52 protein-coding genes, 1 tRNA gene and 3 pseudogenes (1 of these 56 only partly in view) are annotated in these 55,626 nt (G+C 70.4%); 30 read left to right on the top strand and 26 right to left on the bottom strand.

Annotated elements, in window-relative coordinates; all coding sequences use genetic code 11:
* A protein-coding gene (locus tag ACP95_RS02845) for an AAA family ATPase (protein ID WP_049979758.1) crosses the window boundary here: on the bottom strand, positions 1–544 show its 5' portion. The gene continues 479 nt to the left of window position 1, outside the view; 544 of the gene's 1,023 nt are visible here — the first part of the coding sequence; its start codon is at positions 542–544; its stop codon lies beyond the left edge, outside the window.
* Positions 545–623: 79 nt separating this feature from the next.
* Positions 624–2,123: a DUF4382 domain-containing protein gene (locus ACP95_RS15855; protein WP_049979757.1), complete on the bottom strand. Its 1,500-nt coding sequence runs from the start codon at positions 2,121–2,123 to the stop codon at positions 624–626.
* 149 nt (positions 2,124–2,272) lie between these two features.
* Here ACP95_RS15855 and rnz point away from each other — a divergent pair, with 149 nt between their 5' ends.
* Together rnz and ACP95_RS02830 are read left to right on the top strand one after the other, a co-directional pair.
* On the top strand, positions 2,273–3,205 hold the full coding sequence (gene rnz, locus ACP95_RS02835) for a ribonuclease Z (RefSeq protein ID WP_049979756.1): 933 nt from the start codon (positions 2,273–2,275) through the stop codon (positions 3,203–3,205).
* A gap of 50 nt (positions 3,206–3,255) precedes the next feature.
* Positions 3,256–5,244 (top strand): DUF460 domain-containing protein, encoded by a 1,989-nt coding sequence (locus ACP95_RS02830; protein WP_049979755.1) that lies wholly within the window; start codon positions 3,256–3,258, stop codon positions 5,242–5,244.
* A gap of 1 nt (position 5,245) precedes the next feature.
* Here the strand turns inward: ACP95_RS02830 and ACP95_RS02825 are convergent, their stop codons facing one another.
* A complete protein-coding gene (locus ACP95_RS02825; protein WP_049979754.1) occupies positions 5,246–6,136 on the bottom strand; it encodes a mechanosensitive ion channel family protein in 891 nt (296 codons plus the stop codon).
* Between the two features lie 104 nt (positions 6,137–6,240).
* On the opposite strand from ACP95_RS02825, the gene ACP95_RS02820 reads away from it, so the two are divergent.
* Positions 6,241–7,239, top strand: coding sequence for a tyrosine--tRNA ligase (locus ACP95_RS02820; protein ID WP_049979753.1), 999 nt, complete (start codon positions 6,241–6,243; stop codon positions 7,237–7,239).
* Between the two features lie 13 nt (positions 7,240–7,252).
* Here ACP95_RS02820 and ACP95_RS02815 read toward each other — a convergent pair whose 3' ends face one another.
* The gene (locus ACP95_RS02815; protein WP_049979752.1) at positions 7,253–7,432 is read right to left on the bottom strand and encodes a DUF7470 family protein; all 180 of its coding nucleotides are present in this window, start codon (positions 7,430–7,432) and stop codon (positions 7,253–7,255) included.
* A gap of 267 nt (positions 7,433–7,699) precedes the next feature.
* Here ACP95_RS02815 and eif1A point away from each other — a divergent pair, with 267 nt between their 5' ends.
* Together eif1A and rio1 are read left to right on the top strand one after the other, a co-directional pair.
* Positions 7,700–7,993 (top strand): translation initiation factor eIF-1A, encoded by a 294-nt coding sequence (gene eif1A, locus ACP95_RS02810; RefSeq protein ID WP_049979751.1) that lies wholly within the window; start codon positions 7,700–7,702, stop codon positions 7,991–7,993.
* A 75-nt stretch (positions 7,994–8,068) separates the two neighbouring features.
* Positions 8,069–8,947, top strand: coding sequence for a serine/threonine-protein kinase Rio1 (rio1, locus tag ACP95_RS02805; protein WP_049979750.1), 879 nt, complete (start codon positions 8,069–8,071; stop codon positions 8,945–8,947).
* On the opposite strand, the gene ACP95_RS02800 is transcribed toward rio1, so the two are convergent.
* The gene (locus ACP95_RS02800; RefSeq protein ID WP_049979749.1) at positions 8,944–10,929 is read right to left on the bottom strand and encodes an aldo/keto reductase; all 1,986 of its coding nucleotides are present in this window, start codon (positions 10,927–10,929) and stop codon (positions 8,944–8,946) included. The two genes, rio1 and ACP95_RS02800, sit on opposite strands and share 4 nt — an antisense overlap.
* Positions 10,930–11,011: 82 nt before the next feature.
* On the bottom strand, positions 11,012–11,470 hold the full coding sequence (locus ACP95_RS02795; protein ID WP_049979748.1) for a hypothetical protein: 459 nt from the start codon (positions 11,468–11,470) through the stop codon (positions 11,012–11,014).
* Between the two features lie 96 nt (positions 11,471–11,566).
* Between ACP95_RS02795 and ACP95_RS02790 the strand changes: the two genes are divergently transcribed.
* The gene (locus ACP95_RS02790) at positions 11,567–11,953 is read left to right on the top strand and encodes a hypothetical protein (RefSeq protein WP_049979747.1); all 387 of its coding nucleotides are present in this window, start codon (positions 11,567–11,569) and stop codon (positions 11,951–11,953) included.
* A gap of 4 nt (positions 11,954–11,957) precedes the next feature.
* Here ACP95_RS02790 and ACP95_RS02785 read toward each other — a convergent pair whose 3' ends face one another.
* The 5 genes from ACP95_RS02785 to ACP95_RS02765 are packed head-to-tail and all read right to left on the bottom strand — an operon-like array spanning position 11,958 to position 15,771.
* On the bottom strand, positions 11,958–12,794 hold the full coding sequence (locus tag ACP95_RS02785; protein WP_049979746.1) for a class I SAM-dependent methyltransferase: 837 nt from the start codon (positions 12,792–12,794) through the stop codon (positions 11,958–11,960).
* Positions 12,795–12,797: 3 nt separating this feature from the next.
* Complete coding sequence (locus tag ACP95_RS02780; protein WP_082224546.1) at positions 12,798–13,175, bottom strand: 6-pyruvoyl trahydropterin synthase family protein; 378 nt, start codon at positions 13,173–13,175, stop codon at positions 12,798–12,800.
* Between the two features lie 5 nt (positions 13,176–13,180).
* Positions 13,181–14,197, bottom strand: a complete 1,017-nt coding sequence (locus ACP95_RS02775; protein WP_049979744.1) for a zinc-dependent alcohol dehydrogenase — start codon at positions 14,195–14,197, stop codon at positions 13,181–13,183.
* Positions 14,190–14,972, bottom strand: coding sequence for a GTP cyclohydrolase IIa (locus tag ACP95_RS02770; RefSeq protein ID WP_049979743.1), 783 nt, complete (start codon positions 14,970–14,972; stop codon positions 14,190–14,192). Before ACP95_RS02770 ends, ACP95_RS02775 begins: the two co-directional genes overlap by 8 nt.
* Before the next feature lie 25 nt (positions 14,973–14,997).
* On the bottom strand, positions 14,998–15,771 hold the full coding sequence (locus tag ACP95_RS02765) for a CDP-alcohol phosphatidyltransferase family protein (RefSeq protein WP_237560388.1): 774 nt from the start codon (positions 15,769–15,771) through the stop codon (positions 14,998–15,000).
* A 180-nt stretch (positions 15,772–15,951) separates the two neighbouring features.
* Between ACP95_RS02765 and ACP95_RS02760 the strand changes: the two genes are divergently transcribed.
* Complete coding sequence (locus ACP95_RS02760) at positions 15,952–17,067, top strand: glycosyltransferase (protein ID WP_049979741.1); 1,116 nt, start codon at positions 15,952–15,954, stop codon at positions 17,065–17,067.
* Between the two features lie 70 nt (positions 17,068–17,137).
* Here ACP95_RS02760 and ACP95_RS02755 read toward each other — a convergent pair whose 3' ends face one another.
* On the bottom strand, positions 17,138–18,037 hold the full coding sequence (locus ACP95_RS02755; RefSeq protein ID WP_049979740.1) for a DUF7351 domain-containing protein: 900 nt from the start codon (positions 18,035–18,037) through the stop codon (positions 17,138–17,140).
* 190 nt (positions 18,038–18,227) lie between these two features.
* Here ACP95_RS02755 and ACP95_RS02750 point away from each other — a divergent pair, with 190 nt between their 5' ends.
* The 4 genes from ACP95_RS02750 (at position 18,228) to ACP95_RS02735 (ending at position 21,429) form a co-directional block, all read left to right on the top strand.
* Positions 18,228–19,460 (top strand): MFS transporter, encoded by a 1,233-nt coding sequence (locus ACP95_RS02750; protein WP_049979739.1) that lies wholly within the window; start codon positions 18,228–18,230, stop codon positions 19,458–19,460.
* Positions 19,461–19,540: 80 nt separating this feature from the next.
* On the top strand, positions 19,541–20,083 hold the full coding sequence (locus ACP95_RS02745; protein ID WP_049979738.1) for a KH domain-containing protein: 543 nt from the start codon (positions 19,541–19,543) through the stop codon (positions 20,081–20,083).
* A gap of 248 nt (positions 20,084–20,331) precedes the next feature.
* A complete protein-coding gene (locus ACP95_RS02740) occupies positions 20,332–21,030 on the top strand; it encodes a V-type ATP synthase subunit D (RefSeq protein WP_049979737.1) in 699 nt (232 codons plus the stop codon).
* Entirely contained in the window at positions 21,031–21,429 is a 399-nt protein-coding gene (locus ACP95_RS02735; protein ID WP_049979736.1) for a DUF6276 family protein, read from the top strand. It abuts the gene before it with no gap.
* A 20-nt stretch (positions 21,430–21,449) separates the two neighbouring features.
* On the opposite strand, the gene ACP95_RS15545 is transcribed toward ACP95_RS02735, so the two are convergent.
* The 3 genes and pseudogenes from ACP95_RS15545 to argS form a co-directional block, all read right to left on the bottom strand.
* Complete coding sequence (locus ACP95_RS15545) at positions 21,450–21,614, bottom strand: hypothetical protein (RefSeq protein WP_154018422.1); 165 nt, start codon at positions 21,612–21,614, stop codon at positions 21,450–21,452.
* A gap of 38 nt (positions 21,615–21,652) precedes the next feature.
* Positions 21,653–22,902, bottom strand: a pseudogene (gene prf1 / locus ACP95_RS02730) (peptide chain release factor aRF-1).
* 148 nt (positions 22,903–23,050) lie between these two features.
* Positions 23,051–24,799, bottom strand: coding sequence for an arginine--tRNA ligase (gene argS / locus ACP95_RS02725; protein WP_049979735.1), 1,749 nt, complete (start codon positions 24,797–24,799; stop codon positions 23,051–23,053).
* Positions 24,800–24,994: 195 nt separating this feature from the next.
* Between argS and ACP95_RS02720 the strand changes: the two genes are divergently transcribed.
* From ACP95_RS02720 to ACP95_RS02700, 5 genes are all read left to right on the top strand, one after another.
* A complete protein-coding gene (locus ACP95_RS02720; RefSeq protein ID WP_049979734.1) occupies positions 24,995–25,693 on the top strand; it encodes a DUF120 domain-containing protein in 699 nt (232 codons plus the stop codon).
* Positions 25,690–26,373, top strand: coding sequence for a 3,4-dihydroxy-2-butanone-4-phosphate synthase (ribB, locus tag ACP95_RS02715; RefSeq protein WP_049979733.1), 684 nt, complete (start codon positions 25,690–25,692; stop codon positions 26,371–26,373). Before ACP95_RS02720 ends, ribB begins: the two co-directional genes overlap by 4 nt.
* A 48-nt stretch (positions 26,374–26,421) precedes the next feature.
* On the top strand, positions 26,422–27,357 hold the full coding sequence (locus ACP95_RS02710; protein ID WP_049979732.1) for a branched-chain amino acid transaminase: 936 nt from the start codon (positions 26,422–26,424) through the stop codon (positions 27,355–27,357).
* Between the two features lie 73 nt (positions 27,358–27,430).
* Positions 27,431–28,384, top strand: a complete 954-nt coding sequence (locus ACP95_RS02705) for a PfkB family carbohydrate kinase (RefSeq protein ID WP_049979731.1) — start codon at positions 27,431–27,433, stop codon at positions 28,382–28,384.
* Positions 28,385–28,567: 183 nt separating this feature from the next.
* Positions 28,568–29,158, top strand: coding sequence for a 50S ribosomal protein L15e (locus ACP95_RS02700; protein WP_049979730.1), 591 nt, complete (start codon positions 28,568–28,570; stop codon positions 29,156–29,158).
* A 301-nt stretch (positions 29,159–29,459) separates the two neighbouring features.
* Here the strand turns inward: ACP95_RS02700 and ACP95_RS02695 are convergent, their stop codons facing one another.
* Complete coding sequence (locus ACP95_RS02695; protein WP_049979729.1) at positions 29,460–30,467, bottom strand: NADP-dependent oxidoreductase; 1,008 nt, start codon at positions 30,465–30,467, stop codon at positions 29,460–29,462.
* Positions 30,468–30,569: 102 nt separating this feature from the next.
* Between ACP95_RS02695 and ubaA the strand changes: the two genes are divergently transcribed.
* The gene (gene ubaA, locus ACP95_RS02690) at positions 30,570–31,385 is read left to right on the top strand and encodes an SAMP-activating enzyme E1 (protein WP_049979728.1); all 816 of its coding nucleotides are present in this window, start codon (positions 30,570–30,572) and stop codon (positions 31,383–31,385) included.
* 252 nt (positions 31,386–31,637) lie between these two features.
* Positions 31,638–32,612 (top strand): transcription initiation factor IIB, encoded by a 975-nt coding sequence (locus tag ACP95_RS02685; protein WP_049979727.1) that lies wholly within the window; start codon positions 31,638–31,640, stop codon positions 32,610–32,612.
* A 120-nt stretch (positions 32,613–32,732) separates the two neighbouring features.
* On the opposite strand, the gene ACP95_RS02680 is transcribed toward ACP95_RS02685, so the two are convergent.
* Positions 32,733–35,324 carry a heavy metal translocating P-type ATPase gene (locus tag ACP95_RS02680; protein ID WP_049979726.1) on the bottom strand — a complete coding sequence of 864 codons (2,592 nt, stop codon included), beginning with the start codon at positions 35,322–35,324 and terminating at the stop codon, positions 32,733–32,735.
* Between the two features lie 219 nt (positions 35,325–35,543).
* On the opposite strand from ACP95_RS02680, the gene ncsA reads away from it, so the two are divergent.
* Complete coding sequence (ncsA, locus tag ACP95_RS02675) at positions 35,544–36,509, top strand: tRNA 2-thiolation protein NcsA (RefSeq protein WP_049979725.1); 966 nt, start codon at positions 35,544–35,546, stop codon at positions 36,507–36,509.
* Positions 36,510–36,529: 20 nt separating this feature from the next.
* On the opposite strand, the gene ACP95_RS02670 is transcribed toward ncsA, so the two are convergent.
* The 5 genes from ACP95_RS02670 to ACP95_RS02650 form a co-directional block, all read right to left on the bottom strand.
* Entirely contained in the window at positions 36,530–37,312 is a 783-nt protein-coding gene (locus tag ACP95_RS02670) for a class I SAM-dependent methyltransferase (RefSeq protein ID WP_049979724.1), read from the bottom strand.
* 62 nt (positions 37,313–37,374) lie between these two features.
* Positions 37,375–38,232: an NEW3 domain-containing protein gene (locus ACP95_RS02665; RefSeq protein WP_049979723.1), complete on the bottom strand. Its 858-nt coding sequence runs from the start codon at positions 38,230–38,232 to the stop codon at positions 37,375–37,377.
* Between the two features lie 44 nt (positions 38,233–38,276).
* Complete coding sequence (locus tag ACP95_RS02660; RefSeq protein WP_049979722.1) at positions 38,277–40,259, bottom strand: hypothetical protein; 1,983 nt, start codon at positions 40,257–40,259, stop codon at positions 38,277–38,279.
* A gap of 66 nt (positions 40,260–40,325) precedes the next feature.
* On the bottom strand, positions 40,326–41,159 hold the full coding sequence (locus ACP95_RS02655) for a deoxyribonuclease IV (RefSeq protein WP_049979721.1): 834 nt from the start codon (positions 41,157–41,159) through the stop codon (positions 40,326–40,328).
* A gap of 68 nt (positions 41,160–41,227) precedes the next feature.
* Positions 41,228–42,046, bottom strand: coding sequence for a lipoate--protein ligase family protein (locus ACP95_RS02650; RefSeq protein ID WP_049979720.1), 819 nt, complete (start codon positions 42,044–42,046; stop codon positions 41,228–41,230).
* Positions 42,047–42,436: 390 nt separating this feature from the next.
* On the opposite strand from ACP95_RS02650, the pseudogene ACP95_RS02645 reads away from it, so the two are divergent.
* The 5 genes and pseudogenes from ACP95_RS02645 (at position 42,437) to ACP95_RS02625 (ending at position 47,544) form a co-directional block, all read left to right on the top strand.
* A pseudogene (locus ACP95_RS02645) lies at positions 42,437–43,350 on the top strand (serine/threonine-protein kinase RIO2).
* A gap of 74 nt (positions 43,351–43,424) precedes the next feature.
* Complete coding sequence (locus ACP95_RS02640) at positions 43,425–44,093, top strand: MBL fold metallo-hydrolase (protein ID WP_049979719.1); 669 nt, start codon at positions 43,425–43,427, stop codon at positions 44,091–44,093.
* Positions 44,094–44,144: 51 nt separating this feature from the next.
* Positions 44,145–46,297: pseudogene (gene ligA / locus ACP95_RS02635) on the top strand (NAD-dependent DNA ligase LigA).
* 61 nt (positions 46,298–46,358) lie between these two features.
* Positions 46,359–46,943 carry a 2Fe-2S iron-sulfur cluster-binding protein gene (locus tag ACP95_RS02630; protein ID WP_049979718.1) on the top strand — a complete coding sequence of 195 codons (585 nt, stop codon included), beginning with the start codon at positions 46,359–46,361 and terminating at the stop codon, positions 46,941–46,943.
* A 91-nt stretch (positions 46,944–47,034) separates the two neighbouring features.
* A complete protein-coding gene (locus ACP95_RS02625) occupies positions 47,035–47,544 on the top strand; it encodes a CHY zinc finger protein (protein WP_049979717.1) in 510 nt (169 codons plus the stop codon).
* A 13-nt stretch (positions 47,545–47,557) separates the two neighbouring features.
* On the opposite strand, the gene ACP95_RS02620 is transcribed toward ACP95_RS02625, so the two are convergent.
* Positions 47,558–48,058, bottom strand: a complete 501-nt coding sequence (locus ACP95_RS02620) for a hypothetical protein (RefSeq protein ID WP_049979716.1) — start codon at positions 48,056–48,058, stop codon at positions 47,558–47,560.
* Positions 48,059–48,164: 106 nt separating this feature from the next.
* Between ACP95_RS02620 and ACP95_RS02615 the strand changes: the two genes are divergently transcribed.
* From ACP95_RS02615 to ACP95_RS02605, 3 genes are all read left to right on the top strand, one after another.
* Entirely contained in the window at positions 48,165–48,614 is a 450-nt protein-coding gene (locus ACP95_RS02615) for a universal stress protein (RefSeq protein WP_049979715.1), read from the top strand.
* 4 nt (positions 48,615–48,618) lie between these two features.
* Positions 48,619–49,089 (top strand): nucleotidyltransferase domain-containing protein, encoded by a 471-nt coding sequence (locus tag ACP95_RS02610; protein WP_202593754.1) that lies wholly within the window; start codon positions 48,619–48,621, stop codon positions 49,087–49,089.
* Between the two features lie 77 nt (positions 49,090–49,166).
* Positions 49,167–49,895 carry an SDR family NAD(P)-dependent oxidoreductase gene (locus tag ACP95_RS02605; protein ID WP_049979714.1) on the top strand — a complete coding sequence of 243 codons (729 nt, stop codon included), beginning with the start codon at positions 49,167–49,169 and terminating at the stop codon, positions 49,893–49,895.
* 14 nt (positions 49,896–49,909) lie between these two features.
* Here the strand turns inward: ACP95_RS02605 and ACP95_RS02600 are convergent, their stop codons facing one another.
* Positions 49,910–52,474, bottom strand: a complete 2,565-nt coding sequence (locus ACP95_RS02600) for a cation-translocating P-type ATPase (protein WP_049979713.1) — start codon at positions 52,472–52,474, stop codon at positions 49,910–49,912.
* A gap of 207 nt (positions 52,475–52,681) precedes the next feature.
* Between ACP95_RS02600 and ACP95_RS02595 the strand changes: the two genes are divergently transcribed.
* The 3 genes from ACP95_RS02595 to ACP95_RS02585 are packed head-to-tail and all read left to right on the top strand — an operon-like array spanning position 52,682 to position 54,594.
* A complete protein-coding gene (locus tag ACP95_RS02595) occupies positions 52,682–53,890 on the top strand; it encodes a hypothetical protein (RefSeq protein WP_049979712.1) in 1,209 nt (402 codons plus the stop codon).
* Positions 53,887–54,315, top strand: coding sequence for a hypothetical protein (locus ACP95_RS02590; protein WP_049979711.1), 429 nt, complete (start codon positions 53,887–53,889; stop codon positions 54,313–54,315). The genes ACP95_RS02595 and ACP95_RS02590 overlap by 4 nt, the downstream gene beginning before the upstream one ends.
* Positions 54,316–54,318: 3 nt before the next feature.
* A complete protein-coding gene (locus ACP95_RS02585; protein ID WP_049979710.1) occupies positions 54,319–54,594 on the top strand; it encodes a hypothetical protein in 276 nt (91 codons plus the stop codon).
* Between the two features lie 55 nt (positions 54,595–54,649).
* Here ACP95_RS02585 and ACP95_RS02580 read toward each other — a convergent pair whose 3' ends face one another.
* Both ACP95_RS02580 and ACP95_RS02575 read right to left on the bottom strand, forming a co-directional pair.
* Entirely contained in the window at positions 54,650–54,943 is a 294-nt protein-coding gene (locus ACP95_RS02580) for an ArsR/SmtB family transcription factor (protein WP_049979709.1), read from the bottom strand.
* A gap of 446 nt (positions 54,944–55,389) precedes the next feature.
* Positions 55,390–55,465, bottom strand: a tRNA-Cys gene (locus ACP95_RS02575).
* Positions 55,466–55,626 lie beyond the last annotated feature (161 nt).

The following is a 55,626-nucleotide window of genomic DNA, read 5'->3' as shown; positions in this document are numbered from 1 at the left end:
CGTCGTGGCTCGGCGCCCGGACGGGGACTGGGAAGCAGCGCGACCGAATCGGCGCGATGAGTTTCGAGGGCTGGCGCGTCGCGATCACGAACTGCGTGGTGCGGTGGTGCTGCTCCATCACCCGGCGCAGCGCCTGCTGGAAGTCCTCGCGGATCGCCTCCGCGTTGTCGAGCAGGATCGTCTTGAACTCGCCCGAGACGGGCGCGTAGCTCGCGGACTCCTTCAGCACGCGGTTGATCATGTCGCGTTTGGCCATCCGGCTGCGGCCCTCGAGGAACTGCGCGAACCGGGGGTCCTCGCGGATCTCCTTCTTCGTGCGGTCGAAGAAGTCCGCGACGTTGATCTCCACGAGGTCGTTCTCGTAGTCCTCGTGGGCCTCGCGAGCCAGCGCCCGCGCGGCGGCGGTCTTGCCCGCCCCCGGCGGCCCCTGGACGACGAGGTTCATCGGCTCGTCGACGGCCCGCGCCAGTCGCTCCCGGGCGTCCTCCTGCGGGAGGTCCGCGATGGCGGGCGCGTAGCGCTCGGTCCAGAGCGGTTCGTCCATTACCGCAACGTAGCCCGGCGGGCGGTAAGAAGGTCGCGGTCCCGGGGTTCCCGGCCGCTCGAAACGCCGGTGTCCCCCGCTACAGCGCCGCGAACGCCGGGGCGGCCAGCGCCGCGGTCTCGGTCGCCGTCTCGGTCTCAGTCGACGTGTCCTCCTGCACCGGGAACGTCGCCTCGCCCTCGGCGTCGCCGCGCTCGGCTTCCAGTTCGAGTTCCTCGGCGTCGGCCGGGACGCTCACCACGAGCGTGCCGTTCTCGTCGGTCTCGCCGACGACCTCGCCGTCGACGCTAACTGCGGCGCCGTCGACGGCGCTACCGTTCCGGGTGACGCTGACGGTGACGTTCTCGCCGGCGGTCGCGTTCCCGTCGAGCGAGAGCGAGAGGGCGGCCGGTTCTTCGGTCTCAGTCTCGTTCGTCCCGGCCTCCTCGTCGTCCCGCTCCTCGATCTCGACCTGCTCGCCCGTGCCGGACTCGCTCGCGACGGGTTTGACGTTGTAGCTGCCGGAGTTCCCCCGCTTCACGACGGTGATGTCGAACACGTAGTCGAGCTGCTCGCCGTCGCCGACGGTGAACTCGCTGTTCAGCTGGAGCTTGCTACTCGGCAGCTTCACGTCGGGGTGCTCGCCGTTCGTGAGCGTGCCGTTCACCTCGTCGACGTAGACGAACGTCTTGTCGTACGTGCCGTTGGAGACGTTCAGCACGCCGAGGCTGGTGGCGTTGGCGCCCCGCAGTTCGGTCAGGTCGACGGTGCGGTTGTCGACGGAGTGCTCGATCCACGCGCTCTCGTTCGCGCCGGGGTCGGCGCGGTGGACGCCGACGCGGTCGATCGTCACGTTGAGGTGGTCGAACTCGTCGATCGCGTTCCGCTCGTCGCTGACGTAGAACTCGAGGCTCGCGGCGCCGTCGGACGGCGTCGCGGTCGCCGTGCCGGCCGGCGTTTCGGTTTCAGTGCCTGGCGGCGTCGCGGTCGCATCGTCGTCCCCGCCGTTGGCCCCGTCGCCGCCCGCGCCGCGCTTGGCGCCGGGTTTCTCGCGGATCTCCTGGTCCGTGCCGGACTCGCTGGCGACCGGCTGGATGTTGTAGCTCCCCGACTGGCCGCGCTTCACGACCGTGATGTCGAACACGAAGTCGACCTCCTCGCCGTTGCCGACGGTGAAGTTCTCGTTGATGTGGAGCTTCTCGCTGGGCAGCTTCACGTCGGTCGACTCGCCGTTCGTGAGCGTCCCGTTCACCTCGCTCACGTGGATGAACGTCTTGTCGTAGCTCCCGTTGGGCGCCGGGATCGCGCCGAGTTGGCTCGCGTTCGCCCCCCGGAGCTCCGTCAGGTCGACGGTGACGTTGTCGATCTCCTGTTCGACCCACTCCGACTCGTTGCCCGAGCCGTCGACGCGGTGGGCCGCGATCGACGTGACCGTGACGTTCAGGTGCTCGAAGTCGTCGATCGCGCTCGGCTGGTCGCTGACGTACATGTTCACCGTCCCCTCACCGCCGCCGCCGTCGCCCGGCGACACGGATCCCCCACAGCCGGCGATCGCGACCATCGCGACCACGAGCGCCGTGACGATCGTCTGTCGTCGCATACCCATCCGTTCTCCCACGACACCGATAAGCTCCAGGGACACACGTCGGAAAACAAACTGCAGCGCGTTGAGAGAACCGCGCTGGACGCGCGAGGACGCCGAATCCGGGAGTCGACAGCGGTAAGCCTCCGCCGAAGCCACTCACCGGTATGACGCTCCGGACGACGTTTCTCGGCACCAGCGGCGCCGTGCCGACGACGCGGCGCGCGCCCAGCGCGGTGATGGTGAACCGCGAGGGCGAGCGGTTCCTCTTCGACTGCGGCGAGGGGACCCAGCGCCAGATGATGCGGTTCAACACGGGGTTCGACGTTGGCCACGTGTTCCTCACCCATCTCCACGGCGACCACGTCCTCGGGCTCCCCGGCCTGCTCCAGACCTGGGACTTCCAGAACCGCACCGACTCGCTGGCGGTCCACTGCCCGCCGGGCTCCCGCCGACAGCTCCGTGACCTGATCGGCGCCGGCGGCCACGACACGGCGTTCCCGGTCCGGATCCACGAGGTCACGCCGGGCAGCGTCGCGCTCGAGGGCGACGCCTACGAGATCCGCGCGTTCGAGACCGAACACCGCACCACTTCCCAGGGGTACGCGCTGATCGAGGACGACCGCAAGGGGCGGTTCGACCGCGAGAAAGCCGAGGAGGAGCTGGGGATCCCGCCCGGCCCCGCCTACGGGAAGCTCCACGCCGGCGAGTCGGTCGAACTCGACGACGGCCGGGTGATCGAACCCGAGCAGGTCGTCGGCGACCCGCGACCCGGCCGCTCGCTGGTGTACACCGGCGACACCCGGCCCGTCGACGCCACCGTCGCGGTCGCCGACGAGCCGGACCTGCTGATCCACGACGCGACGTTCGACGACGAGATGGCCGGGCGGGCGCGCTCGACCGGCCACGCCACGGCCCGGGAGGCCGGTAAGATCGCCGAGCGAGCGGGGGCGAAACGGCTCGCGCTGACCCACATCTCCTCGCGCTACCCCGGCGACGCCCGCGGCCACCAGCGCGAGGCGGCTGGGGTGTTCGACGGCGACTGCTTCGTCGCCGAGGACGGTCAGACCGTCGAGCTCCCGTTCCCGGACGACGAGTAGTCGGTCACCGCCGGCGTCGGATATTTAGCCGGCAAGCGCCAACCCAGGCTGTGAACGCCCCGAGCCCAACCGACGGGCCGGTGTTCGGCGTCGACATCCAGAGCGGCGACGCCCGCGGCGACGCGCCCACCTACGCCCTCGTCACGTTGTACCCCGACGAGGAGCGCCTGGAGCGCGACGCCGTCTCGCGCCGGAAGCTCCGCCGGCTGATCGAGCAGCAGGAGCCCACCCGGCTGGCCGTCGACAACATGTACGAGCTCGCGGCCGACAAGAACGCGCTCGTCGGCTTCCTCCGGGCGCTCCCGGCCGGCACCGACCTCGTGCAGGTGACCGGCGCGAACCGGCCCGAGCCCCTCTCCCGCGTCGCCTCGCGCCACGGCGTCCCCTACGGCAAGAAGCCGATGCAGGAGGCCGAGGCGGCCGCGCGGCTGGCCCACCGAAACGTCGGCCAGCGCGTCACCGCGTTCGGCGACACGACCACCGTGAAGGTCGCCCGCGGGCGCTCGACTGGCGGGGGCGGCGGCTGGAGCGAGGACCGGTTCACCCGCCGCATCCACGGCAACGTCCGGAAGGCGGCGCGGGAGGTCGAGTCCGACCTCGACGACGCGAGCCTCGAGTACGAGAAAGAGGTGACCGAGAAGTACGGCGGGCTCTCGAACGCGATATTCACCGTCGAGTCCCGATCCGAGGACATCCCGGTCTCGGCGACCAGAAACGGCGACGTGCGCATCGAGATCGAGCGCGAGCGCCGCGACGGGATCGAGTTCGAACCGCTCGTGAAGCGACGGGACCACGTGGTCGTCGGCATCGACCCCGGGACGACGACGGCGGCCGCGGTCGTCGGTATCGACGGCACCGTCCACGACCTCTACTCCTCGCGCACGGGCGACACCGCCGAGCTCACGGAGTGGCTGATCGAGCGCGGGCGGCCGATGCTGGTCGCCGCCGACGTGACGCCGATCCCCGAGACCGTCGAGAAGTTCCGCCGGAGCTTCGACGCCGCGGGCTGGGTGCCGGAGAGCGACCTGCCGGTCGACGAGAAGCTCCACCGCACACGGGAGCACCCCTACGAGAACGACCACGAGCGCGACGCGCTCGCGGCGGCGCTGTACGCCGTCGACGACCACATGGACCAGTTCGAGCGCATCGCGGCGAAGGTCCCACCGCAGTTCGACCGCGAGGAGGTGATCGCCCGCGTCGTCTCCGGCGAGGAGTCCGTCGAGGCGGTGCTGCGCGACCTGCGCGACGACGACGGCGGCGAGGAGGACGACGAGGAGCACGAGGAGCGCGAGCTCACCGACGAGGAGCAGCGCATCCGCGACCTCGAGGCGCAGGTCGAGCGCCTCAAGGCCCACACGGACGAGCTGGAGGAGGAGCTCGAGGAGAAGGAGAACGAGATCCGGGAGTACGAGCGCGAGCTCAGCGACGCCCGGAAGCGGGAGCGCCGCGAGGCCCGCGAGCGCCGGGAGGTCAACCGGCTGGAGCGCCGCGCCGAGCGGCTCGAACGCGAGCGCGACGAGGCGATCGCGGAGAACGAGGAACTCCACGAGAAGCTCGCCCGGCTCAAGACGCTCTGGAAGCTGGACCACTCGAACTTCAGCGACGTGGCGGGCGACCGCGACCTCGTCGCCGTGAAGACGATCCCGCAGTTCACCCGCGACGCCGTCGAGCGCGCCGACGAGGAGTTCGGCCTCGCCGCCGGCGACGTGGTGTACCTCCGGGACGCCAGCGGCGCCGGCACGTCGACGGCCGAGCGGCTGGCCGAGACGGAGCCCCGGCTCGTCCTCAAGAACGGGAACCTCTCGGAGGAGGCCGACAGCGTGCTGTTCGACCGCGGGATCCCGGTCGCGCCGGCCGAGCCCGTGACGATCCAGGAGGTCGACGAGCTCGCGGTGGCCCGCGAGAGCGAGGTCGAGGCGGCCGTCGACGACTGGGAGGACCGGGCCGAGCAGCGCCGGCGCGAGCAGACCGAGAGCATGATGGACCGCGTGATCTCGGAGCACCGCGCCGACGAGCGGCTGGAGGACCGCGGGACGTAGCTCAGGCGCCGTCCGGCCGCGGCGACCCGTCGGCGCGGTCCGTCACGGCGATCTCGCCCGACAGCGACTGCGCCGACGGCGGCGCCAGCGTGATCCCCGCCTCGTCGAACCGCCGTTTCACCCGCCGACGGAAGTCCGAGCGGACGGTCACGATGTCGGCGTCCATCGGGTCGCCGATCCAGAACTCCGCCTGGATCGTGATGGCGTTCTCCCCGAGGTCGAGGACGCGCGTGTTCGGCGACGGGTCGTCGAGGACGTCGTCGCCCGCCTCGGCGGTCTGCCGGAGCTCCAGCAGCGCGCGCTCGGTGTCCTCGCCGTAGGCGACGTACACCTCCTCGGTGACGCGGTAGCGCGCCCGACCGTAGGGGCGGGTGAGCGCGTTGCTGGTGAGTTCGGTGTTGGGGACCGAGACGGTCTCGTTGTCGCGCGTCCGGACGCGGGTGACGCGGAAGTCGACCGCCTCGACGGTGCCCTCCCCGCCGGGCCACTCGATCCAGTCGCCGACGTTGAAGTCGGGGTCGGCGACGAGGAACATCCCGCTGATGAGCGAGCCGAACACCTGCTGGCCGGCGATGCCGAGGACGAACGTCAGCGCCGCGATGATGACCGCCGACTCCGAGAACACGCTGCCGTAGCCGGCGGCGATCACCCCCGTCAGCGTCGCGAACGAGATCACGAGCACCCGGAGGTACGTCCGGGTCGCGGTCTCGATGGTGGGGTTGTTGCGGTTGCGCGACCTGACGACCCGACTCACGGTCGGGACGACGGCGAACCGGCCGACGAGGTAGACGACGGCGAAGCCGACGGTGAACCAGAACAGCTCCGAGAGGATCCGGTCGTACGCCGAAACCACGTCAGGCAGCCAGTTCGGCGGCAGCAGTTGCCCGATCATACCCCGTGTTCGACCGGTAACAGGAAAAATCCCGACCGCCGGGCGTCGACGCCACGGTAACACGCATCCAGAAGGCCTAACCTCCCGCTCCGAAATCCCCAACCATGGACGCACACGACCTGATCACCCGCAACGCCGCGGAGGTCGTCACCGAAGCGGAGGTCGAGGAACTGGCAGCCGATCCCGAGGGCAAGCGCGCGTACGTCGGCTACGAGCCCTCGGGCGTGCTCCACATCGGCCACATGCTCGGCGCGAACAAGCTCATCGACCTGCAGGAGGCGGGGATGGAGGTCGTGATCCTGCTCGCCGACGTGCACGCCTACCTCAACGGGAAGGGGACGTTCGAGGAGATCCGCGAGACGGCGACCCGGATGCAGGAGCAGTTCGTCGCCTACGGCCTCGACGAGGAGAACACCGAGTTCCGGCTCGGCTCGGAGTTCCAGTTCGACGAGGAGTACGTGCTGGACCTCCACGCGCTCGAACTGGAGACCACGCTCTCCCGCGCGGAGCGCGCGATGAGCGAGATCGGCTCGGGCGACTCGGTGACGGTCTCACAGGCCGTCTACCCGCTGATGCAGGCGCTGGACATCGAGTACCTCGACATCGACCTCGCGATCGGCGGGATGGAGCAGCGGAAGGTCCACATGCTCGCCCGGGACACGCTCCCCAGCATCGACTACGAGTCGCCGACCTGCCTGCACACGCCGCTGATCTCGGAGCTCTCGACGGGGGTCGGGAAGATGTCCAGCAGCTCCGGCGTCACCATCTCGATGGAGGACTCGACGGCGGAAATCGAGGAGAAGGTCAATCAGGCGTTCTGCCCGGCCGGTGAAGTCGACCCCGAACCGACCGACGACGGCGAGGAGCGCAACAACCCGGTGCTGGAGATCTTCGAGTACCACGTGTTCCCGCGCTTCGAGGAGGTCGTCGTCGAGCGTCCCGACGAGTACGGCGGCGATCTCGAGTACGACAGCTACGCGGAGCTGGAGGCCGACTTCGCCTCCGGGGAGCTCCACCCCGCCGACGCGAAGCCGACGCTGGCGCGATACCTCGACGAACTGGTCGAGCCGGGGCGGGCGAAGCTGCGGGAGCAGCGGGCGTAGTCAGGGACTCGGTTCAGACGATCCCGAACTGCCGTAACACGTCCCCGACGAGCGCACGCACCACCAGCGCGAGCCCCGCGAGGACGAACGCGAGGCCGGCGGCGACGATGGGTGCTTGCCACGCGACCAGCGCGATCCCGACGAGCGCGAGCAGCAGGCCGACGACGCCGCCGACCCCGAGTCGTTCGTACATGGCCCCGACTGCGGAGGGGGTGGTAAAAACGACGGCGGTCCCATTTCCTCGGGAAATGGGAGCACGAGAGACTCCGTCTCTCGGCGTTCTCACGTTTCGCGACGAGTAGCGCGAGGAGCGAAACTTGGGTCCACGGAGACGAGCGCAGCGAGTCTCCGGCGGTCCCATTTTCCCGAGGAACTGGGGCCACGGGCGATCGCGGTCCGATCGCGCGCCCGGTCCGAAATCCCACAGCGCTTAACCACCCCAGCGTCCAAGTCGACGCTGATGAGCAACGACGACCTCCCCGAGGGGATCCGGGCCCCCGAGGACGACGAGCTGTTCGCCGAGGTAGTCGAGATGCTCGGCGCGAATCGGGTGACAGTCCGGTGTGCAGACGGGGAAGAGCGCACCGCCCGCATCCCCGGCCGGATGCGCAAGCGCGACTGGATCCGCGAGGGCGACCTCGTGCTCGTGAGCCCGTGGGACTGGCAGGACGAGAAAGCCGACATCGAGCACCGCTACGAGAACCGCGAAGCCGAACAGCTGCGGGAGGGCGGCCACGTCACCGGGAACGTCTGACCCAACGCCGTGGGACGACTGCGGCGTCGATATCCCGCCGGACCCTTTTACGCGTCGCCCCCCAAGCCGGGGTGAATGAGCGAGGACTACGGCTTCGTCGACGAGGAGATGGCGGAGCCCGGCGACGAGTTCGAGGAGATCGAGGTCGCCGACACCGAGGCCGACAGCACCGCCCGGCGACAGGACCGGGAGTTCGACGAGTTCCGCAAGCGCCTGAAGAACGTCGAGCGCCTGAAGGTCGAGCAGGGCGCCTTCGACGACGCCACGCTGGGGGCGCTGTACAAGCTGGTGCAGGACGGCCACGTCGGCGCCTTCGGCGGCCCGCTGTCGACGGGGAAGGAGGCCAACGTGTACGAGGCCCGCGGCGAGTCGGGCAACGTCGCCGTCAAGATCTACCGGATCAACGCCTCCGACTTCCGGCAGATGCGGGAGTACCTCGCCGGCGACCCCCGGTTCGAGGGACTGGAGGACAACAAGAAGGCGACCGTGCTCGCCTGGACCCGCAAGGAGTTCGCGAACCTCAAGCGCGCCGAGAAGGCCGGCGTGCGCGTGCCCGAACCCATCGCCGTCCAGCGGAACGTGCTGGTGATGGAGCTGGTCGGGCAGGCCGACGAGCGCCGCGCGCCGCGGCTGGCGGAGGTGAACGTCGAGAACCCCCAGCAGGCGTACGAGGTCGTCCGGGAGTACATGCGCCGGCTGTACGCGGCGGGGCTCGTCCACGGCGACCTCTCGGAGTACAACATGATCGTCCACGAGGGCGAACTGGTGATCATCGACATGGGGCAGGCGGTCACCGTCCACCACCCCAACGCCGGCGAGTTCCTCACCCGGGACTGCGAGAACGTCGCCGCCTTCTTCTCCCGACAGGGGCTCGAGGTGACCGGCGAGGAGCTGGAGGCGTACGTCACCGAGGCCGACGCCGACCCCTCCGGCGAGCCCGACGGCCCGGACTAGCGCTCGAACGCGGGGTCCGCGAGCGTCGCGATCCGCCGCATCTCCGACGCGTCCAGCCGCAGGCTCCCCGCGTGGAGGTTGTCGACGACGTGCTCGGAGTCGTTCGAGGCGGGGATCGGCACCACGCCCGCGGTGACGTTCCAGGCGACGACGACCGCGGCGGGGGAGCAGTCCCGCTCGGCCGCGATCTCCGCCAGTACCGACTCGTCGAGCAGCCCCGGCGCCGACAGCGGGGAGTGCGCGATCACCCGGATCCCGCGGTCGTGGCAGAACTCGACCAGCTCAGACCGCGGCTGGTAGGGGTGGCGCTCGATCTGGACCACCGCGGGCGGCACGTTCGCAACGGCGAGTACGGTCGCCAGCTGCTCGCGGTCGACGTTACAGACGCCCAGCGTCCGAGCGAGCCCCTGTTCGTGGGCGGCTTCGAGGTTGCGCCACGACTCCGCGAGCGAGAGGTCGGCGGTCGCGCGCTCCCCGGACTCCTCCGCCGGGAACGTCAGTTCCTCCGCCGCATCGACGGGTTTCTCGGCCAGCCGTTCGAGCGCCCCCCGGTACGCCCACGAGTCGGGCCAGTGGAGCGCGTAGCAGTCGAACGCGTCGACGCCGAGTTCGTCGAGGCTCCCCCGGCAGGCTTCGAGAACGTGCTCGTGGTTGGTGTTCCAGACTTTCCCGAGCAGGAACAGCGACTCGCGCTCCGGTGCGCCGGGCGCGGCGAGCAGGTCGCCGATCCGATGCTCGTTGCCGTACAGCTCCGCCGAGTCGAGCAGCCGGTAGCCGGCGTCGAGCGCCGTCGCGACGCTCTCCTCACGGTCGACGTACTCGCCGTCGCGGTAGCGCGAGCAGCCGAACCCCACGCTGGGCAGCCTGATCGCGCTCGACCGGGCGACCCCGGTCGTCGACGCCCCCCGGCGCTGCTCGGCTTCGGGCCGGACGACCGGTGCGGGGCCGGGGTCGGCGGTCGCGCCGCAGTCCGGGATCGACACCGGTCCGCTCTCAGCCGCGGCGGTCTCGATCGCCTCGCAGATCGCGACGACGTGGGCGCCGCGGCGGGCACGCTCGCGCGGCCGGCGGCCGTCCGCGATCGCGGCCGCGAACCGCTCGACGCCGTCGAGATGCGTCGACCCATCTGCGGGGGCTTGTGGCGGCATCGGGGTGTACTCCCGGCCCGCGCGGCCGAACGACACAGAGTCCCGTTCGGCGGTCATCGCGCCGGCGTCGTCGAGGGAGAGCGAGCCGTCGTCGCCGTGGAGCTCCAGCCCGTAGAACTCCCGCGCGCGGTGGGGGACGTAGAAGCTCGCGGTCAGCCGCGCCGTCGGCCCGTCGGCGAACGCGATCGTCGCCTCGACGTGGCTCGGCGCCGTCGGTGACTGTTCCTCGCGCTCGGGCCAGGTGTCGAGCGCGTCGGCGACCCGCACCTCGGTCGCTGGCCCGAACCACGCGACCAGCAGCGAGAGCGGGTACACCCCGCCGTCGTACAGCGGGCCCACCTCGAGGAAGGAGTCCGGGCGGTCGTGCCACTCCGTGACGCGGCCGACGTGGGCGTGGGCGGTCGCCAGCCCGACCCGGCCGAGCCTGCCGTCCCCGATCGCCCGGGCCGCGATGCGCTGGGCGTCGCAGTCCGGTGTGATCGGCGCGCAGGCGAGACCGAGGCCCGCGTTCTCGGCGCGATCGAGCAGGTCACGGGCGGCGTCGGCGTCGAGCGCCAGCGGTTTCTCGCTGTACACGTGGACGCCGGCGTCGAGGCAGCTCCGGGTGACGCCCGCGTGGGCGGCGTGGCTGGTGAGGTTCACCACGATCTCGGCGTCGGTCTCGGCGAGGGCCGCGTCGAGGTCGGCGAACGCGGCGCAGTCCCGCGCCGCCGCGAACTCGGCGGCGCGGTCGGCGTCGAGATCGCAGACGCCCGCGAGCGTCAGCGGGCTCTCGGGGAGCGCGGCGGCGTACTGCTCGGCGACCGCACCGGCGCCGACGAACAGGCAGTTCACGGCTCGGGCGACGGGCCGTCACTGCATAAACCCGGGTGGGAGCGGCACTCCTGCCGGTGGTGAAAGGCCACTGACGCGGGCGCTACTCGCTCGGCCGACGCCGGCGCTCGGCGACGACCGCCGCCGCCAGCGCGGCCCAGATACCGAGCTCGACGAAGAAGGCGGGCGACCAGAGGTACTGCCGGGCGAACGCCAGCGGCGGGAGCGCCATCGGCGTCGGCGGCACCACGAGCGGCCAGCCCAGAAACAGCGCGTCGGTCGGCCGCCCGTTGAGCACGATCTGGAACGCGTCGGCGAGCAGGTGGGTCCCCCAGCCGACCGCGAGCGCGAGCCCCGACCGCCCGGCGTAGGCCACGGGGATCGCGACGACGAGCAGCAGCCCGGAGTGGCCGACCGTGTGGAACAGGTCGACGACGCCCAGCGTCGCCAGCGACTTGTCGACGACGTCGGGCAGCGCGGCGCCGACGAGCAGCCACGCCGTCGACAGCCGGAGCCGCCGCCCGAGCAGGACGGCGACGGCGAGGTGAGTCGGGAACAGCACGGTGACGTGTTGGCCGGCCGGGCGCTTCTACGTTCCGTCGCCCGCGGGCGGAGCCCGTGGGTTGTGATTTATTAGCACGCGCTCGTACGTACCGGTATGAGCACTGCCACGAACGGCGGCACGGTCGATCTCGACGGGCTCGGGTCGCTGCACTACCTCGGGATCGCGCTCGCCCTGGTCAGCGGGGTGGTCCACGTGATCCTGGGCGTGAGCTTCGCGCCCGAGCCGCTGGGGCTGTCGTTCCTCTTCGCGGGGGTGGTGTTCCTCCTGGCGGTCGCGGCCGTCCTCGTGAACTACCGGCGACGGCTGTTGTACGGGCTGGGGATCCCGTTCACCGCCGGCCAGATCGTGCTCTGGTACTACCTCAACTTCGCCGCCGGCGACAAGGCGTTCCCCGCCGACGTGGGCGGGATCGGCGCCGTCGACAAGCTGGCGCAGCTGGCGCTGATCGTCGTGCTGGCGCTCCTCTACCGGCGCGAGTAGCGCCTCAGGGCGCGTACAGCAGGTCGTACTGGTGGGCGACGTAGGTGAGCTCGCCCGCCGCGAGCTGGCGACGGCGCGTCTCGATCCAGTCAGTTGCGCCGTCGACGTTCGCCCCGTCGAGCGCGTCGGCCACGAACTCGAGGATTCTGGAGAGGAAGAACCCCTCGTCGCCCGGGTACTCCCCCTCGATCGGTCGCACGATCCAGTCGGACGCGCCAGCCCCGAGCAGATCGCCGTCGGCGGCCCGACAGCGGTCGAGCAGGTGGCGTCCCGCGCGGGGGTCCCGCCCGGGTTCGGCGGCGATCCGATCGTGGTACGCCGCCTCGACACGGTCGTCCGCCGGGTGGTCCGGCTGGAACAGCGTCCCGCCGTCGAAGGTGATCGGCAGGTAGAGCAGCCCGTCCGGCCCGAGCGCGCGCTCGGCGGCCGCGAGCAGGTCGTCGTGCGGGACGAGGTCGGCGAACGCCTGCGCGACGACGAGGTCGGCGTCGCCGTCGTCGACGGCCAGCGCGTCGCCAGTCCGGAACGCGACGGTCGCGTCGCCGGCGCGGAACCCCTGCTCCGTTGGCGTGACGCCGCCGACCGCGTCGGCGAGATCCGCGGCCCGGCGGTCGCGGGCGTAGCTGACGAGGTCGGCGTCCCGCTCGATACCTAGGTAGTCGAACTCGGTGACGCCCCACTCGACCAGCCGGGGGAGCGTCACCCCCGTGCCGGCCGCGAACTCGACGATCTCGGGCGCCGGGGGGAGGTCGGCGAGCAGGCGGTCCCGGACCCGGCGGTTCAGCGCCCGGTCGTCGACGCCCCGTTTCGCCTCCAGATACCGGACGTTGGCGTGCTCCATCGGTCAGAGCGACCGCTCGTAGCTCGCCCACGCGATCTCGTCCTCCCACAGCCGGACGGTGAGGCGCTCGGGCGTCGGCGCGTCGAGGCGCTCGGCCACCGCGTCGGCGAACACCCGGGCGAACCGCTCGACGCTGGGGTTGCCCGCGAACGCCGGCAGGTCGTTGAGGAGCTCGTCGCGGTAGCGTTCCGTCAGCTCGTCGAGCGCGGCCTCGACGGCGTCGATGTCGACGAGGTAGCCGTACTCGTTCAGTTCGGGGCCGGCGAAGCGCACGTCGACCTCGTACTGGTGGCTGTGGGGTTCGCCCTCGACCGGGCCCGGGTCCGGGACGGTGAGGTAGTGCTGTGCGACGAAGTCACGGGAGACGGAGAGTTCGTACATACTGGTCATTCACCCCGATCGTACGTGAACACGGTGGCGAGCGCGTCGTCGTTCTCGCGCAGCAGTTCGTAGGCGGCCGGCGCGTCGGCGAAGGGGACGCTGTGGGTGACGAGCCGGCCGAGGTCCTGGTCCCTGACGAGGTCGATCGCCCGATCCATCCGGCGCGCCTTCGTCCAGCGCCCGCGGTCGGCTGGCGCGATGGTGCTCACCTGGCTCGAGCGCATGTCGATCCGCTCGCGGTGGAACCGGCCGCCAAGCCCCAGCTCCGCCGGCTTCGTGCCGTACCACGAACCGATCACCACGCGGCCGTCGTAGCCGACGGCGCCGATGACGTCGTCGAGCGCCTCCGGGTTGCCCGACACCTCGATACAGCAGTCGGCGCCGGCGGGCTCGCTCCACTCGGTGTCCCGGATGCCCGCCGGCGTCTCCGTGACCGTCGCGCCCAGCTCCGCCGCGATCTCGCGCCGCCGGGCCACGGGGTCGACGACGGTCAGCGACTCCAGCGGGAACGTCGACAGCAGCGCCGTCGTCGCGAGCCCGATCGGGCCGGCGCCGAACACGACGACGCGCTCGCCGACCCGCGGCGCCGCGTCGAGCACGAGGTTCACCGCCGTCTCGGCGGTCGGGAACAGCGTCGCCGTCTCGGGGTCGATCCCGTCGGGCACGGGCTGGAGCGCCTCGGGGGCGACGGTGAACTGGCTCTCGTGGGGGTTGAACGCGAAGGCGAGCTCGCCGACCCAGTCGTCGTCGACGTGCTCGCCCGTCGTCGTCACGCGACCGACGGCGGCGTAGCCGTACTGGACCGGGTAGCCGAACGTGCCCGAGAGCGTGTCGATCGTGTCGTCGACGGCCATCTCCTCGGGCACGTTCCCCTCGTAGACGAGCATCTCGGTGCCGGGGCTGATCCCGGAGACGACCGTCTCGACGGCCACCTCGTCGGCGCCGGGCGACGCCCGGGGCTCCTCGCGCACCGCGACCTCGCCCGGCCGCTCGAAGTAGAGCGATCGCGCGCTGTCAGTCATCCGTGCTCGCCGTGGCGGCCGTCACCACCCAGTCGCCGGTGTCGCGGCCGGTCTCCAGTGCGTGTTTCGCCGCCTGTCCCGCCGACTGGGCGGTGTCGCCGCGGCCGACGCCGACGCGGAGCTCGACGCCCGTGGCGTCGCGCACCCCGGCGAGCACGTCGTCGTACGTCCCGTCGGCGAGATCCGGACAGACCGCGATCGCGTTGTCGCCGCCGACGAACGACGTGACCGCGCCGTGCTCGCGCATCCGGTCGGTGAGCTCGACGACCGCCCGCCGGATCCGGCGCTCGGCGTCGAGCGCGTGCTCCCGGTCCGTGTACCGGCCGGTAGCGTCGACCACGTCGAAGTGGGCGACGGTGAGCGGGCCGGCCGGGTCGGCCTCGCAGTCGGTCGCCAGCCGCTCGGTCCGGGCGGCGTCCTGGGCGCTCCCGGTCGCCTGCAGCGCCTCGGTCGCAGCGCCGAGCGCGTCGGCGGGCGTACCCCCGGTGCCGACGCCGACGCTCGCGGTGATCGGGTAGCGGTTCCGGACGAGCTCCTGGAACCGACGGTGTTCCCCGGGCGGGATCCGGTTCGTCACCGCGATCATGTTGTCGTACCGGCCGGGGAACACGTAGCCGTCGCGGCTCCCGACGAAGTCGGCGAGGTCGGCGTACAGGCGGGCCTGCAGCGCCTGGAGCGAGGGCTCGGGGCGCGGTTCGGGGGTCACCGTCCACGGGCCGTAGTCGTCCAGTTGGACGAGCGAGAACTGCACGACGGCGTCGTCGGCGTGTGTCACAGTACCACATCGGTTCGTGCGGAAATTAGTCTTCCGACGGTGACATCGTCACCGCGAGCCAGTCCCGGGCGAACACGGTCAGCGAGGGGAGCAGCACGACGGGGGCGACCGCCCGGACCAGCGGCGTCGGCGCCGGGGGGAGGAGGGCGACGGTGAGAAACGCCATCTGGAGCGCCGCGAGCGGGCGCCGCAGCCGGCTGGGCGGGAGCGGGCCGACGGTGCGCCCCGAGCGCCGCCAGAGGGCCAGCCCGCCGCGGTAACAGTACCGCGCGGCCGACAGCGAGAGGTACCATGCCGGGAGCAGCCCCCACGCGACGGCGACCAGCGGCGCGACCACGAACCCGGTCGTGTCGACGGCCATGTCGAGGCGCTCGCCCAGCCGCGTCTCGGTGCCGACCGACCGGGCGACCGCGCCGTCGACGCCGTCGAGCGCCACGGCCGCCCCGTAGCCGACCGCGGGGGCCCACGCGAGCGCGCCATCGGCGTCGACGACGGCGAAGCCGGCGACGCCGGCCAGCAGGACGGCCCGGGCGAGCGTGATCCAGTTGGCGAGCCCCAGCGAGCCGAGCCGCACGCCGTCCGCCCCGTGGAGCGAGTGGCGGTGTGTCCAGGCGTACCCCCCGGCCCACGCCGTCACCACGCCCGTCGGCGCCAGCCAGCGGACGGCGTCGGCCACGCTCGCGGCGGTGGTGAACGCCCAGTACCCCCCGACGAGCAGGCAGAGCGCGCCCGCGGCGAGCAGCCCGCCTTCGACCGCGAGTCGGCGCGGGAGCACGCGGCCGGCGGCGTCGTTGCTCACGCCGGTCACCTCCGGGCGCCGTCGGCGGGGCGGCGCTGCCGGCCGCCGGCACGGGAGCCACGCGGACGAGGGCCCGGGGCGGCTGGCGGGGGAGTCATACGTGTCACGTTACCACCTACTACTACTAAAGCCCGGAGTCACCGGAGCAGGGCTTTTGTCCCCGCCGGCGAACGGACGCGCATGGCCCGCGTCGCCGTGCTCCACAACACGCTCGACTTCCGCGGCGGCGCCGACGCGGTCTGTGCCCACGTCTGCGAGGCGCTCCAGGAGCGCCACGAGGTGACGCTGTTCACGATCTCCGCCACGCGGCTGTCGACGCTGAACGACCTGTTCGGCACGGCGGCGGCCGTCGACGTCCGGCGGCCGCCCCTCGGCGACCGGCTCGCGGCGCTTCTCTCCCGGGCCGACGACCGGTTCGGCCCGCAGCTGGCGCTCCGGAGCGCGCTGCTGACCCGGTGGTTCCGGCGCCACGCCGCCGAGTTCGACCTCGCGGTCAGCACGGCCAACGAGTTCGCGCTCCCGCTCCCGTCGGTGCAGTACGTCCACTTCCCGCAGTTCAACACCGACGTTCCGGGGCCGGACGGCGCCCACGACGGGGGGCCCTCGAACCGGCTCTGGACCCGGGTCGCCGGGCTCGCCGACCGGAACCTCCCCGGGACCGCCACGCTGGTCGCCAACTCCGGCTACACGGCGGCTCACGTCGACGCGCGGTACGGCGAGCGCCCGGCGGTGCTCCACCCGCCGGTCGACCCGATCCCGGGAGCGCCGTGGGACGAGCGGGAGCGCGGGGTCGTCGCCGCCGGGCGGATCGCGCCGGACAACCGCACGCTCGACGCGGTCCGGATCGTCGACGGCGTCCGGGAGCGCGGCGTCGACCTCCACCTGCATCTCGTCGGCTCGACGGCCGAGGCGTACCGCTCGTACGTCCAGGAGGTGACGGACGCGGCGGCGGCGCGGTCGTACGTCAGCCTCCACACCGAGGTTTCGCGGGACCGGCTGGAGGAACTGCTGGGGAGCCACCGCTACGGGCTCAACACGAAACACGGCGAACACTTCGGGATGGCGCTGGCGGAGTACGTCGCCGCGGGGATGGTCGCCTTCGCCCACGACTCCGGCGGGCAGCGGGAGGTCGTCGACGGCGCCGCCGACCGGCTGTTCGACTCGGTCCCCGAAGCCGTCGACCGCGTCGTCGACGCCGTCGAGTCGGGGGCGACGCCGCGGCTCCCGGCCGACCGGTTCGGCGTCGATCGCTTCCACCGTCGGGTTCGAGAACTGGTCGCGGACCGGGTCGCCTGAGCGTCGTCACCGTCCAGGGCTTGCCCTCGCCGGAACGCGATTCAAGTAATCGAACCGACAGCCCCCTGCATCACTGCTCAGCCGGCGCGCCGCCGGGCACCACTTCGACCTCGACCACGTCGAGATCGTCGTCGAGGGTGGCGTGACAGGCGTCGCCGTCCTCGAAGAAGGAGACGCGAACGCGGTCGCCGGACGCCACGTCGACGTGCTCGTGGGCAACGTGTTGGCTGTACTCCCAGTACGGCCGGTCGTCGATGGGCGCGCCGCGCCGGCGGTGGAACGTCCGAACCACGGGGTGCTGGCTTGCGACGGTCGTTACGCCGACGACGGCGCTCCGCCCACAGACGCCACACTCGAACCGACCGACCACGTCGAACGTGCCGCTCTCGGGTGCGTCCTCGGAGAGTGCCGCGTTCATCCGCCCGCCACAGCTCGGACAGACGCCGTCGGTCGCCTGTGAGACACCCGCGCGCGCCCACCGGTCGACTGCCCGGACGAGGTCGACGCCGTCGCGGTCCCGGACCACGGTCGGCGGCACGCCGAGTCTGAGCACGACTTCCCCACAGTCGGGACAGTCGACGACGAACTGCTCGTCCTCGTAGCGCGCCACGAGGCCCGCCTCGCCGCAGGCGTAGCACTCGCCCGCGGTCTCGAAGGGCTCGCGCGCTGGGCTCTCCGTGTAGCTTCCTGCCGTGACGGCCCGGGCGATCCGGCTCCCGCGCTGGGTCAGGGCGTACCCTCCCTCGCCCTTCTCGACGAAGTGCGGAACGAGGCGGTCGAGATGATAGTTGAACTGCGCGCTGTCCGCAACGTCCACCTGATCGTACAGGTCCGAGAACGCCATCGACGTTCCCGCACGCAGACCGTTGAGCGCGGTCACGATCTCCAGCCGTGTCGCCTCTCCGAGCAGTGAGAACGCCGCTGCAGGGTCGAGTCCGGCGTCGTCGTCCAGGGCGTCCGAATCCGTCATCAGCCGCCTGGTGGGACCGGCGCCGGATAGCTCCGGCGGTGAGTTGCCGAGTGCCAGAATATAGCGGGTACAGGCCGTTCCCGTCGCGGAATCTGCCCGATCGAGTGGCGACGGGAAAACCTACCAGATCACGGACTTGATTGGCGTTCAGAAATCGCTTATTGGGCATCGCAACCGCGTTCCGGCACGGATGCGAGACCGATTCGACGAGCCGTCGTTCGTGCTGATCTACTACCTGTACATGGCGACCCTGTCGGCGGGCTTCGTCTACCCGATCACGACGCAGTACCAACTCCGGCGCGGGCTCACGTACGGGCAAGTGGGCGTCGTCGGCGCCGTCTTCATGGGGACCTGGGTGCTGGCGGAACTGCCCACCGGCTACCTCGGCGACCGGTTCGGCCGGCGACGGCTGCTGCTGGGGAGTTCTGCGCTGAACGCCATCGTGATGCTCGTCTTCGTCGCGTCGAGAACGTTCCCGGCGTTCCTCGTCGCCACGTTCGGCTGGGCGGTCGCGTTCAGCATGCGCTCCGGCGCCGGGAGCGCGTGGCTGTACGACCTGCTCCGGGAACGCCTCGACGCTGGGGAGTACGCTCGCGTCCAGGGGACGGGGATGGCGGTCATGCTGCTGTTCACGGCGGCTGCGTCGGTCGTCGGCGGTTATGTGGCGGCGCGGGGGTTGACCTACCCTTACCTCCTCAACGCGGCGTGGTTCGCGCTCGGGGTTCCAGTGCTGCTCGCGCTTCCCTCGGATGTCGAGGACGCCGCCGAGGACACCGTCGGATCGGGGTACCTGTCCCCGCATGAGGCCATCGACGTGGTTCGGACGGTCGTGACCGGGGCTCGGCTCCGCTCGTTCGTCCTGTACTTCTCGGCGTTCTTCGCGTTCTTCGAGATGGTCGACCTCTACATCCAACCGGTGGCCGTGGCCGTCGGCTTCTCGCGGCCGGACCTGGGCTACCTCTACGCGGCGTTCTACGTCGCCGCGGCGGTCGTCAGCCACAACACCGGCCGGATCCGTGACCACGTCGGCGTGCGGGCCTGGTTCCTGACAGTCCCCTTCGTCGTCGTCGCGACCTTCCTCGTCGCCGACCTGTCGCCGCTGGCGATCGTCCCGGCGTTCGTCGTCCTCAAAGTCGCCAACCGCGTCAGCAGCCCGCTGATGGAGCAGTACGTCAACGACCACCTCGACGCCGACGGCCGGGCGACCGGGGTGAGCGCCGTCACGATGGTCGCGGGGCTCGCCGCGATACTGAGCCGAACGGCCGCCGGATACGTCGCCGAACTGGTCGGCCCGCTCTCGATGTTGGTTCTGTTCGCGGGCGGCCTCGGCGTCATTCTCGCAGTGCTGGCTGTCGTGTCGCCTCCCGTTCCGGCCGGCTACGACGCGGAACAGCGCGTCAGGGGAGCGACCGCGGACGACTGACCGATCCGCCGGATCGACCCGTAGCGCGTGTGACCGGCCGACGAGGAACCCTTACAACTCTGCGGTATCTATACCGCTGTATGCAACACGTAACGGTCCCACAGGACCGCATCGGCGTCGTCATCGGTTCCGGGGGTGAGACGATGCGGGAGATCGAGGAGCGCGCCGGCGTGCGCCTCGACATCGACTCCGAGGACGGCTCGGTCGGCATCGAGACCGTCGGCGACCCCATCGACGCCATGGCGGCCCCGGACATCGTGAAGGCGATCGGTCGCGGCTTCAAGCCCGAGACGGCGTTGGAGCTGCTGGAGAGCGACATGCGGCGGCTCGACCTGATCGACCTCTCCGAACAGACGCGGAACGACAACGATCTGCAGCGACAGAAGGGCCGGCTCATCGGCGAGGACGGCCGGACGCGGGAGCTGATGGAGCAGCTCACCGGCGCGAACGTGGTGATCTACGGCTCGACGCTGGGGATCATCGGCGAGCCCGACGAGGTCGACGCCGTCCGGCGTGCGGTGGGGATGATCCTCGACGGCGCGCCCCACGGCGCCGTCTACTCGTTCCTCGAGCGCAAGCACAACGAGATGAAGCAGGGTTGGAACGTCCGCGAGCGGACGTAGCCAGTCACGGCGAGCGACCAGCGAGCGGCGACGGCCGCTCGCCCCGAGCCGATGCCGTGACTGTGTGTAACCAGATCGCGGCGAGCGAACTGTCGCCGGCTCCGGCCGGCGACGACAGAGCCAAAGCCGTGACTGTGTGTAACCAGGCCACGGCGCGTCCCCGGGAGCCCCTCTCCGGCGTCGACGCCGACCGGAACGCCGGGAACTAACAACTATTAACCCACTCCGGCCGGAATACTCCCCCAAGAATGGCCGAGGACGTCAAACCGACCCGGAAGAACCTCATGGCGATCGAGGACCGCATCGAACTCTCCGAGCGGGGTCACGACACCCTCGAGCAGAAGCGGGACGGCCTCATCATGGAGTTCATGGATATCCTGGACCAGGCCCAGGACATCCGGAGCCAGGTCGAGACCGACTACGAGACCGCCCAGCAGAAACTCGACATGGCGCGGGCGATGGAGGGCGACGTGGCCGTGCGGGGCGCCGCCGCCGCGCTAAAGGAGCACCCCGAGATCACCACCCAGTCGAAGAACATCATGGGCGTCGTCGTCCCCCAGATCGAGGCGTCGAAGGTGAAGAAGCCGCTCGACGAGCGCGGGTACGGGCTCGTCGGCTCCTCGGCCCGCATCGACGAGACCGCCGACGCCTACGAGGAGCTGATCGACTCGATCATCCTCGCCGCCGAGGTCGAGACGGCGATGAAGAAGATGCTCGAGGAGATCGAGACCACCAAGCGCCGCGTGAACGCCCTGGAGTTCAAGCTGCTCCCCGACCTCAAGCAGAACCAGGAGTACATCGAGCAGAAGCTCGAGGAGCAGGAGCGCGAGGAGATCTTCCGGCTGAAGAAGATCAAGGCGAAGAAGGAGGAGGAGGAGGCCGAGGAGGAGGAGATCGAGGCCGACGAGCGCGAGGGCGCGACGACCGCCTCGCCGAAAGCCGACTGAATGGCCTGCCCGGCGTGTGGCGCCCCGGTCGTCGCGTTCGTCGTCCCGCCGGCGTTCCGTGAGCACGCCCCCGCCCCGGAGACGGCGATCTGTACGTCCTGTTTACGAACGGTCCCCGCGAGCGACGCCGATACCGACGCGGTCGCTCCCGAGGACGCCGACTTCTCGCGGATCCACGAGTCGTTCCCGACCGGGCGCGGCGGCGCCGCGTTCGCACTCGTGCTGGGGAAGCTCGACTCGCTGGCGCTGAACCGCCCGGCGATCCAGGCGCTCTGTGACGAGGCCGAGCGGGCCGGCACCGACGTGGCGCTGGCGCTGGAGCGACTCGCCGGCGCGTCGACGCTCGACCCGCCGTACGACGTGGATCGCCGACGGCAGCAGCTGGCGTCGTTCCGGTAGAGTCGTCGACGGCGGCCGCCTCAGCGGTCGTCGCCGCCGTCCTCGATCCGGATCACGTCCGCCGCCGAGAACGACTCGTCGTCGTGGTAGCGGCTGAGCGCGAGCATCGAGCCCGCGTAGCTGGCCGTCGCGACGAAGACGAACGCGATCGGCGCCCAGAACAGGAGGGTGGTAAGCGTGCTCATGCCTGGCCCCTTAGGCCGGCGACGCCAAAGAGGTGGCCTTAGACGCCCGTCTCGTAGCGCAGGATCCCCGCGATCCCGCCGAACGCGTTGAGCAGCTGTTCGCCCTTCTCGAAGTCGGTGCTGATGAACTTCGTCTCCGTCCCGCGCTGGTCGGCGATCTCCATCAGGTGGTCGACCACGTCCTCGCGCTCCTCGACCTCCGCGGGCTCGCCGCACTCGGAGCACTCGTGCTCGGGCGTGTTGTGCCGGCGCTCGACGGTCTCGTACTCGGTGTGCCCGTTGGGGCACTCGTAGACGACCACGTCCTCGGTCAGGTCCTCCGAGAGCAGCAGTCGGTCGACCGAGCCCATCACGAGGTTCTCGCGTGTGGGGACGAGCCCGTAGGTGGCCTCGTTGCCGGTGTGGAGGTTCTCGAAGAACTCCTCCATCTGCTCTTTGTCCTCGACGAGCTCCTGGTCGGCCAGCGCCTCCTGCCCGGCGTCGACGAGGTCGTACAGCCCCGACTCGTCGGTGTACGCCACGTCGAACTTCCCGAGCACCTTGTCCTGCAGCTCGTGGTGGAGGTAGTCGCCGTCGAGGAACTCGTCTTTCGTCGGCGACGGGCCGCCGACGAGGATGCCGTCGAGCTCGTGGCGCTTGGGCACCATCAGGTCGTCAGCCATCTCCGCGACCTCCTGGTAGAAGTTGTCGATGGCTTCGAGCCGCAGTCGGGCGAAACGCTGGGCGGACTGGCCACCTTTGCGCTGCTTGCCCGGGACGAGCGACGAGGCGGACTTCACGGGCTCGACGCGCTTCCCCTTGAGCCAGCCGACGTTCGCCTCGCGGCGGTCGAGCACGATGAGGCCGAACAGGCCGGAGTCGGCCATCATGTGCTCCAGCGGCTCGATCAGGAAGTCCGAGTCGCAGTGGTAGCGGAACGACTCGACGGGGTCCGGCGGCGACTCGAGCGTCCGGGTGATCATCTCGGTCTGGCCGCCCCCGGAGTCGATGGCGCCGGAGAAGATCACCATCCCGTTCTCCGGCGGGTAGGTGTCGTAGTAGCGCAGGCGGTCCTTGATCGAGGTGAGCGCGTCCTGGACGTTCGTCCGGGTCTGCTTGGACTTGATGTTGGCCGCTTCGGAGTGCTCCTGGGTGACGTGGGCGACGACGTCGGAGATCTGGCGGTCCTCGGGGATGTAGATGGTGACGAGCTGTGTTCCTGATCCCTCGTACTCCTCCAGCTCCTCGAGCACCTTCCGGAACTCGTACTTCCGCGGTCCTCGCTGGCCTCTTCGGCGTCAGTACTCATTACGTCAGGATAGGTGCTATCGCGTGTAAGTACCTGTTGACTGTACGTGCCGCCGTCTCACGCTTCCGCGCCCGCGATATCGACCGGTTCCGCGGTCAGTACGTCGGTCCACGGGACGCCGACAGCGGGCAGCGGCCGTCGTCGACGCTCACATCGACTCGGGCGCGGCGACGCCCAGCACGTCCAGCGCGTTCCCCATCGTGTGGGCGGCGGCGGCGACGAGCGCCAGCCGCGCGTCGCGGAGCTCGTCGTTCTCGGCGGTCAGCACTGGGCACTCGCGGTAGAACGCGTTGAAGCGCTCGGCGAACGTCCGCGTGTAGGTCGCGACGCGGTGGGGTTCGAGGTCCTCGGCGGCGCCCTCGACGACGGCGGGGAACCGAGCGATCGTCCGGAGCAGGTCGCGCTCCTCGGGCGTTTCGAGCAGGTCGGCGTCGATCCCCGCCGGGACGGACTCGCCGTCGAGGATCCCCCGGCAGCGCGCGTGGACGTACTGGACGTACGGCGCCGACTGCGCCTCGAAGTCGAGCGCGCGCTCCCACTCGAAGGTGATCGTCTTGCTGGGCTGCTTGGCGACGATGTCGTAGCGAACGGCGCCGATGCCGACCTGGCGGGCGATTCGCTCCACGTCGTCCTCGGTGAGCTCGTCCTCGCGGATGCGGTCGTCCATCCGGGACTCGACCTCCTCCCGGGCGCGGTCGACTGCCTCGTCGAGCAGGTCGTCGAGGTCGACGCCGGTGCCCTCGCGGGTGCTCATCCCCTCGCCGCCGGGGAGGTTCACCCAGGAGTAGAACTGCTGGTCGAGCTTCCCGGTGTCGTGACCGAGCAGCCCGAGCGTCTCGTTGAGCTGTTCGAACGTGAGCTTGTGGTCCTCGCCGATGACGGTGACCGCACGGTCGAAGTTCTCGAACTTCCACTCGTGGTGGGCGATGTCGCGGGTGGTGTACAGCGTCGTCCCGTCGGAGCGCAGGAACACGAAGTTCTTCTCGATCCCGTGCTCGGAGAGGTCCAGCTGCCAGGCGTCGTCCTCGTAGACGGCCTCCTCCAGCGCCTGCAGGCGCTCGATCACGTCGTCGGTGGCGCCGGAACGCATGAACCGCGTCTCCTTGACGAACTCGTCGAACTCCGCGGGGAGCCGGGAGAGCGTCTGGGTCATCCCGTCGAGCACGGTGTCGACGACTTCGGTCACGCGCTCGTACGTCTCGTCGTCGCCGTCCTCGAGCCCCTGCATGATCGACTCGATCTCGGCCTCCGCTTCCTCGACGGCGGCCTCGTCGGCGTCCTCGAGGTAGCTGTTCCCCTTGCGGTAGTAGCGGACGAGGTCGTAGTCGGGCTTCTCGCGTTCCGGTTCGGGGAGGTCGGCCTCGTCGAACGTCTCGTACGCCCAGGTGAACAGCGCCATCTGCCGGCCGGCGTCGTTGACGTAGTAGTGCCGCTCCACGTCGTAGCCGGCGTAGTCGAGCGCGTTCGCGATCGCGTCGCCGATGATGGGGTTGCGCGCGCGGCCGACGTGCACCGGGCCGGTCGGGTTCGCGGAGGTGTGCTCGACGACGACCGACTCCCCCTTCGGGGGGCGCTGGCCGTAGTCATCGGCGCCCGCGGCGTCGAGCGTGTCGGCGTAGTACGCCTCGTTCGGCGCGAAGTTGAGGTAGGGGCCCTGCGTGCTGATCTCGCCGAGGTACTCGTACTCGTCGGGGTCGATCTCCTCGGCGACCTCCGCGGCCACCTTGGGCGGCGGTGCGCCGACCTCGCCCGCCAGCCGGAACGCGACGCTGGAGGCGAGCACCGCGTCGACGCCCTCCGGCGGCTCCTCGATGCCGAGATCGTCGGTCGGGAGGTCACGCGCCGCCAGCGCGGCCGCGACGGCGTCCTCGACCGCCGACCGGAACTCGATGAACATGGGCGTCCGTTCCGCCCGACGAATAAAGGGGCTTCCGAACGCCGGAGCCGGCCGCGACGGTCGCCATCACGATCCCGTGACGGGCGCTGCCGGCACTCAACCGACGGACGCGGCGGCGCCGGACGGTCTCGTAACGAATACGGGACGCATCCCATATCCAGTATCGTTAAGCGTCTCGATACGGAACTGGGAACTATGCAAGAGACGACGGCGGGCGTCGACGCCGCCGAGGTGGCGGCGCTGAAACAGATCGCGCTCGAGGGGGGCGTCGACGGCGAGCGGAAAGTGTCGTGTGCGGCGCTGGGCGACCGGCTCGGTGCGTCGAGTCAGACCGCCTCGCGCCGGCTCCAGCGGCTCGAGTCCGCGGGGCTGATCGAGCGCGAGGTCGTCGCCGACGGCCAGTGGATCGCGCTGACTGGCGCGGGGAAGTCCCGGCTCCGCGGGGAGTACGCCGACTACCGCCGGCTGTTCGAGGACGACGCGGAGCTGACGCTCTCGGGGGCGGTCACCGCGGGCGCCGGCGAGGGGCGCCACTACATCTCGCTGCCGGGGTACAACCGCCAGTTCGAGGAGCGACTGGGGTACGACCCGTACCCGGGCACGCTCAACGTCTCGCTCGACGAGGCGAGCACCCGGAACCGGAGCGAGCTCGCGGCCGTCGAGGGCGTCCCCATCGACGAGTGGGAGGACGAGGAGCGCACGTACGGCTCCGCGACCTGCTACCCGGCGCGGCTGGAGGCCGACGCCGGGAGCGCCGACCCCGTCCACGTGATCGTCCCCGACCGGACCCACCACGACGAGGACCAGATCGAGATCATCGCCCCCGAGATGCTCCGGGACGAGCTGGGGCTGGCCGACGGCGACGAGGTCGTCGTGGAGATCGAGGACGCATGAGCTCGACCCGAACCGACGCCGTCGACGCGGTCGAGGCCGCGCGGGCGGCGTTCGCCCGCGGCGAGCCGGTGTTGATCCACGACGCCGCCGACCGCGAGGGGGAGGTCGACATCGTCTACCCCGCGGCGGCGGTCGACCCCGACGCCGTCAGCCGGCTGCGCAACGACGCCGGCGGGCTGATCTGCGTGGCGATCAGCGACGGCGTGGCCGAGGCGTGGGAGCTCCCGTTCCTCGCGGACGCGCTCGACCACCCCGCGACTGCGGCGGGCCACCTGGACTACGACGACCGCTCGTCGTTCTCGCTGCCGGTGAACCACCGCGACACGTTCACCGGGATCACCGACGACGACCGCGCGCTGACGATCCGCGAGCTGGGCGCGGCCGCCGACGCCGCCGAGGCGGGGCGGTTCGGCGCCGACGAGTTCGCCGAGTCGTTCCGCTCGCCCGGCCACGTGACGCTGCTGCGGGGCGCGCCGGGGCTGCTTGCGGACCGACAGGGCCACACGGAACTCGGCCTCGCGCTGGCGGCCGCCGCCGACCGCGAGCCGGCGGTGGTCGTCTGCGAGATGGTCGACGGCGACACCGGCGAGGCCCGGACGCCCGCCGACGCCCGCGCCTACGCCGAGCGCGAGGGGCTCGTGTACGTCGAGGGGCGCGACCTGCTGACCGACCTCGACTGAGTCGCCGTTTCTGCCGAATTTAAGACCCCGCCGCACACATACGCGGGTATGAGCGCCTTCGAGGAGATGGAGCAGGACGGGACGATCTGGATGAACGGCGAGTACGTCGACTGGGAGGACGCCCAAGTCCACGTGCTGAGCCACGCGATGCACTACGGCACGGGGATCTTCGAGGGCGTCCGCGCCTACGACACCGAGGAGGGGACCGCGATCTTCCGCTGGGAGGAACACCTCGACCGGTTCTACAACTCCGCGAAGCCGTACGACATGGAGATCGAGTTCTCCCGCGAGGAGCTGACCGAGGCGACGCTCGAGGTCATCCGGCGCAACGACCTCGACTCGGCGTACGTCCGCCCGCTGGCGTACTACGGCTACAACTCGCTGGGCGTCTCGCCGGGCGACTGCCCGACCGACGTGACCGTCGCCGCCTGGCCCTGGGGCGCCTACCTCGGCGAGGAGGCGCTCAAGAACGGGATCGAGGTGAAGGTGTCCTCCTGGCGCAAGCACGCCTCCAGCCAGATCCCGACCAACGCGAAGACCACCGGGCTGTACGTCAACAGCATGCTGGCCGGCGAGGAGGCCCGCCGCCACGGCTTCGAGGAGGCGATCGTCCTGAACAAGGAGGGCAACGTCGCCGAGGGGCCCGGGGAGAACATCTTCCTCGTGCGCGACGACGAGATCTACACGCCGGGGCTGAGCGAGTCGATCCTCGACGGGATCACCCGCGACACGGTGATCACGCTGGCCGAGGAGCGCGGCTACGAGGTCCACGACAACGTGAGCATCTCCCGCGGCGAGCTCCACACCGCCGACGAGCTGTTCTTCACCGGCAGCGCCGCCGAGGTGACGCCGATCCGACAGGTCGACAACGTCGAGATCGGGAACGGCGGCCGCGGCCCCGTCACCGAGGAGCTCCAGAGCGCGTTCTTCGACCTCGTGGAGCGTCGCACCGACGACCACGAGGAGTGGTTCACGTACGTATAACCCCACGCGCGACGCCCCGCCGCGAACCGCCTCTTTATGCCGTTCGAGTAGTGAGGGAGCACCAACCCGCCCCATGAGCCGGATCCTCAGCCTCGGGAGCATCAACGTCGACAGGGTCGAGCACGCGAGCGCCGCGGAACTGGACGCGCTCGAGCGCCGGTACGACTGGTTCCCGGAGCGGGGCGAGACCGTCGAGGTGTCGGGGGTGCCGGCGGGGTTCCCCGAGGAGGCCGACACCGTGTTTCACGGCGGCAAAGGGGCGAACCAGGCGGCGGCCGCGGCGCGTGCCGGCGCCGACACGCGGATGCTCGGGAAGGTCGGGAGCGACTACGGGGAGTTCGACGTGCGCCGGCGGCTCGCGGCGGCGGGCGTCGACACGACCCCCGTGGAAACCGACGAGTCGGTGCCGACCGGCACGGCGTACGTGTTCGTCGACGACGACGGCGAGAACCGGATCGTCGTCCGCCCCGGGGCGAACGACGCGGTCGACTGGGCGTACATCGAGGCCCACTACGACGCGATCGTCGACGCCGACTGTCTGCTCGTCCAGAACGAGATCCCGGCGGAGCCGGTCGCGCGGCTGCTCGCCGAGCTCTCGACCGAGCCCGACCGGCCGACGGTCGTGCTCGACCCGGCGCCCGCGGCCGGCGCGGCGGCGCTGCTCGACGACGCGGTGGTGGACTACGTGACGCCGAACGAGAGCGAGTACGCCGCCCTCGAGCCCGAGCTCGAGGCGTTCGACGGCGTCGTCGTCCGGAAACGCGGCGGCGACGACGTGATCGTCGACGCCGAGCGGGAGTTCAGCGTCTCCCCGCCGGCAGTGCCGGTGACCGACACCACTGGCGCGGGCGACGTGCTGAACGGGTTTCTCGGCGCCCGGCTCGCCGCCGGCGCGTCGCTCCCGGACGCGGTCGAGGTCGCGACCGTCGCCGCGTCGCTGGCCACGCGGGAGCGGGGCGCCCGGAACGGCGTGCCGACGCTTGCCGACGTACGGGCGTTCGCGGACGCGAACGTCAACGCGCGGTGAGTCGGGGCGCTTCGAAACCCTTACCACCGAATCCCGAGTATCCACGCCCAACTCGCTGGTCGACGGGACGCCAGTGGGCACCCGATAGCTCGGGACGAAATGTGGTCGAAAGAGGCGCGACGCGCCTCCCGAGGCGGCGGAGCCGCCGACATTCGACTGAATCGCAAGCGCCCGCACAGAACCATGGCACGAAGCTTCTACTCCCACATCAAGGACGCGTGGAAGCAGCCCGGCGACGGCAAGCTCGCCGAGCTGCAGTGGCAGCGAAAACAGGAATGGCGGAACCAGGGCGCCATCGAGCGCGTCGAGCGCCCGACCCGGCTGGACAAGGCCCGCGAACTGGGCTACAAGGCGAAGCAGGGCATCGTCGTCGTCCGCATCGCCGTCCGCAAGGGCGGCGCGCGCAAGCGCCGACACAAGGCCGGCCGCCGCTCGAAGCGCCAGGGCGTCAACCGCCTCGGCCGCCGGACCTCGATCCAGCGGATCGCCGAGGAGCGCGCGACGCGCAAGTACCCGAACCTCCGGGTGATGAACTCCTACTGGGTCGGCGAGGACGGCTCCCAGAAGTGGTTCGAGGCGATCCTCGTGGACCCCGAACACGCCGCGATCCAGAACGACGACGACCTCAACTGGATCTGCGACGACTCCCAGACCGGCCGCGCGTTCCGCGGCCTCACCAACGCCGGCAAGTCCAACCGCGGGCTTCGCACCCGGGGGAAGGGCTCCGAGAAGGTCCGCCCGAGCGTTGCGTCGGGCAACCGCGGCGGGAAGTAACACCAGCCACGGCTCGTGAGCTGCGACGACCGCCGTGTCGTCGCCAACGAACTCACGCCGTGACTGTGTAACGCCGATCGCGGCGCGTTTTTCGTTCGACGCTATCTCGAACAGCGACTGCTGTGCGGTGGCGCGCGACGTGAGCGTCGACGGACGCGAACGAGCGCGCGAGGGATGAGCGACCGTACGGGAGCGAATCGGCTGGGGAGGCTGTGGGCGGTGCGTGGCGGTGCGGTCCAAGTGGCCATGCTCGCTCCGCGGCACCGTTCGCGGGAGGAACAGCGACTAGAGAAACAGCCCCTCAGTCGCTGACTTTCACCACCTGCTTCCCGACGTTCTCCCCCTCGAACAGCCCGAGGAACGCGTCGGGAGCGTTCGCCAGCCCCTCCGTCACCGTCTCGCGGTACTGGATCTCGCCGGCGGCGACCCACTCCGCCAGGTCCGCGCTGGCCTGCTCGAACCGCGGCGCGAAGTCGCTCACGAGCAGCCCCTGGACGCGAGCACGGCTCTCGATCAGCTTCCCCAGCTTCCGCGGGCCGGTCGGCTGCTCCTCGGCGTTGTACAGCGCGATCTGCCCGCAGACCGCCACGCGGGCGTCGACGTTGAGGTGGGAGAACACCGCGTCCGTGATGGGGCCACCCACGTTGTCGAAGTAGCCGTCGACGCCCTCCGGCGCCGCGTCGGCGAGCGCCGCGACGTAGTCGTCGGTCGACTCGTAGTTGATGCAGGCGTCGAAGCCGAACTCGTCCTCGACGACCTCGCACTTCTCGTCGCTGCCGGCGAAGCCGATCACTTTCGCCCCCTGGAGCTTGGCGAGCTGGCCGACGACCGAGCCCACCGCGCCCGCGGCGGCGCTGACGACGACCGTGTCGCCGGCCCGCGGTTCGAGCACCTCGCGCGTGCCGAAGTACGCCGTCCGGCCGGGCATGCCGACGACGCCCAGCGCGGTCGACACCGGGAGCGCGCCGGTCTCGATGCGCTGGAGCTCGCTCGCGTCGGCGAGGTGGTACTCGGCCCAGGTCATGTTGCCGACGACGGTGTCGCCGGCGTCGAACTCGGTCCCGGTCTCGTCGACGACCTCGCCGACGGCGGCGCCCCGGAGCGGGTCGCCCACCTCCCACGGCTCCGCGTAGGACTCGCCGGCGTCCATCCGGCCGCGCATGTACGGGTCGACCGAGAGGTAGCGGAGCTTCACGAGCGCCTCGCCGCCGGCGGGGTCGTCGAGGTCGATCTCCCGCAGGTCGAACGTGTCGTCGTCCGGGACGCCCGCGGGTCGCTGGGCGAGGTGGTAGCGCTTGGTCGTGACCATACCCGGGAGTGGGCCGGGGGAGGGAAGGCACCTGCGACGGAGGCACGGCGACGACGGGCCACCGTCCGTGCGCTTAACCCCGGCGGGGCCCCAGTACACCCCATGAGCGACCTCTCGCTCGACGCGACGCAGTTAGACCGGTACTCCCGGCACATCATCCTCGACGACGTGGGGCCGGAGGGCCAGAAGCGCCTGCTCGAGGGCAGCGCGCTGGTCGTCGGCGCCGGCGGCCTCGGCGCGCCGGTGATCCAGTACCTAGCGGCCGCGGGCGTGGGCCGGCTGGGGATCGTCGACGACGACGTGGTCGAGCGCTCGAACCTCCAGCGCCAGGTGATCCACCGCGACGCCGACGTGGGGCGGGCGAAGGCCGACAGCGCCGAAGAGTTCGTCAACGACCTCAACCCCGACGTCGACGTCGAGGCGATGGAGCGACGCATCGCGCCCGAGGAGGCCCGAGAGCTGGTCGCCGACTACGACGTGGTCGTCGACTGCACCGACAACTTCCCCACGCGGTACATGCTCAACGACGCCTGCCGGATCGAGGGGGTGCCGCTCTGTCACGGCGCGATCTACAAGTTCGAGGGGCAGATCACCACCCTCAGCCCGGAGGGGCCCTGCTACCGCTGTCTGTTCCCCGAGCCGCCCGAGCCCGGGACGGTGCCGGACTGTGCGACGACGGGCGTGCTGGGCGTGCTCCCCGGCACCGTCGGCTGTCTCCAGGCGACCGAGGCGGTGAAAGTGCTGCTCGGACTGGGCGACACGCTCACGGGGCGGCTGCTGTTCTACGACGCCCGGGAGCTCTCCTTCGAGACGGTGCCGTACAGGCAGAACCCCGACTGCCCGGTGTGTGGCGACGACGGCATCGACGACCTCGCCGGCGTCGACTACGCGGGCGGCTGTGCGGTCGCCGACGACTGAGGACGTGGGCCGTTTTCGGCGCGGAAATCCCGGCGCCAGCAGCGGCCCGCGTCGGAATCGTGTGACACTTACACAAGGTTATGCCACTCAAGAAGCTACCGGTCTCTCTGTTTCGGTTCTACCTGCCGAATACTGGCGAATCAAGCCGATAAACCGTGATAGACTTGGGCAAAAGATTTATATACTTTACTGTCTTACCCTTGGGTGAAGACAGCCCGATGCCCCCGCGTCGGGACACTTCGGTTCCAATCAATGAGCACGAACACCACCCACCGCGAAACCGAGACCGAGCGGGCAGAGACCGAGCAGGAGCACCACTGCCCCGAGTGCGGTGGCAACCTCGAGACGAACGAGTCGCAGGCCGAGACGGTCTGTGCGGACTGTGGCCTCGTCGTCGACGAAGGCGGCATCGACCGCGGCCCCGAGTGGCGCGCGTTCGACGCCGGCGAGAAGGACGAGAAGTCCCGCGTCGGCGCGCCGACGACGAAGATGATGCACGACGACGGCCTCTCGACCAACATCGGCTGGCAGAACAAGGACGCCTACGGCAACCAGCTGTCGGCGAGTCAGCGCGAGAAGATGCAGCGCCTGCGGACGTGGAACGAGCGGTTCCGCACCCGCGACCACAAGGAGCGCAACCTGAAGCAGGCGCTGGGCGAGATCGACCGCATGGCCTCGGCGCTCGGCCTCCCGGAGAACGTCCGCGAGACGGCGTCGGTGATCTACCGACAGGCGCTCGACAAGGACCTGCTCCCCGGCCGCTCGATCGAGGGGATCGCCACCGCGAGCCTCCACGCCGCGGCCCGGATGGGGAACGTCCCCCGCAGCCTCGACGAGATGAGCGCCGTCTCCCGCGTCGACCAGGCGACGTTCAAGCGCGCCTACCGCTACATCGTGCGGGAGCTCAAGCTCGAGGTCCAGCCCGCCGACCCGCTGGAGTACCTCCCGCGGTTCGCGAGCGAGCTCGACCTCGACGACGAGACCGAGCGCCGCGCCCGCGAGCTGCTCGAGACCGCCAAGCGTCAGAACGTCCACTCGGGCAAGTCGCCCGTCGGCCTCGCCGCGGCCGCGATCTACGCCGCGGGCGTGCTGACCAACAACGCGCTCACGCAGTCGGAGGTCAGCGCCGCCACCGACATGAGCGAGGTCACTATCCGCAACCGCTACCAGGAGCTGCTCCAGGCCGCCGAATCCGCGGACTCCGGCGCGGCCGCGGGCGCCGCCTGAGTAGCTGACGGCGTCGGCGACGTCGAGATGGACGGGCGTCGACGCTAAACGACGCGACTGCGGGTTCTTCGGTCGACGATCACTTTTCGAAAAATCAGTAGCCGAGAGCGGACGCGCCGCCTACCGCAGGCGGCCCAGCAGTTCGTAGTCCTCGTCCGGCGTGTAGCCGCGGAACAGCAGGCTGTTCGTCAGCACCGACAGCGACGAGAACGCCATCGCCCCCGCGGCGAGCACCGGCTGGAGCAGCCCAAGCGAGGCAAGCGGGATCATCGCCGTGTTGTACCCCAGCGCCCAGACGAGGTTCTGCTTGATCTTCTGCAGCGTCGCGTCGGAGATCCGGATCGCCTTCACCACGTCGACGGGATCGTCGCGCATCAGCGTCACGTCGGCGGCCTCGATGGCCACGTCGGTGCCGGAGCCGATCGCGGTGCCGACGTAGGCGACCGCCAGCGCCGGCGCGTCGTTGACGCCGTCGCCGACCATCATCGCCTGGCGGCCCTCGGCCTGGATCGCCTCGACGGCGTCGGACTTGTCCTCGGGCAGCACCTCCGCGCGGACGTTGTCGGGGTCGATGCCGACCTGCTCGGCGACCGCGCGGGCGGTCCGCTCGTTGTCGCCGGTGAGCATCATCACGTCGACGCCGCGCTCCCGGAGCTGGCTCACGGCGGACTTCGCGCTCTCCTTCACCGTGTCGGCGTCGGCGACGACGCCCACGAGGTCGCCCTCGTAGGCGACGAGCATCGCCGTCTTCCCCTCGCTCTCGAGTCGCTCCATCGTCTCCGCGGCGGGCTCGGGGTCGACGCCGTGCTCGCGGAGCAGCTTCCGGTTGCCGACCAGCACCTCGCCGCCCTCGACCGTGGCGCGGATGCCGTGGCCGGGGACGTTCTCGAAGCTCTCGGGCGAGCCGACCTCGATCCCGCGCGCCTCGGCGCCGTCGACGATCGCGCGAGCCAGCGGGTGTTCGCTCCCGCTCTCCGCGATCGCCGCGAACCGCAGCACGTCGTCCTCGTCGAACTGCTCGCGTTCGGCCAGCTGGCCGCCGTCCGGCGCGGCGTCACCGCCGTCGGCGCGGGCGCCGTCGAACACGACCACGTCGGTGAGCTCCATCTCGCCCTCGGTGAGCGTCCCGGTCTTGTCGAACACGACCGTGTCGACGTCCTTCGCGCGCTCGAGGATGTCGCCGCCCTTGAACAGCACGCCGTTCTGGGCGCCGATCGTCGTCCCGACCATCGTCGCCGCCGGCGTCGCGAGCCCCAGCGCACAGGGACAGGCGATCAGCACCGCGGAGGCGAACACGACGATCGCGAACTCGAACACCGAGACCGTCCCGCCCGCGACCGCCGGGCCGCCGGCGACCAGCCCCCACAGCGGGAGCGAGCCGACGAGCCCCGCGAGCGCCTGCGGGAACAGGTACCAGACCGCGCCCCAGAACACGGCGTTGACGATCACCGCCGGCACGAAGTACGCGGAGATGCGGTCCGCCAGGTTCTGGATGTCGGGCTGGCGGGACTGCGCCTCCTTCACCGTCTGGACGATCTGCTGGAGCGCCGTGTCGGCGCCGACCTTCGTCGCCTCGACGACCAGCACGCCGTTCTCGTTGATCGTGGAGCCGACGACCTCGTCGCCCTCGGTCTTCTCGACGGGGACGGACTCGCCGGTGACCATCGACTCGTCGACGGCGGACTGGCCGTCGACGACCACGCCGTCGGTGGGGATCTGCTCGCCCGGCCGGACCTTCATCCGGTCGCCGACCGCGACGTCCTCGAGCGGGATCTCCTCCTCGTTCCCGTCGTCGTCGACGACGGTCGCGGTGTCGGCCTCCATCTCCAGCAGGGTCCGGAGCGCCTCGCCGGCCTGCCCCTTCGAGCGCGCCTCGAGGTAGTTGCCGAGCGTGATGAACACGAGGATCAGCGCCGCCGTGTCGAAGTAGAGGCTGCCCGCGATCAGCTCCGCGAGCACCGCGACGGAGTAGGCGTACGCGGTGGTGGAGCCGAGCGCGATCAGCACGTCCATGTTGGCGCGCCCGTTCGTCACGAGCGCCTTGTAGGAGTTCCTGTAGAACGGCCGGCCGAGCACGACCTGAACCGGCGTCGCGAGCCCGAACATCACCCAGCCCAGCGGCACGCCCAGCAGCGAGTCGCCGAGCAGGCTGTCGAAGAAGAAATGTTCGAGCAGGAAGAACAGAAGCGGCACCGACAGCGCGGCGCCGAACAGCGTTAGCCGGAGCTGTTTGCGGATCTCCTCGTTGCGGGCGGCGTCGCGGGCGGACTCGCCCGCCTCCTCCTCGCCGTCCTCGCGGACGGGGGTGTACCCCGCGTCCTCGATCGCGTCGTACATCGCCGAGAGCGACGTGTCCTCGGGGTTGTAGGTGACCTGTGCCTCGTCGGTCGCGTAGTTCACTTCGGCGTCGACGACGCCGGGGAGGTCTTCGAGGGCGTCCTCGTTGGCCTCCGCGCAGTTCGCACACGACATGTCGGAGATGGCGATCGACACCGTCTCCGAGACGACGCCGTAGCCCGCCGACTCGATGGCGTCGTAGATCTCGCCGAGCGACACCTGCTCGGGGTCGTACTCGACGGAGCCCTCGTCGGTGGCGTAGTTGACGCTCGCCGCCTCGACGCCGTCGAGCAGCTCCAGCGCCTCGCCGACCGTCGCCGAGCAGTTGGCGCAGGACATGCCCGTGACGTTCAGTTGTGCTGTTCGCGTTCCCATGGCTATCTCTCTATAGGGGCTCCTCCCTTAGTGCGTTTGCGCCTTGGCAGCCAAGGTTCTAGTGGCGACAGATTTTCGAAACCAAAGCGATTCGGCTTCCGGACCACGCAAACCGTGCCGCTGCGCCGCGGTGACACGACGGCGCGGGCGTCGTCGACGGCGCGGCGGCCGGCCCCGCGAGCGAAACCGGTATCCCCACAGGTCGGTTAGCGCCGCCAAATGGACTGTGACCGGTGTGGGTCCGAGGCGGTGATGCACGCCGCCTACTCCGGCGCCCACCTCTGTGCGGAGCACTTCACGCGCTCCGTCGAGAAGCGGGTGCGCCGCCGGGTTCGCGAGGACAGCCTCGTCTCCCGCGAGGCGACGCCTGAGGCGCCCGAGACGTGGGTGATCGGGCTCTCGGGCGGGAAGGACTCGGTCGTGCTCACCGAGATCCTCGCGGAGACGTTCGGCGAGGACCCCCGGATCGAGCTGGTGGCGCTGTCGATCCACGAGGGAATCGAGGGGTACCGCGACGAGTCCCTGGCAGCGAGCGAGGAGCTCACTGAGGAGCTGGGGATCGAACACGAGGTCGTCGGCTACGAGGAGGAGTTCGGCGTCCGCATGGACGACGTGGTCGAGGACGACCCCGAGAACATGGCGCCGTGTGCGTACTGCGGCGTGTTCCGCCGTGACCTGCTGGAGGAGTACGCCGAGAAACTGGGCGCCGACAAGCTGCTCACGGGCCACAACCTCGACGACGAGGCCCAGACGGCGCTGATGAACTTCCTCGAGGGCGACGTGAAGCAGGTCGCCAAACACTTCGACGCCTCCATCGGCGGCTTCGACGACCGCGAGGAGAGCGACTCGTTCGTCCCGCGGGCGAAACCCCTGCGCGACATTCCGGAGAAGGAGGTCGCGCTGTACGCCCACCTGGAGGACCTTCCCGCACACATCACCGAGTGCCCCCACGCCAGCGAGGCGTACCGCGGCGAGATACAGGAGCTGCTCTTGAAGCTGGAGGAGAACCACCCCGGGACGCGCCACTCGATCATGTCCGGCTACGAGGAGCTGGCGGAGCTGGCGGCCGACGCCTACGGCGGCGACGAGGACGGCGACCTGGGCGAGTGCGAGGAGTGCGGCTCGACGACCTCCGCGGACGTCTGCCGGAAGTGTCGGCTGTTGGCGTCGATGGAGGCGGTGTAGCGACCCGCAGTCGGCAGCTCTCAGACTCGCGCGACAGTCACCTCGAACGGCACCACCTCGCGGCGCCGATACTGCTCCTCGCCCATCTCGCGAACCACGTCCCGGCCCATCTCGCGCCAGGCGGCCCGAAGTTCGTCGTAGTCCGCCCCGGCCGCCCGCAGTTCCCGCTCGTGGTCGGCGAGCCCCGCGCCGCTGGCCTTCTTCGCCGCACTCTCCATCGCCGGCTCGCTGTAGGGCGGTTCGACCAGCTTCTCGTGGCGGTAGGTGCGCCGGGCGACCACCTCCAGCCCCGCAGTCTCGAACAGGTCGCCCACGCGCTCGCCCATCGCCACGTCGGTCTCGACGCCGTCGAGGTACGCCGCCCGGACCTCCCGCTCCAGCCGCTCCTCCGCGTCGACGGTCGAGGACACCTCGACAGCGGCGTTGTCGGGCTCGATCGCCGCGACGAGATCCGAGGAGATCCGGGCGAACTCCCGGACCGCGGCGGCGGGGTCGGGGAGGTTGATGAGGAGCGCCTGGCAGACGACCAGATCCGCCGCGTCGTCGACGAACGGGAGCCGCGTCGCGTCGCCGGCGACGGTCGGGACGTGCTCCCGCGCCACCGAGAGCAGGGCCGTGTCGGCGTCGACGCCGACCACCTCGCCCGGGCTCTCGGCGGCGAGCACGCGGGAGAGCTCGCCGGTGCCACAGCCAACGTCCACCACGCGCTCCCGGCTCTCGAGCTCGAGCGGGTCGAGCGCCGCGGTCGACTCCCACATCCCACGGCGCGTGTGTTCGAGGTACTCCGGCGTGAACTCCCGCACGGGCGGTGGTGGTGCCGGAACGGAGAAAAGCGGGTCGGTCGATCCGGGGCCGCCGGGCGCGCTCAGTCCCGCCGGGCGAGCGCGGCCGCGCCGGCGAGGACCGCGACGGCGCCGAGCGCCGCGGGCGCGCCGAAGCCGGGCACCTCGGCGTCCGTCCGCTCGGTCGGGTAGCGCACGGTGACCGTCGCGTCCGACACGTCGAGGGGGTGGGTCCGGCTGTCGGCGAACGTGGCGAGCTCGTACGTCTCCGCCGACTCGTCGACGGCGTCGAGGCCGACGAAGATGCGGAACGACGCCTCGACGGTCTCGCCCGGCTCGACCGGCCCCCAGGTGAACGTCCGGTTGCTCTGGTGGTACGTGCCAGTCTCCGAGGTGGCCGAGACGTGGTTCCAGCCGTCGGGCAGCGTCAGCGACAGCGAGAGCCCCTCGACGGGCTGGTCGCCGGTGTTGGTGAGCGAGAACGGCACCCGGACCCGCTCGCCGGGCTCGGCGGTGATCGAGGGCGAGTCGAGGGTCAGCGTCGCCGTCGTGCGGACGGTGAGATCCATCTCGCCGGCGACGTAGCGGCGGGGGCGGCTCGTCCCCGCGTCGGCGACCGCGACGACGAGCTCGGCGTCGACCTCGTCGGCGACGGTCATCTCGTAGCCGCCGGAGGCGTTCGTCGTCGCCGTCGCCACGTCGTCTGGCGGGTCGGCCGCGATCTCGCGGAGCTCGCTCGCGGAGGCGTTGCCGAGGCGGTCCTCGCTCCCGACGAGCACCGTCGCGTCGGCGACGGCGCTGCCGTTGAGGAAGCTGACGGTTCCCGAGAGGCTCGTGTCGGTCTGGACCGCCGGCGACGCGGCCGCGTCCGCTGGCGCGGCGGCGACGGCCGCGGGCGCGACGACCAGCGAGAGCAGGGCGACGAGGAGGAGGGGTCGCATAGCGGGCGTTGGGCGCGGAGTGGTAAGTCTCCCTCGGAACCGGGCTACTCCGTGAGGAGGTCGTCGGTCGCCGGCAGGTCCGGCGCCTGCTCCGACTCAGAACACCAGCCGAATCGGAAGATCCCGTCGATCGTCAGGAGGTCGCCGAGTTCGTCCGCCGAGACCGGTTCGGACATCCGGATACGGGTCCCCGAGAGCCGAAACTTATCGGGCATCTTCTCGAAGCGAGAGAAGGAGACACGTCCGATCAAGTCGCGCTCGTCAGTATCGTGTTGGGTCGAGACGTGGAACCCGTCGTCGCCTCGCTCGACGTAGAACACCGTCGGACAGTAGCCGACCGGCCTGTGTGCAACCGGGAGCAACGCGTCCCCCAGATACCGGACCGCGTCGATACCGGTAAGCTGGGCGCTCGAGGCGACCGACCGACCGAGGACGAGATACACTGCCAGCTCCTGTGCCGCCACCACTGAGAGCTGCTCGTCGGGCAGACAGACGACCGACGCGGTGTCGAGCAGTCCGGTCAGCGGGTCGGTCCTCGGCTGCCCCCACGCGAACGAGACGGCGCCGACCGATCCGGCCGGGCAGTCGTCGAACGCGAGCACGCCGTCGGAACAGACGAACCCCTTCTCCGTGACGCGGTTCCCGTAGTGGACGTGCGCGTACTCCGTCGCGAGTAGCGAGCGGAGCTCCGCTCGCGTCACCGACGACCGGTACGTGGCGGTCGGCGCCTCGTCGAGCTTGAACCGGTCCCAGTCGACGGCCTCGAACGCGTCCCGGCCCGGCGGCTCCCAGCCGACGAACAGCACTTCCGCGTCGCCCGACTGGCGCGCCTCGTGATCGGCCGCACGCTCCCTGGCCGCAGGGGGGATGGCGGCGGTGTTGTGGGTAACGGCGTCGTTCGTCGAGAACTCGACCGGCTTCCCCGCCGCGGGCGGCGGGTCGCGCGGCACCCCGTCCGGGGTGACGTGGACCCGTGCGAGCGTGTTCAGGAGGTAGGGAACCGCCTCGGCGTCGGCGACGGTCGGCCGGAGCGTACCGACCGCGTGCCACGTCGGTGCGTACGGGCGGGTCGTCTCGAACGGTACCTCGAGGTACTCCAGCAGCTGGCGGTGGATCGGCTCGTCGTACAGCTCGGGCGGGTAGAACGGGAGCTCCGGTGCGAGCTCGTCGTACTCGCGGCGGGGGAGCGAGTAGTAGCCGTCGATGCGGACCAGGCTGTCCAGCACGATCGCGTGGGCGAGGAGATCGTCGACCGAGCGCTCCAGTTCGGCGCCCGTCCCCAGCGGTTCGACGTGCTGGGTGCCGAGTCGGAGTTCGGCCCGGTCGCCGGCCACCACGTCGGCGCCGAAGTAGTACGCGAGCGGCGTCACCCGGAGGACGTCCGCCGTGTCCGGCGGGACGGCGACGGTGACCTCGGTGTCGGGGACCGAGAGGCGGTCGGGGACGGCGAGCTCGTCGCCGACCTCGATTGCGGGCGGGTGCCCCCGCAGCGTCGGCCACGAGCGCTCGGCCGACCACTCCTTGACCGCGGAGCCGAGGTGCGAGACCGCCGTCATCAGCTCCTCGGGGTCGTCGGACACCGTCATCGTCGCGATCGGCGCGTCGTGGAACGAGCGGGCGCCGACGACGACACGGGCCGAGTCGTCGAACGTCAACAGCAGCGAGTCGGGGTTCTCCGCGTCGCCGACGTACCGACCGGTCACCTCCCCGTCGACGTACACGAGGAGCTTCATCGCCGTCGTGAGATCGACGTAGCTCTCCCCCTCGATCGAGAACGTCCCGTCCGTGAGCGAGCCGTAGTCCTCGCCGTGAACGTTCCGGAGCTGGGCGGACGGCGCGCCGTGGAACTCCAGCGACTCCGTCGTCAGGCTCACCGCGTCGTCGACCGGCACGTCGAACCACGCGTCCGTGGCGGGGGTGACCGAGGCGTCGCCGTCCACGTCGATCACGACCGCGCCGCCGCCGGCCTCGTCCCGGACGGTCAGCTCGCCGGCCGACAGCGAGAACGAAACCGCGTCCTCGGTCATCGGCCCCTCACCATCATGACCGAACCGAATTGGTCGACAGGTAAATGTATTGCTGCGATTCCCGGCCTACTCCTCACGCAGCTCCCGGACGTGGTCGACGTTCCACGCGAAGCTCCGGCCGTCCTCCGTCGGCGTCTCGAGCACGAAGGGCTGGTCGCGCCACTCGGGATGGTTGATGATCCGTGCCATCCCGTCGTCGCCGATGTAGCCGTCGCCGATGTGGGCGTGTTCGTCCTTGTTCGTCCCGCACTCGTGTTTGGAGTCGTTGAGGTGGATGCAGTGGAGGTACTCGTTCCCGACCACGTCGTCGAACTCTTCGACCGTCTCGTCGACGGCCTCGGGGGTCGAGAGGTCGTAGCCCGCCGCGAACATGTGGGCGGTGTCGAGACAGACGCCGATCTCCTCGTCGGTCTCGTCGATCACCTTCGCGAGATGCTCGAACTGGCCGCCGAGCTTCGTGCCGCTGCCGGCGTCGCTCTCGACGAGTACTTTCACGTCGTCGGGCACGTCCAGCGAGTCGATCACGTTCGCGGCGTTCTCGATGCCGCCCTCGACGCCCGCCCCGGTGTGGGCGCCGAGGTGGACGTTCACGTAGTCGATGTCGAGCTCCGCGGCGGCGTCGACCTCCTGCTGCATCGAGTCGCGGCTCTTCGCCCGGAGGTCCTCCTTCGGCGTACAGAGGTTCACGAGGTAGGAGGAGTGGATCACCCACGGGCCCGCGAGATCCGCGTCGGTCTCCTCGCGGAACCGTTCGGCCTCGTCGTCGCCGATGTCGCCGTGGTCCCAGACCTGTGGCGAGTGGGTGAACACCTGCCCGCAGTTGCCGTCGATCTCCAGCTGCCGTTCCACCGCGTTGTCGACCCCGCCCGCGATGGAGACGTGCGCCCCGATTTTGAGCATACCCTGAGTCCGCGAGCGACCGGCAAAAAGCGTTCGGAGGCGGGTGGTATCGCGGCGTTCCCCCGCGATCAGCGCTCGGCGTCGCGCTCCCGGACCCACGCCTCGCTGCGGTACTTCGCGTCCGCGATCTCCTCGGCGCGGGCCAGTTCGTCCGCGGTCCACTCGCCCTCGTCGGCGTCGGCCCACTCCTGCAGCGCCGTCTCGACGGCGTCGACGGCCTCGGCGCGGCTCGCGTCGACGAGGTCGGTGATCCCCGCGACGCGCTCCGAGAACGCCGCCGGGGTCACGTCCGGGTCCGAGAAAACCGCGAGGTGCGCCTCCGGCCGGGCGTCGTAAGTGATCGAGCCGTGCTGGATCACCGCGTCCTTCCGGCGGTACTGGGCGTTCCCGGCCAGCTTCCGGCCGGCGCCGCCGTCGCTCACGACGTCGTGGGCGGGGTGCAGACCGCGGAGGTAGCAGGCCGGCTGGTAGATCGGCGGGCGCTCCTCGTCGACGAAGTCGGCGTCGACGCCGAGGCGGGCGAACGCGTCGAGGATCGGCGGGCAGAGCTCGTGGTAGCTCTCGATGAGTTCGCCGGGGAGTTCGTCCGCGGGCGCGGCGATGGAGTAGGCGATGTCGCCCTCGTTGTCGTGGTAGATGCCGCCGCCGCCGGTCTGTCGGCGGGTCACGTCGACCCCAGCAGCCTCGCAGTGCTCCCAGTCGACGGTGTCGACGGCCTGTCCGTACCCCATCGAGAGGCAGGAGGGGTCCCAGCGGTAGACGCGGACCGTGCGCGGGCCCCCGGCAGCGGCGGTCTCGGCGGCCACCTCGTCCAGCGCCATCTGCAGCGGGCCGGGACGGGATTCCTCGCGGATCAGCCGCCACTCCCGGTCGGCGTGGTCGCTCATGGCCGGGGATGGGTGGGGCGGGCGAAAAGCGGTTGCGGTGGGGCGCTCCCGTGGCGTCGACGTCCCGTGCGGTCGGCGCGAAGCGTTCGCGTCGACGGACGCGAACCGAGCGCGAGGGACGACTGACCGAACGAAGTGAGGGAAGGAGTCGGCTGGGGAGGTTCGTGGACAGTACGGCCGGGTGGGACTGAAAGGGGCGACGCGCTCGACGAAGGACGGCGACGCAAGGACCGCAGCTGAGCGAAGCGAGGCGAGGACCGCAGCGAGCCGCCCGAGCCGAGCGCGTCGGGGCTTTCACGGTGTTGCTGACCACGCTAGTAGCCCCGCCGAGCAAAACGAATCAGACGAAGAACGCGGCACCCTTTTTCCCACGCAACCCGGAAACGACGTATGGTCGGCAACGTCGCCTCCGTCATGGCCGAGCTCGAACCCGAGGACTTCTACCTCCTCTCCGGGCTCGAACAGGGGATGCGCTTCTCGGAGTGGGTCCAGCGCGAGAAGCTCCCCGAGTACGCGACTTGACCGCGGAGGAGGTCGACTACCGGATCGACCGCTGTGCCGACCGCGAACTGATCGAGCGCAAGACGATCCAGTACGAGGGGTACCGCCTCACGTTCGAGGGGTACGACTGCCTCGCGCTGCGGGCGTTCTCCGAGCGCGGCACGATCGAGGGGATGGGCGCCCCACTCGGCGTCGGCAAGGAGAGCGACGTGTACGAGGTGCAGTCGTACGAGCCGATGGCGCTGAAGTTCCACCGCGAGGGGTACACCGAGTTCCGGAAAGTCGACAAGGAGCGGGAGTACACCGCCGACCGCAACCACGTCTCGTGGTTCTACACCGCCCGCAAGGCCGCCGAGCGCGAGCACGAGGTGCTCGAGGAGCTCTACCCCGACGTGTCGGTCCCCCGGCCGGTCGACCAGAACCGCCACGCGATCCTGATGGAGAAGTTCGACGGCGTCGAGCTCGAGCGCGCGTCGCTGCCGAGCGAGCAGGTCGTCGGCGTCTGTGACCTCGTGCTGCGGGAGGTCGGCGACGCCTACGACGCCGGCTACGTCCACGCCGACATGAGCCAGCACAACGTCGCCGTCGCCGAGGGCGGCGTCACCGTGTTCGACTGGCCCCAGGCGGTCGCGACCGACCACGAGAACGCCGACGAGTTCCTCGAGCGCGACGTGGAGAACGTCGTGAGCTTCTTCCAGCGGAAGTACCCGCGGGAGATGCCCGACGACGTCGACTACCGCGGGCTCGCGGAAGCGATCGCCGAGGGAGAGTTCGGGAGCGTCACGACGTACGCGACGAGGTAGCCGGCGGCGACGGCGCCGCGGTCGAGCGACCCTAAGCCGTCAGTTCTACGACCCTCCGAACCCAACACCGAGGTATGGAACTCACCGACCACGTCTACAGTCTCCCGGTCACGCTCGAACTCGGCGGCGCCGAGCGGACGTTCACGCCGACCGCCGTCGAGACCGAGGCGGGGCTGATCCTGTTCGACACGACGCTGCCGGGCCATGCCGACGAACTCGAGGCCGCGCTCGGGGAGCACGGGTTCGGCCTCGACGACGTGCGGTTCGTCGTTCTCACCCACCACGACGGCGACCACGCGGGCGCGCTCGCGACCGTGCAGGACCGCACGGGCGCGCCGACGTTCGCCCACTGGGCCGAGGCGCCGTACGTCGACGGCCGGGAGTTCCCGGAGAAGTCCGAGGACGATCGCTACCCGGCGGCCCGCGTCGACGTGGAAGTGATCGACGGCGTCGGGTTCAGCACGCTCGCCGGGCCGATCGAACTGGTCGAGACGTTCGGCCACACGCGCGGCCACTCCTCGTTCCACCTGCCGGAGGAGCAGCTGCTGATCGCCGGCGACGCGCTGACCGCCGCCGACGGCGAACTGCAGGGGCCGGCCACAGAGCACACCCTCGAGATGGAGCGGGCGATGGAGTCCGTCGCGATGCTCGGCGAACTCGACGTGGAACACACCGTCTGCTTCCACGGCGGCTACGTCGACGCCGGCCGCGAGCGCATCCGCGAGATCGCAAAGGGCGAGTAGCGCCGACGCGACGACCACCGTTTTTTACCGCCGCCCGCCCCAGCCCGAGCCATGACCGAGGAGGCGCCCGCGGACAACCCCTACGTCCGCGAGCCCGACACCGAGTTCGCGCCGACGGGGGAGCTGTCCGCCGATGAAGCCCGCGAGCAGGCCGAGAAGCTGCGGGCGGCGATCCGCTACCACGACTACCGCTACTACGTCGAGAACGACCCCGTCGTCTCCGACCGCGCGTACGACGAGCTGTTCCGGCGGCTCGAGGCGCTGGAGGACGCGTTCGACCTCGACACCGACGGGTCGCCGACCGAACGCGTCGGCGGCGAGCCGGTGGACGAGCTCGAGAGCGTCGACCTGGTGGTGCCGCTGCTGTCGATCGACTCCTCGGGCGAGGCCGCGGACGTGCGCGCGTTCGACGACCGCGTGCGGCGGGAACTGGACGGCGACGTCGACTACGTCTGCGAGCCGAAGTTCGACGGGCTCTCGGTCGAGATCATCTACGTCGAGGGGCGCTACGAGCGCGCGGCCACCCGGGGCGACGGCGAGGTCGGCGACGACGTGACCGAGAACGTCCGCACCATCGCCTCGGTCCCCCAGCGCCTCCGGGGCGACCCGCCCGCGGTGGTCGTCGTCCGCGGCGAGGTCCACATGCCGCTCTCGGCGTTCCAGGAGCACAACCGCGAGCGCGTCGAGCGCGGCGACGACCCGTTCGCCAACCCCCGGAACGCCGCCGCGGGGAGCCTGCGGCAGTTGGACCCCTCGGTGACCGCCGAGCGCCCGCTGGACTGCTTCTTCTACGACGTGCTCTGGGCGAGCGAGGAGGCGGTGCCGATCGCGGAGATGGGGCCCGAGAACGCCGACGACGCCGCCTCCGTCGGCCCCGAGGGCGTCGCGGGGCTGGAGACCAACTGGGACGAACACCGGCAGCTCCCGGCGTGGGGGCTGCCGGTCAACGACCGCCACGAGCTCGTCGACGGGATCGACGACGCGATCGCGTTCCGGGACGACTTGATGGCGATCCGTGACGAGCTGGACTACGAGATCGACGGCACGGTGCTGAAGGTGAACGACCGCGAGCAGTGCCGGCGGCTGGGCACCACCTCGCGACACTACCGCTGGGCGTACGCCTACAAGTTCCCCGCCAGGACCGAGGAGACCCGCATCGCCGACATCGTCGTCCAGGTGGGCCGGACCGGCCGGCTCACCCCCGTCGCGCTGCTCGACCCCGTCGACGTGGGCGGGGTGACGGTCTCGCGGGCGAGCCTGCACAACCAGTCCGAGATCGCCGAGCTGGGCGTCGACGCCGGCGACGTGGTGAAAGTCCAGCGGGCGGGCGACGTGATCCCCTACGTCGCCGAGGTCGTCGAGGACAACTCCGCGGGCCACTTCGAACTGCCCGACAGCTGCCCGGTCTGTGGCAGCGACGTGGAGGCCGACGGCCCGCTGCGGTTCTGTACGGGCGGGCTCTCCTGTCCGGCCCAGCTCAAGCGGTCGGTCGAACACTACGCGAGCGACAGCGGGCTCGACATCGAGGGGCTGGGCGAGGAGGCGGCCGGGCAGCTGGTCGACGAGGGGCTGATCGAGGACTCGATCGCGGACCTCTACGACATCGACGCCGCGGAGCTCGCCGCGCTGGAGGGGTGGGGCGAGCGCAGCGCCGAGAAGCTCCGGGCGGAGATCGAGGCCACGAAGTCGCCGTCGCTGGGCGAGTTCCTCGCCGCGCTGGGGATCCCCGAGGTCGGGCCGACGATGGCCGCGGATCTCGCGGCGGCGTTCGGCGGCGTCGACGCGCTGCTGGAGGCTGACGAGTCCGAAATCCGCGAAGTCGATGGGTTCGGCCCCACCGTCGCCTCCCACGTCGCGGAGTTCTTCGGCAACGAGCGCAACCGCCGGGTGATCGAGCGCCTGCGCGAGGCCGGCGTCGAGCCCGAACCGCCGGAATCGACGACCGCGGGCGACGAGCTCGACGGGCTGACGTTCGTGTTCACCGGCTCGCTCTCGGTCACTCGCGACGCGGCGCAGTCGCTGGTCGAGGCCCACGGCGCGAACGCGACGGGCTCGGTGTCGGGCAACACCGACTACCTCGTCGCCGGCGAGACCCGGGGCGGACCAAACGCGAGGACGCCGACGCCGAGGGGGTCCCCGTCGTCGACGAAGACGCGTTCGCGGCGCTGCTCGCGGAGCGCGGGGTCGAGTATCCGCCCGAGTGAACGGCGGCAGCCGACGCGCGGAATCACAACCACCTTAACCCGGGCACTCAATGTTCGGAGTATGGCTGTGAACACGACCGCGCTGGGCCTCGCCGTCGTCCTCAGCGGGGCAATCGCGGTGTTCCACTACGTCCGCGGAACGGAGTGGGAGTCCGCCCCGGACATCTCCGAGGAGATGCTCGAACGCCGGGCCGCGAGCGTGCCCGAGACGGATTTCCCGGAGCCGTACAACCGATCGATCGGCGGCGGCGGCGCGCCCGCGGCCGCGGTCGGCGGTGAGGCCGCCGAGGAGGGCGAGCTCGAGGGCGAGACCGGCGGCACTGGCTCGGGCCCCGGCGACATCCCCGAGGACGAGGTGGAGTACTTCGAGGTCGAGTTCGTCAAGGAGGGTGAGACCGTCGAACTCCCGAACAACCAGCCCATCCTCGACTCCGGCGAGGAGGAAGGGTTCGACCTCCCCTACGCCTGCCGACAGGGCCAGTGTGTCTCCTGTGCGGGCCACATCACCGACGGCCCCAGCGAGGACTTCGTCGAGCACGACAACCAGGAGATGCTCTCCGGCGAGGAGATCGACGAGGGGTACACGCTGACCTGCGTCGCCTACCCGCGCGACGACTTCACGCTCGAGACGGGCGAAGCACCCTAACCCGCGGCGCCGTTTTCCCAGCCGGTTTTTTCACCCGCCAGCGACGCGTCGGTCGCCGGTACGCCCTTGCCGCAGCGTCCGTGGCGCCAGTATGGAGGTCCACGGCCACACGGTCCGGGGCGTCGACGTCGGCCCGGAGACGCGGTGTCGCCACTACGACAGCGAGCTCGACGTGATCGCGATCCGCTTCCCGTGCTGTGAGACGTTCTACCCCTGCTACGAGTGTCACCTCGCGGCGGCCGACCACGAGCCCGAGCGGTGGGGCGACGAGTCGGGCGGCGGAGCGCGAGCGAGCGTCGAGGGCTCAGGCTCGGCGGACCGAACAGGCGCCGAGGACGAAGGCTCGGCGGACCGAACAGGCGCCGAGGACACGGGTTCGGCGATGCGAACAGGCGCCGAGGACGAAGGCTCGGAAGAACGAACGGCCACGGGCGACGACGCCGACGCGGTGCTGTGTGGGATCTGTGGCACGGTGTTGACCGTCGCGGAGTACGTCGACTGCGACGACCGCTGCCCGGACTGTGGCGCGGAGTTCAACCCCGGCTGTCGTCGCCACTACGACCGCTACTTCGCGAGCGAGCTGTTCGAAACGTCCGCGTGAGAAGGGTCGGGGTTCAGTACCGCGACGGCATGTACGCCGTCCCGATCAGGAACATGCCCACGAGGCCGGTGAGGATGGAGACGCCCCACAGCCCGTTGGTGTGCTCCTCGTACTGCGCCGTCTCGGTGTTGTACTCGCGAAGGGTTTCGAAGTTCGAGGAGATGACGACCTCCTCGCCCGAGTCGAAGTGGGCGAAGTGGGTCACACCCGAGAGCGTGACGTTGCCGTGCTGGCTCACCGTCGCGCTCTGGGTGCCGTTCTCGTCGTCCCACTCGATCGTCGCCTCGTAGGTCGTTCCCCCGCCGCCACCGTGGCCGCCGCCGCTGGACTCGGTCGCCTCGACGGACGCGACGGTGTACGTCTGGCCGTCGACGGTGAACTCGTCACCCGACTGATACACGTTCTCGCCCCCCGCGTCGAACGCCGGCGCCTCGCCGGTGAGGACCAGTCCGAGCGACAGTGCCCCCACGACCAGGAAGAGAGCGGCGGCGACTGCCACAGCGCGTCGTTGCATGTCCTGATGGTGGTGCACCCGACGTAAAAACGGTTCCTCTTTCGGTAACGGACCCCGGAGCGGTCGCCGCCGTGGTTTTGTAGCTACCGCCCGAAGGAACCGACGAATGTACGACCGAATCCTGCTGTCGACCGACGGTACCGCCGCCTCCACCGAAGCCGAAGCCCACGCGCTCGATCTCGCGGCGTCCCACGGCGCCGAGCTCCACGTGCTGTACGTCGTCGACGAGAACGTGTACAACGCCTACAGCGGCGACGAGTACGTCGACGAGGCCGAGGGGCCGGAGCACGGGCTCGAGGAGCACGGGGAGGAGACCATCGCGGACCTGCGCGCGCGGGCGGACGAGGCGGGCGTCGACTTCGTCGACGTGATGCGACACGGCCGCCCCTCCGACGCGATCGTCGACTACGCCGACGAGGCCGAGGCCGACCTGCTCGTGCTCGGGACGAAGCGCCGCCCCGACGAGTACCGGACGCTGCTCGGGAGCGTCACCGACCGCGTGCTCCGCCTGACGAGCCGGCCCGCGGTGGTCGTGAAGACGGAAGTCGACTCGTAGCGCCGTGTCGCGGCTGAACGACGCGTATCGCGACGCGATCCTGACGCTGGCCGCGCGGATCGACGACGAGGTGTCGTGGGCGCTGACCGGCAGCGCCAGTTTCGCGCTCCAGGGCGTCCCCGTCGAGCCCGAGGACGTCGATGTGCAGACGACCGCGGCCGGCGCGTACGCCATCGAGTCCGCGTTCGGCGACCGGATCGTCGATCCCGTGTCGCTCTCGGCCGCCGAACGGATCAAGTCCCACTTCGGCGCGCTCGAACTGAACGGGGTTCGCGTCGAGATCATGGGCGCCGTACAGAAACGGCGTCCCGACGGCACGTGGGAGCCGCCGGTAGCCGTCGACGCGAACCGGACAGTCGTCGAACTCGACGGGCGCGAGATCCCGGTGCTGTCGCTGCAGTACGAGGCCGAGGCGTACGACCAGTTGGGCCGGGACGAGCGGGCCGCACTGCTCGCAGAGCACGCGGACCGGTAGGCGGAGCGACACCCCCGTTCGCCGACGTGTTGCTCGTCCAAGTGTTTTACCCGGTCGGCGGCGTACCGTGGAGCACTATGCTCGAGGAGAAAGTCGCGGTCGTCACCGGCGGCTCGACGGGGATCGGCAGGGCGATCGCCGCCAAGTTCCGGGAGTACGGCGCCGAGGTCGTCATCGCGAACCGCTCGGCCGACGCGGGGCGGGAGGCCGCCGAGGCGCTCGACTGCACGTTCACGCAGTGTGACGTGTCATCGTACGACGAGGTTCAGGCGCTCGTCGACGCCACCGTCGAGGAGCACGGCCGGCTGGACGTGATGGTGAACAACGCGGGCATCGGCCGGGTCGGGACGGTCGAGGAGATGGACCTCGACGACTGGCACGACGTGATGCGGATCAACCTGAACGGCGTCATGCACGGGACGCGGGCGGCGCTACCTCACCTGAAAGCGTCCGAGGGGAGCGTGATCAACGTCGCGTCGATCTACGGGCTCGTCGCCGGCCCGGGGGCGACCGCGTACGCCACGGCGAAGGGCGCGATCGTCAACTTCACGCGGTCGGTCGCGGTCGACTACGCCGCCCAGAACGTCCGCGTCAACAGCATCTGTCCCGGGTTCGTGGAGACGCCGATGACGGAGCCGACGTTCGAGGACGAGGAGTTCTACGAGTACGTCCACGGGCGGACGCCGATGGGGCGCGTCGCCCAGCCCGAGGAGATCGCCGGCGTCGCGATGTTCCTCGCCTCCGACGAGGCGTCCTACGTCACGGGCGCGAACATCCCCGTCGACGGCGGCTGGACGGCCCACTGAGCACGGCCGAGGGCTCAGTGGTCCGCCTCGGGGGGAGAGTTCCGTTCGATCGCGTACGCGATCGCGAGGTACGCGGGGAGCCCGACGGCGAGCACGGCGCCGATGACGGCCCAGTCCCCGAGCCCGAGCGGCACCGTCCCGAAGTAGTCGGCGAGCGGCGTGTAGAGGACCGCCAGCTGGAGCGCGACGGAGCCGCCGACCGCGAGCGCGAGCCAGCGGTTCGAGAGCGTCGGCGTCTCGCGCAGCCACCGGACGACGTACAGCTTCTCGAACTCGAGGACGACGAAGCCCGTGAACACCATCGTCATCGCGTACGGCGTCATCGCGGCCGCGCCGTCGAGCGTGTAGACCAGCAGCCCGAGCATGAGCAGCGTCGACACCGTCCCGGCGCCGCCGACGAACCCGAGCATCGATCGCTCGACGATCCCCCTGTCGGGGTCACGCGGCGGCCGCTCCATCACGTCGCCGGATTTGGGGTCCGCACCCAGCGCCAGCGCGGGCAGCCCGTCGGTGAGCAGGTTGATCCACAGCAGCTGGACCGCCGGGAGCACGAGGTAGCCGTACAGCGAGGCGAGGAACACGAGCGCGACCTCCGCGACGTTCGCGCTGAGCAGGAAGGCGACGAACTTCCAGAGGTTGTCGAAGATCGCCCGGCCGCGCTCGATCGCCCGCTCGATCGTCGCGTAGTTGTCGTCGAGCAGGATCACGTCGCTGGCGTGTTTGGCCACGTCGGTGCCGCGGACGCCCATCGCGACGCCCACGTCGGCGTTCTTCAGCGCCGGGGCGTCGTTGACGCCGTCGCCCGTCATCGCGACGACGTGGCCGTTCGCCTTGAGCGCCTGCAGGATGCGCACCTTGTGTGCGGGCGCGGTGCGGGCGAACACGTCGACGGTCTCGACACGCTCACGCAGCGCGTCGTCGTCCAACTGGTCGAGTTCGCGCCCCTCCATCACCGCCCGCCCCATCCCCAGTTCGCCCGCGATCGCGGCGGCCGTGCGGACGTTGTCGCCGGTGATCATCTTCACGTCGATCCCCGCGCGGTCGGTCGCCGCGAGCGCGTCGGCGACCTCCGTCCGCGGCGGGTCGATCATCCCGACGAGGCCGACGAACACGAGCTCCTCGTCGAGCCGCTCGGGGGTGTCGGTGTACGCGATCGCGAGCACGCGGAGGGCGTCGTCGGCGAACGCCCGGACCTGCTCGCGGACGCGGTCGCGCGTTTCCGGATCGAGGTCGGCCGGCCCGTCGTCGGTGAGCACCCGGCTGGCGTTCGAGAGCACGACCTCCGGCGCCCCCTTGACGTACCCCACGTCGCCGTGGGCGGTCCCCATCCACTTGCGCTCGGAGGCGAACGGCACCTCGTCGGTTCGTGGGCGGGACTCGCGGAGCGCGGCCACGTCGATGCCGTGGCTCTCGGCGGCCGCGACCAGCGCCCGCTCGGTCGGGTCGCCGTCGTCGACGGTGGCGTCGTTGCAGAGCGCCCCCGCCCGCAGCAGGCGGTCGACGCGCTCGGGGAACGACTCGCCGTCCTCGTCGAGATCGACGACGGCGTCGTTCACCCACACCCGGCTGACGGCCATGCGTCCCTCGGTGAGCGTCCCGGTCTTGTCGGTGCAGATCACGTCGACCGAGCCGAGCGCCTCGACGGCGGGGAGCCGGCGGACGAGCGCGTTCTCCTCGGCCATCGTCCGGACGCCGAGTGCGAGCGTCAGCGTCACCACTGCCGGCAGCCCCTCGGGGATCGCGGCGACGGCCAGCGACACGGCGGTGAGCCCCGCCTCGACGAGCGGCGTGTCCCGGAGCAGCAGCAGCGGGATCACGAGCGCGGCCAGCACGAGCACCCCGGCCCCGAGCCGGCGGCCGAGCTCGTCCAGTTCCACCTGCAGCGGCGTCCGGCTCTCCTCGGTGGCCGCGAGCTCGCGGGCGATCGCGCCGACCTCGGTGTCCATCCCCGTCGCCGTGAGGACGACGACGCCCCGGCCACGCGTCACGTTCGTGCCGTTGTACACCATGCACTCGCGCTCGGCGAGCGGCGTGTCGGGGGCGACCGCCGCCGGCGACTTCGAGACCGGGGCGCTCTCGCCGGTCAGCGCCGCCTCGTCGACTTCGAGGTCGGTGTCCGCGACCAGTCGGCCGTCGGCCGGGACGACGTCGCCGCTCTCGAGCTCGATCACGTCGCCCGGAACCAGCTCGGCCGCGTCGACCTCGACGGTCGTCCCGTCCCGCCGGACGGTCGCCGTCGGCGCGGCCAGCTCGCGGAGCGCGTCGAGGCTCTGCTCGGCGCGGTAGTCCTGCACGAACCCGAACACCCCGTTGACGACGACGATGACGGCGATGAGGACCGCGTCGACAGTGTGGCCGGCCCAGGCCGAGAGGCCCGCGGCCACCACCAGCACCCAGATGAGCACGCTGTCGAACTGGGTGAGGAAGATCGCGAGCGGCGTCCGGCCGCCGGCCTGGACGACCTCGTTCTCGCCGTGTGCCGCCAGCCGTCGCCCGGCTTCCTCCGAGGTGAGCCCCTCGACGGCGGTGTCGTGAGCCGTCAGAACCGCCTCGGCCGGCCGACTGTGCGGGTCCTCCATTACCGGCTGTTCGCTCCCGCCGCACTTGACAATTGTCGACAATTTTTGGTGGCCCACCTGCGGCACGGGGCGCTGGGGGCGACCGCCGACTCCCGGACGGTCGTCCGTGACAGGTTGGTCTCGTCCCCCAGCCCTCGCGCGGTTTATCTCGGCGAGAAAACACCCATCCCCCATTAAGCGTGGCTAGTCTTACACTACGTCCGTACGATGAGCGACAGTTCCAAGCAAGTGACCGTGACCGAGGACGGCGTGGAGGTCCAGCGGACGATCGAGGACCGGTCGACGGCGACGGTCGTCGTCTACCGACTACGGACGGTCGCGTCAACGCCGGCCGTCGCCCACGTGGCGGAGTCGATCCCGCCCCAGGACCGCGTCGAGACCTTGGAGTTCCACCCCAAACACTCGCCGAACGACTGGACGAAGGGGGACGGCACCGTCCAGTTCGACGTGATCGTCCCGTCGAACCGCACGCGGATGGTCGTGCTCGGCCTCGAGGCCGCCGGTGAGGAGCCCCTCGGTCGTGACGAACCGACGGTTTCCCGGTCGGAACTGTCGATGGACGACCTCCGCGACGCCGACAGCGCCGAGTCCGTCACCGCCGGTTTCGACGCGGACGCGCCCGAGGCGGACGGTTCGAGCGTTCTCGACCACGACATCGAGCCCGTCGCCGACGGTGGGGACACGAGCGCCGACTCCGCGTCGGACGAGGTGCTCGACCTGCCAGACCCGAACGCCGACGACGACGAGACGGACGACGACGCCGCCGGCGACGAAGTGCTAGACTCGCCCGACCGTAACGCTGACGACGACGAGACGGACGGCGACGACGCCGGCGACGAGGTGCTCGACCCGCCCGACCCGAGTGAGGGGCCAACTGTCGACGCCGTCGGGGAGGACGAGGGGCCGGACGGGGAGGAGCCCGACCACCCGGACGCGAACGACTCCGACCACCCGGACGTGGAGGGGTCGGCCACGCCCGGAGCCGAGCCGTCGCCGGATATCGACGGCGACGCAGAGGCGCCCGGTGGGGAACACGGCGACGACGACCCCGCCGAACCCATCGTGTCCGACGACGCCGACGGCGACGGCCTCACCCTCGACGGCGACGCCGTCGACGACCTCCGGCTCGACGACGGCACCGCGGACGACCGCACGCTCGAAGACGGCACCGCGGACGACCGCACGCTCGACGACGGCACCGCGGACGACCGCACGCTCGACGACGGCGCCGCGGACGACCGCACACCCGACGACGACGGATCGGCGGCCACCACCGACGACGACTCGCTCCTGGGCGACCTGCTCGCGGAGATCCGGTCGGCGACGCCAGCGAGGCGGAGCTCGACGCCCTGCGGTCCGAACTCGGCGTCGCCCGCGCGGACGAGGTCCGGGTCCAGCACGTCCAGTCGCGGATGAGCGACTTCGAGGCCTACGTCGACGCACTCGAGGGGATCATCAACGCCCACGGGACGGCCTCGGAGTTCGTCGACAGCATCGAGCGTTCGGTGACCGAGCTCGAGTCGGAGCTCGGGTCGGTCCGTGAGGTGGTCAGCACCGTCGAGGACGGGCTCGAGGCGGCCGACGAGGACCGCGAGCAGCTGCACGGGGAGGTCGCCGACCTCGACGAGACAGTGGGGGAGCTCACCGACGAGACGGCGGAGCTCCGTGCGGAGATCGAGGCGCTCCGCGACGAGCGCGCCGCGGAGTTCGACCGCATCGAAACCGAGATCGACTCGCTCCGCGAGGACGTCGAGTCGTTCAACGAACTTCGGCGCACGCTGCTGGACGCGTTCGGTAACGGGCTCGACGTCACACCGGCCGATGACGACACGGAGCGGTGACGAGTGAGGAGCCACAGCAACGACCGCCACGGGAGCTCGGTTGCGGATCGCGCGGATCGGCCGGTCGACCCGAACGTCCCGCTCACGGCCACACTCCTGCTCCTCGGAGCGGTGGCGCTCGTTGGTGCTGGTGGGGCGTACCGTGTGACTAGCGGGTCGTCGGCGGCGGATCTGGCCGTCGTCACGAGGGGCTTCGTCTACTACGTCGGGGACCGGGCGGCTGTCGTGCCGGAGTGGCAGTTCGGTGCGGTTCCGAACGTCGCCGAACAGGAGCGCTGAGCTACTTTCCGTCGAAACCGTCCCACGGCTCCGCGGAGCTGTCGGGGTCGTTCTCCTACCTGTGTATCTCGATGTCGAACTGCTGGTCGCCCAGCGAGATGACGGTGCTGTCGAAGTTACAGCGATACTCCTTGTAGTGGTTCCCGTCGTCCGTGACGACGGTCCGCTCCGTGACCAGTCCGTGGTCGATCAGTGCGTCCATCCGCCGGTACACTGTCGGCAGAGACATCTCACAGGCCTCAGCTAACTCCTTGGCTGACTGCGGGTCCTTCCGCACGGCGATGAGGAGCCGTCTGGCCATCTCGTCGCCCATGGTGTCCATGATCTCGTGACTCGGTTCCTCGCCCATCTCTTTGGCCCCATACCACAGCTAATCTCCATGCTCATTAAGTTGACATATTAATCGGAGAGTGCCAGTAGTTGTCTGATTTACAACTATTGTGAAAAAATCTAGCGAGATACACTGCCTGGTCGGTAGCGGAACGCGCCGAACCGGCGGTTTGAGTCGCTCCCCCTCGGGAACGACTTCGTCTCGGTCGGGTTTATACCGGTTCTAACGACGCAACTTGGCGGTGTACGGCGCGTCGAACAGTCGGTTATCGACCCGACGCCCCGACGCAGTCACTACTCGGCTGTCGGGGAGACGTTGTCACCGTCGGCGGGCCGCAAACGAGTGGTCCTTCCCTCGCGCCCAACACGATCTGGCCCCGCTCGGCGCCGATGTCGCCGTGGTGCTGACGGCCAGCACGTGTCTCGTCGAACGGGGTCCGCTTCGCGTAACTGGGTGAAAATCGAAGCCAAGGGCCGGATTTGAACCGGCGATGGGCGGCTCTGCAGGCCGCTGCGTTAGGCCGGACTCTGCCACCTTGGCGCACTCTCCAGTTGTAGGCTCAATCGTTTAAGCGTACCGTATCGGGCGCTTTCGGTCGTCGTGACGACCGACCGCGAGCGCGGTCGCTCAAACGTCGATGGACGGTGATCGAACGAACGGGAAGCGACCCGCTCGTCGATACTGAATGACCGCAATGAATG

The organism is Halolamina rubra, from assembly GCF_000739555.1.
In the GTDB taxonomy this organism is placed as follows: Archaea; Halobacteriota; Halobacteria; order Halobacteriales; family Haloferacaceae; genus Halolamina; species Halolamina rubra.
This window is presented reverse-complemented; position numbering and strand designations above follow the sequence as displayed.

Coding starts and splice junctions, on each gene's coding strand:
- eif1A (WP_049979751.1), top strand. CDS start 7,700: ATGAGCAACGACGACCTCCCCGAGGGGATCCGGGCCCCCGAGGACGAC.
- ACP95_RS02735 (WP_049979736.1), top strand. CDS start 21,031: ATGGCCTGCCCGGCGTGTGGCGCCCCGGTCGTCGCGTTCGTCGTCCCG.
- ACP95_RS02775 (WP_049979744.1), bottom strand. CDS start 14,197: ATGACTGACAGCGCGCGATCGCTCTACTTCGAGCGGCCGGGCGAGGTC.
- ACP95_RS02820 (WP_049979753.1), top strand. CDS start 6,241: ATGGACGCACACGACCTGATCACCCGCAACGCCGCGGAGGTCGTCACC.
- ACP95_RS15545 (WP_154018422.1), bottom strand. CDS start 21,614: ATGAGCACGCTTACCACCCTCCTGTTCTGGGCGCCGATCGCGTTCGTC.
- ACP95_RS02750 (WP_049979739.1), top strand. CDS start 18,228: ATGCGAGACCGATTCGACGAGCCGTCGTTCGTGCTGATCTACTACCTG.
- ACP95_RS02655 (WP_049979721.1), bottom strand. CDS start 41,159: ATGCTCAAAATCGGGGCGCACGTCTCCATCGCGGGCGGGGTCGACAAC.
- ACP95_RS02780 (WP_082224546.1), bottom strand. CDS start 13,175: ATGTACGAACTCTCCGTCTCCCGTGACTTCGTCGCACAGCACTACCTC.
- ACP95_RS02785 (WP_049979746.1), bottom strand. CDS start 12,794: ATGGAGCACGCCAACGTCCGGTATCTGGAGGCGAAACGGGGCGTCGAC.
- ACP95_RS02595 (WP_049979712.1), top strand. CDS start 52,682: ATGAGCGACAGTTCCAAGCAAGTGACCGTGACCGAGGACGGCGTGGAG.
- ACP95_RS02755 (WP_049979740.1), bottom strand. CDS start 18,037: ATGACGGATTCGGACGCCCTGGACGACGACGCCGGACTCGACCCTGCA.
- ACP95_RS02580 (WP_049979709.1), bottom strand. CDS start 54,943: ATGGGCGAGGAACCGAGTCACGAGATCATGGACACCATGGGCGACGAG.
- ACP95_RS02650 (WP_049979720.1), bottom strand. CDS start 42,046: ATGAGCGACCACGCCGACCGGGAGTGGCGGCTGATCCGCGAGGAATCC.
- ACP95_RS02640 (WP_049979719.1), top strand. CDS start 43,425: ATGGAACTCACCGACCACGTCTACAGTCTCCCGGTCACGCTCGAACTC.
- ACP95_RS02700 (WP_049979730.1), top strand. CDS start 28,568: ATGGCACGAAGCTTCTACTCCCACATCAAGGACGCGTGGAAGCAGCCC.
- ACP95_RS02710 (WP_049979732.1), top strand. CDS start 26,422: ATGAGCGCCTTCGAGGAGATGGAGCAGGACGGGACGATCTGGATGAAC.
- ACP95_RS02705 (WP_049979731.1), top strand. CDS start 27,431: ATGAGCCGGATCCTCAGCCTCGGGAGCATCAACGTCGACAGGGTCGAG.
- ACP95_RS02760 (WP_049979741.1), top strand. CDS start 15,952: ATGGCCCGCGTCGCCGTGCTCCACAACACGCTCGACTTCCGCGGCGGC.
- ACP95_RS02590 (WP_049979711.1), top strand. CDS start 53,887: ATGAGCGACTTCGAGGCCTACGTCGACGCACTCGAGGGGATCATCAAC.
- ACP95_RS02665 (WP_049979723.1), bottom strand. CDS start 38,232: ATGCGACCCCTCCTCCTCGTCGCCCTGCTCTCGCTGGTCGTCGCGCCC.
- rio1 (WP_049979750.1), top strand. CDS start 8,069: ATGAGCGAGGACTACGGCTTCGTCGACGAGGAGATGGCGGAGCCCGGC.
- ubaA (WP_049979728.1), top strand. CDS start 30,570: ATGAGCGACCTCTCGCTCGACGCGACGCAGTTAGACCGGTACTCCCGG.
- ACP95_RS02815 (WP_049979752.1), bottom strand. CDS start 7,432: ATGTACGAACGACTCGGGGTCGGCGGCGTCGTCGGCCTGCTGCTCGCG.
- ACP95_RS02685 (WP_049979727.1), top strand. CDS start 31,638: ATGAGCACGAACACCACCCACCGCGAAACCGAGACCGAGCGGGCAGAG.
- ACP95_RS02605 (WP_049979714.1), top strand. CDS start 49,167: ATGCTCGAGGAGAAAGTCGCGGTCGTCACCGGCGGCTCGACGGGGATC.
- argS (WP_049979735.1), bottom strand. CDS start 24,799: ATGTTCATCGAGTTCCGGTCGGCGGTCGAGGACGCCGTCGCGGCCGCG.
- ACP95_RS02630 (WP_049979718.1), top strand. CDS start 46,359: ATGGCTGTGAACACGACCGCGCTGGGCCTCGCCGTCGTCCTCAGCGGG.
- ACP95_RS02790 (WP_049979747.1), top strand. CDS start 11,567: ATGAGCACTGCCACGAACGGCGGCACGGTCGATCTCGACGGGCTCGGG.
- ACP95_RS15855 (WP_049979757.1), bottom strand. CDS start 2,123: ATGCGACGACAGACGATCGTCACGGCGCTCGTGGTCGCGATGGTCGCG.
- ACP95_RS02680 (WP_049979726.1), bottom strand. CDS start 35,324: ATGGGAACGCGAACAGCACAACTGAACGTCACGGGCATGTCCTGCGCC.
- ACP95_RS02740 (WP_049979737.1), top strand. CDS start 20,332: ATGGCCGAGGACGTCAAACCGACCCGGAAGAACCTCATGGCGATCGAG.
- ACP95_RS02600 (WP_049979713.1), bottom strand. CDS start 52,474: ATGGAGGACCCGCACAGTCGGCCGGCCGAGGCGGTTCTGACGGCTCAC.
- ACP95_RS02625 (WP_049979717.1), top strand. CDS start 47,035: ATGGAGGTCCACGGCCACACGGTCCGGGGCGTCGACGTCGGCCCGGAG.
- ribB (WP_049979733.1), top strand. CDS start 25,690: ATGAGCTCGACCCGAACCGACGCCGTCGACGCGGTCGAGGCCGCGCGG.
- ACP95_RS02720 (WP_049979734.1), top strand. CDS start 24,995: ATGCAAGAGACGACGGCGGGCGTCGACGCCGCCGAGGTGGCGGCGCTG.
- ACP95_RS02825 (WP_049979754.1), bottom strand. CDS start 6,136: ATGATCGGGCAACTGCTGCCGCCGAACTGGCTGCCTGACGTGGTTTCG.
- ACP95_RS02620 (WP_049979716.1), bottom strand. CDS start 48,058: ATGCAACGACGCGCTGTGGCAGTCGCCGCCGCTCTCTTCCTGGTCGTG.
- ncsA (WP_049979725.1), top strand. CDS start 35,544: ATGGACTGTGACCGGTGTGGGTCCGAGGCGGTGATGCACGCCGCCTAC.
- ACP95_RS02615 (WP_049979715.1), top strand. CDS start 48,165: ATGTACGACCGAATCCTGCTGTCGACCGACGGTACCGCCGCCTCCACC.
- ACP95_RS02660 (WP_049979722.1), bottom strand. CDS start 40,259: ATGACCGAGGACGCGGTTTCGTTCTCGCTGTCGGCCGGCGAGCTGACC.
- ACP95_RS02745 (WP_049979738.1), top strand. CDS start 19,541: ATGCAACACGTAACGGTCCCACAGGACCGCATCGGCGTCGTCATCGGT.
- ACP95_RS02695 (WP_049979729.1), bottom strand. CDS start 30,467: ATGGTCACGACCAAGCGCTACCACCTCGCCCAGCGACCCGCGGGCGTC.
- rnz (WP_049979756.1), top strand. CDS start 2,273: ATGACGCTCCGGACGACGTTTCTCGGCACCAGCGGCGCCGTGCCGACG.